The 54,554-nt window shown below is 71.4% G+C and carries 56 protein-coding genes (1 of these 56 only partly in view); 26 read left to right on the forward strand and 30 right to left on the reverse strand.

The annotated features are described in order from the left end of the window. Both ACFQO7_RS04845 and ACFQO7_RS04850 read right to left on the reverse strand, forming a co-directional pair. A partial coding sequence (locus tag ACFQO7_RS04845; RefSeq protein WP_376805241.1) for an AfsR/SARP family transcriptional regulator occupies window positions 1–468 on the reverse strand: 468 nt, incomplete at its 3' end. Between the two features lie 296 nt (window positions 469–764). Beyond that, window positions 765–1,991, reverse strand: coding sequence for an ROK family protein (locus ACFQO7_RS04850; protein WP_376805242.1), 1,227 nt, complete (start codon window positions 1,989–1,991; stop codon window positions 765–767). Window positions 1,992–2,159: 168 nt separating this feature from the next. Here ACFQO7_RS04850 and ACFQO7_RS04855 point away from each other — a divergent pair, with 168 nt between their 5' ends. Further along, a complete protein-coding gene (locus ACFQO7_RS04855; RefSeq protein WP_376805243.1) occupies window positions 2,160–3,272 on the forward strand; it encodes an RICIN domain-containing protein in 1,113 nt (370 codons plus the stop codon). A 35-nt stretch (window positions 3,273–3,307) separates the two neighbouring features. On the opposite strand, the gene ACFQO7_RS04860 is transcribed toward ACFQO7_RS04855, so the two are convergent. Both ACFQO7_RS04860 and ACFQO7_RS04865 read right to left on the reverse strand, forming a co-directional pair. Continuing rightward, window positions 3,308–3,907: a TetR/AcrR family transcriptional regulator gene (locus ACFQO7_RS04860; protein ID WP_376805244.1), complete on the reverse strand. Its 600-nt coding sequence runs from the start codon at window positions 3,905–3,907 to the stop codon at window positions 3,308–3,310. Beyond that, a complete protein-coding gene (locus tag ACFQO7_RS04865; RefSeq protein WP_376805245.1) occupies window positions 3,894–5,708 on the reverse strand; it encodes an acyl-CoA dehydrogenase in 1,815 nt (604 codons plus the stop codon). Before ACFQO7_RS04865 ends, ACFQO7_RS04860 begins: the two co-directional genes overlap by 14 nt. A 202-nt stretch (window positions 5,709–5,910) precedes the next feature. Between ACFQO7_RS04865 and ACFQO7_RS04870 the strand changes: the two genes are divergently transcribed. Together ACFQO7_RS04870 and ACFQO7_RS04875 are read left to right on the forward strand one after the other, a co-directional pair. Then, window positions 5,911–6,681 (forward strand): SDR family oxidoreductase, encoded by a 771-nt coding sequence (locus ACFQO7_RS04870; RefSeq protein WP_376805246.1) that lies wholly within the window; start codon window positions 5,911–5,913, stop codon window positions 6,679–6,681. 127 nt (window positions 6,682–6,808) lie between these two features. After that, the gene (locus ACFQO7_RS04875; protein ID WP_376805247.1) at window positions 6,809–7,372 is read left to right on the forward strand and encodes an MBL fold metallo-hydrolase; all 564 of its coding nucleotides are present in this window, start codon (window positions 6,809–6,811) and stop codon (window positions 7,370–7,372) included. 95 nt (window positions 7,373–7,467) lie between these two features. Here the strand turns inward: ACFQO7_RS04875 and ACFQO7_RS04880 are convergent, their stop codons facing one another. The 4 genes from ACFQO7_RS04880 to sthA all read right to left on the reverse strand — a co-directional run bounded on the left by ACFQO7_RS04880 (window position 7,468) and on the right by sthA (window position 12,935). Further along, complete coding sequence (locus tag ACFQO7_RS04880) at window positions 7,468–8,769, reverse strand: hemolysin family protein (protein ID WP_376805248.1); 1,302 nt, start codon at window positions 8,767–8,769, stop codon at window positions 7,468–7,470. Window positions 8,770–8,907: 138 nt separating this feature from the next. Next, window positions 8,908–10,335, reverse strand: a complete 1,428-nt coding sequence (gene gndA, locus ACFQO7_RS04885) for an NADP-dependent phosphogluconate dehydrogenase (protein WP_376805249.1) — start codon at window positions 10,333–10,335, stop codon at window positions 8,908–8,910. 186 nt (window positions 10,336–10,521) lie between these two features. Then, window positions 10,522–11,517: an endonuclease/exonuclease/phosphatase family protein gene (locus tag ACFQO7_RS04890; RefSeq protein WP_376805250.1), complete on the reverse strand. Its 996-nt coding sequence runs from the start codon at window positions 11,515–11,517 to the stop codon at window positions 10,522–10,524. 14 nt (window positions 11,518–11,531) lie between these two features. Then, window positions 11,532–12,935 carry a Si-specific NAD(P)(+) transhydrogenase gene (gene sthA, locus ACFQO7_RS04895; protein ID WP_376805251.1) on the reverse strand — a complete coding sequence of 468 codons (1,404 nt, stop codon included), beginning with the start codon at window positions 12,933–12,935 and terminating at the stop codon, window positions 11,532–11,534. A 108-nt stretch (window positions 12,936–13,043) separates the two neighbouring features. Between sthA and ACFQO7_RS04900 the strand changes: the two genes are divergently transcribed. From ACFQO7_RS04900 to ACFQO7_RS04925, 6 genes are all read left to right on the forward strand, one after another. Further along, the gene (locus ACFQO7_RS04900) at window positions 13,044–14,399 is read left to right on the forward strand and encodes a TrkH family potassium uptake protein (protein WP_376805252.1); all 1,356 of its coding nucleotides are present in this window, start codon (window positions 13,044–13,046) and stop codon (window positions 14,397–14,399) included. Then, window positions 14,389–15,054: a potassium channel family protein gene (locus ACFQO7_RS04905; protein ID WP_360527770.1), complete on the forward strand. Its 666-nt coding sequence runs from the start codon at window positions 14,389–14,391 to the stop codon at window positions 15,052–15,054. Before ACFQO7_RS04900 ends, ACFQO7_RS04905 begins: the two co-directional genes overlap by 11 nt. Window positions 15,055–15,148: 94 nt before the next feature. Next, window positions 15,149–16,546: an APC family permease gene (locus ACFQO7_RS04910; RefSeq protein ID WP_376805253.1), complete on the forward strand. Its 1,398-nt coding sequence runs from the start codon at window positions 15,149–15,151 to the stop codon at window positions 16,544–16,546. Between the two features lie 220 nt (window positions 16,547–16,766). Next, window positions 16,767–17,426: a hypothetical protein gene (locus ACFQO7_RS04915; protein WP_376805254.1), complete on the forward strand. Its 660-nt coding sequence runs from the start codon at window positions 16,767–16,769 to the stop codon at window positions 17,424–17,426. Between the two features lie 328 nt (window positions 17,427–17,754). After that, on the forward strand, window positions 17,755–18,129 hold the full coding sequence (locus tag ACFQO7_RS04920) for a hypothetical protein (RefSeq protein WP_376805255.1): 375 nt from the start codon (window positions 17,755–17,757) through the stop codon (window positions 18,127–18,129). A gap of 74 nt (window positions 18,130–18,203) precedes the next feature. Continuing rightward, a complete protein-coding gene (locus ACFQO7_RS04925; RefSeq protein WP_376805256.1) occupies window positions 18,204–19,127 on the forward strand; it encodes a TAXI family TRAP transporter solute-binding subunit in 924 nt (307 codons plus the stop codon). Window positions 19,128–19,281: 154 nt separating this feature from the next. Here ACFQO7_RS04925 and ACFQO7_RS04930 read toward each other — a convergent pair whose 3' ends face one another. The 3 genes from ACFQO7_RS04930 to ACFQO7_RS04940 form a co-directional block, all read right to left on the reverse strand. Further along, complete coding sequence (locus ACFQO7_RS04930) at window positions 19,282–19,611, reverse strand: winged helix-turn-helix domain-containing protein (protein ID WP_360527783.1); 330 nt, start codon at window positions 19,609–19,611, stop codon at window positions 19,282–19,284. Further along, entirely contained in the window at window positions 19,611–20,189 is a 579-nt protein-coding gene (locus ACFQO7_RS04935) for a hypothetical protein (RefSeq protein ID WP_376805257.1), read from the reverse strand. Before ACFQO7_RS04935 ends, ACFQO7_RS04930 begins: the two co-directional genes overlap by 1 nt. Before the next feature lie 143 nt (window positions 20,190–20,332). Then, window positions 20,333–20,989: a hypothetical protein gene (locus ACFQO7_RS04940; protein ID WP_376805258.1), complete on the reverse strand. Its 657-nt coding sequence runs from the start codon at window positions 20,987–20,989 to the stop codon at window positions 20,333–20,335. On the opposite strand from ACFQO7_RS04940, the gene ACFQO7_RS04945 reads away from it, so the two are divergent. Further along, a complete protein-coding gene (locus ACFQO7_RS04945) occupies window positions 20,973–21,377 on the forward strand; it encodes a hypothetical protein (RefSeq protein WP_376805259.1) in 405 nt (134 codons plus the stop codon). The genes ACFQO7_RS04940 and ACFQO7_RS04945 overlap by 17 nt on opposite strands. A gap of 34 nt (window positions 21,378–21,411) precedes the next feature. Here ACFQO7_RS04945 and ACFQO7_RS04950 read toward each other — a convergent pair whose 3' ends face one another. Next, window positions 21,412–22,794, reverse strand: coding sequence for a sensor histidine kinase (locus ACFQO7_RS04950; protein ID WP_376805260.1), 1,383 nt, complete (start codon window positions 22,792–22,794; stop codon window positions 21,412–21,414). Between the two features lie 2 nt (window positions 22,795–22,796). Further along, the gene (locus ACFQO7_RS04955) at window positions 22,797–23,453 is read right to left on the reverse strand and encodes a response regulator transcription factor (protein WP_360527795.1); all 657 of its coding nucleotides are present in this window, start codon (window positions 23,451–23,453) and stop codon (window positions 22,797–22,799) included. Window positions 23,454–23,796: 343 nt separating this feature from the next. Here ACFQO7_RS04955 and ACFQO7_RS04960 point away from each other — a divergent pair, with 343 nt between their 5' ends. Then, window positions 23,797–24,873, forward strand: a complete 1,077-nt coding sequence (locus tag ACFQO7_RS04960) for a Gfo/Idh/MocA family protein (RefSeq protein ID WP_376805261.1) — start codon at window positions 23,797–23,799, stop codon at window positions 24,871–24,873. Window positions 24,874–24,966: 93 nt separating this feature from the next. Here ACFQO7_RS04960 and ACFQO7_RS04965 read toward each other — a convergent pair whose 3' ends face one another. Further along, the gene (locus ACFQO7_RS04965; protein ID WP_376805262.1) at window positions 24,967–25,737 is read right to left on the reverse strand and encodes an SDR family NAD(P)-dependent oxidoreductase; all 771 of its coding nucleotides are present in this window, start codon (window positions 25,735–25,737) and stop codon (window positions 24,967–24,969) included. Window positions 25,738–25,982: 245 nt separating this feature from the next. On the opposite strand from ACFQO7_RS04965, the gene ACFQO7_RS04970 reads away from it, so the two are divergent. Further along, window positions 25,983–26,636, forward strand: coding sequence for an FMN-dependent NADH-azoreductase (locus ACFQO7_RS04970; protein WP_376805263.1), 654 nt, complete (start codon window positions 25,983–25,985; stop codon window positions 26,634–26,636). 57 nt (window positions 26,637–26,693) lie between these two features. Here the strand turns inward: ACFQO7_RS04970 and ACFQO7_RS04975 are convergent, their stop codons facing one another. Then, window positions 26,694–28,427, reverse strand: a complete 1,734-nt coding sequence (locus tag ACFQO7_RS04975; protein WP_376805264.1) for a glycoside hydrolase domain-containing protein — start codon at window positions 28,425–28,427, stop codon at window positions 26,694–26,696. Window positions 28,428–28,612: 185 nt separating this feature from the next. Here ACFQO7_RS04975 and ACFQO7_RS04980 point away from each other — a divergent pair, with 185 nt between their 5' ends. Both ACFQO7_RS04980 and ACFQO7_RS04985 read left to right on the forward strand, forming a co-directional pair. Next, window positions 28,613–29,407 (forward strand): ArsR/SmtB family transcription factor, encoded by a 795-nt coding sequence (locus ACFQO7_RS04980; RefSeq protein WP_376805265.1) that lies wholly within the window; start codon window positions 28,613–28,615, stop codon window positions 29,405–29,407. 122 nt (window positions 29,408–29,529) lie between these two features. After that, window positions 29,530–30,438, forward strand: a complete 909-nt coding sequence (locus ACFQO7_RS04985; protein ID WP_376805266.1) for a hypothetical protein — start codon at window positions 29,530–29,532, stop codon at window positions 30,436–30,438. 17 nt (window positions 30,439–30,455) lie between these two features. Here ACFQO7_RS04985 and ACFQO7_RS04990 read toward each other — a convergent pair whose 3' ends face one another. Then, window positions 30,456–31,259, reverse strand: coding sequence for an SGNH/GDSL hydrolase family protein (locus ACFQO7_RS04990; protein WP_376805267.1), 804 nt, complete (start codon window positions 31,257–31,259; stop codon window positions 30,456–30,458). Window positions 31,260–31,416: 157 nt separating this feature from the next. On the opposite strand from ACFQO7_RS04990, the gene ACFQO7_RS04995 reads away from it, so the two are divergent. Then, on the forward strand, window positions 31,417–32,427 hold the full coding sequence (locus ACFQO7_RS04995) for a fibronectin type III domain-containing protein (RefSeq protein ID WP_376805268.1): 1,011 nt from the start codon (window positions 31,417–31,419) through the stop codon (window positions 32,425–32,427). Here the strand turns inward: ACFQO7_RS04995 and ACFQO7_RS05000 are convergent. The 3 genes from ACFQO7_RS05000 to ACFQO7_RS05010 form a co-directional block, all read right to left on the reverse strand. After that, window positions 32,424–33,068, reverse strand: a complete 645-nt coding sequence (locus ACFQO7_RS05000) for a class I SAM-dependent DNA methyltransferase (RefSeq protein ID WP_376805269.1) — start codon at window positions 33,066–33,068, stop codon at window positions 32,424–32,426. The two genes, ACFQO7_RS04995 and ACFQO7_RS05000, sit on opposite strands and share 4 nt — an antisense overlap. 88 nt (window positions 33,069–33,156) lie before the next feature. Continuing rightward, window positions 33,157–34,887, reverse strand: coding sequence for a DUF2264 domain-containing protein (locus ACFQO7_RS05005; protein WP_376805270.1), 1,731 nt, complete (start codon window positions 34,885–34,887; stop codon window positions 33,157–33,159). A gap of 90 nt (window positions 34,888–34,977) precedes the next feature. Next, entirely contained in the window at window positions 34,978–35,463 is a 486-nt protein-coding gene (locus ACFQO7_RS05010) for a hypothetical protein (RefSeq protein WP_376805271.1), read from the reverse strand. A 187-nt stretch (window positions 35,464–35,650) separates the two neighbouring features. Here ACFQO7_RS05010 and ACFQO7_RS05015 point away from each other — a divergent pair, with 187 nt between their 5' ends. Next, window positions 35,651–37,225, forward strand: a complete 1,575-nt coding sequence (locus ACFQO7_RS05015; RefSeq protein ID WP_376805272.1) for a dolichyl-phosphate-mannose--protein mannosyltransferase — start codon at window positions 35,651–35,653, stop codon at window positions 37,223–37,225. Here the strand turns inward: ACFQO7_RS05015 and ACFQO7_RS05020 are convergent, their stop codons facing one another. Next, a complete protein-coding gene (locus ACFQO7_RS05020; protein ID WP_376805273.1) occupies window positions 37,226–38,140 on the reverse strand; it encodes a transglycosylase SLT domain-containing protein in 915 nt (304 codons plus the stop codon). 118 nt (window positions 38,141–38,258) lie between these two features. Between ACFQO7_RS05020 and ACFQO7_RS05025 the strand changes: the two genes are divergently transcribed. Then, entirely contained in the window at window positions 38,259–38,879 is a 621-nt protein-coding gene (locus ACFQO7_RS05025; protein WP_376805274.1) for an L-threonylcarbamoyladenylate synthase, read from the forward strand. A 4-nt stretch (window positions 38,880–38,883) separates the two neighbouring features. Here ACFQO7_RS05025 and ACFQO7_RS05030 read toward each other — a convergent pair whose 3' ends face one another. Beyond that, window positions 38,884–39,780, reverse strand: a complete 897-nt coding sequence (locus ACFQO7_RS05030; protein WP_376805275.1) for an RNA polymerase sigma-70 factor — start codon at window positions 39,778–39,780, stop codon at window positions 38,884–38,886. Window positions 39,781–39,791: 11 nt separating this feature from the next. After that, the gene (locus tag ACFQO7_RS05035) at window positions 39,792–40,988 is read right to left on the reverse strand and encodes an NAD(P)/FAD-dependent oxidoreductase (RefSeq protein ID WP_376805276.1); all 1,197 of its coding nucleotides are present in this window, start codon (window positions 40,986–40,988) and stop codon (window positions 39,792–39,794) included. A gap of 175 nt (window positions 40,989–41,163) precedes the next feature. Here ACFQO7_RS05035 and ACFQO7_RS05040 point away from each other — a divergent pair, with 175 nt between their 5' ends. Further along, the gene (locus tag ACFQO7_RS05040; protein WP_376805277.1) at window positions 41,164–41,868 is read left to right on the forward strand and encodes a suppressor of fused domain protein; all 705 of its coding nucleotides are present in this window, start codon (window positions 41,164–41,166) and stop codon (window positions 41,866–41,868) included. 62 nt (window positions 41,869–41,930) lie between these two features. Further along, entirely contained in the window at window positions 41,931–42,350 is a 420-nt protein-coding gene (locus ACFQO7_RS05045; protein ID WP_376805278.1) for a cupin domain-containing protein, read from the forward strand. Between the two features lies 1 nt (window position 42,351). On the opposite strand, the gene ACFQO7_RS05050 is transcribed toward ACFQO7_RS05045, so the two are convergent. Then, window positions 42,352–43,245, reverse strand: coding sequence for a bifunctional helix-turn-helix transcriptional regulator/GNAT family N-acetyltransferase (locus ACFQO7_RS05050; RefSeq protein ID WP_376805279.1), 894 nt, complete (start codon window positions 43,243–43,245; stop codon window positions 42,352–42,354). 188 nt (window positions 43,246–43,433) lie between these two features. After that, the gene (locus ACFQO7_RS05055) at window positions 43,434–44,201 is read right to left on the reverse strand and encodes a hypothetical protein (protein ID WP_376805280.1); all 768 of its coding nucleotides are present in this window, start codon (window positions 44,199–44,201) and stop codon (window positions 43,434–43,436) included. A gap of 172 nt (window positions 44,202–44,373) precedes the next feature. Here ACFQO7_RS05055 and ACFQO7_RS05060 point away from each other — a divergent pair, with 172 nt between their 5' ends. Continuing rightward, the gene (locus ACFQO7_RS05060) at window positions 44,374–44,622 is read left to right on the forward strand and encodes a helix-turn-helix domain-containing protein (protein ID WP_203688363.1); all 249 of its coding nucleotides are present in this window, start codon (window positions 44,374–44,376) and stop codon (window positions 44,620–44,622) included. A gap of 169 nt (window positions 44,623–44,791) precedes the next feature. Here ACFQO7_RS05060 and ACFQO7_RS05065 read toward each other — a convergent pair whose 3' ends face one another. Next, window positions 44,792–46,267, reverse strand: a complete 1,476-nt coding sequence (locus ACFQO7_RS05065; RefSeq protein ID WP_376805281.1) for an MFS transporter — start codon at window positions 46,265–46,267, stop codon at window positions 44,792–44,794. Between the two features lie 63 nt (window positions 46,268–46,330). Here ACFQO7_RS05065 and ACFQO7_RS05070 point away from each other — a divergent pair, with 63 nt between their 5' ends. From ACFQO7_RS05070 to ACFQO7_RS05080, 3 genes are all read left to right on the forward strand, one after another. Continuing rightward, the gene (locus ACFQO7_RS05070) at window positions 46,331–47,290 is read left to right on the forward strand and encodes a helix-turn-helix transcriptional regulator (RefSeq protein ID WP_376805282.1); all 960 of its coding nucleotides are present in this window, start codon (window positions 46,331–46,333) and stop codon (window positions 47,288–47,290) included. Between the two features lie 115 nt (window positions 47,291–47,405). Further along, window positions 47,406–47,915 carry a hemerythrin domain-containing protein gene (locus ACFQO7_RS05075; RefSeq protein ID WP_376805283.1) on the forward strand — a complete coding sequence of 170 codons (510 nt, stop codon included), beginning with the start codon at window positions 47,406–47,408 and terminating at the stop codon, window positions 47,913–47,915. After that, window positions 47,908–48,783 carry an LLM class flavin-dependent oxidoreductase gene (locus tag ACFQO7_RS05080; protein ID WP_376805284.1) on the forward strand — a complete coding sequence of 292 codons (876 nt, stop codon included), beginning with the start codon at window positions 47,908–47,910 and terminating at the stop codon, window positions 48,781–48,783. Before ACFQO7_RS05075 ends, ACFQO7_RS05080 begins: the two co-directional genes overlap by 8 nt. A gap of 47 nt (window positions 48,784–48,830) precedes the next feature. Here the strand turns inward: ACFQO7_RS05080 and ACFQO7_RS05085 are convergent, their stop codons facing one another. The 4 genes from ACFQO7_RS05085 to ACFQO7_RS05100 all read right to left on the reverse strand — a co-directional run bounded on the left by ACFQO7_RS05085 (window position 48,831) and on the right by ACFQO7_RS05100 (window position 52,114). After that, a complete protein-coding gene (locus tag ACFQO7_RS05085) occupies window positions 48,831–49,637 on the reverse strand; it encodes a MetQ/NlpA family ABC transporter substrate-binding protein (protein WP_376805285.1) in 807 nt (268 codons plus the stop codon). 38 nt (window positions 49,638–49,675) lie between these two features. Beyond that, window positions 49,676–50,296, reverse strand: coding sequence for a methionine ABC transporter permease (locus ACFQO7_RS05090; protein WP_465252378.1), 621 nt, complete (start codon window positions 50,294–50,296; stop codon window positions 49,676–49,678). After that, window positions 50,296–50,979: a methionine ABC transporter ATP-binding protein gene (locus ACFQO7_RS05095; RefSeq protein ID WP_376805286.1), complete on the reverse strand. Its 684-nt coding sequence runs from the start codon at window positions 50,977–50,979 to the stop codon at window positions 50,296–50,298. The genes ACFQO7_RS05090 and ACFQO7_RS05095 overlap by 1 nt, the downstream gene beginning before the upstream one ends. Before the next feature lie 466 nt (window positions 50,980–51,445). Next, window positions 51,446–52,114: a TOPRIM nucleotidyl transferase/hydrolase domain-containing protein gene (locus ACFQO7_RS05100; RefSeq protein ID WP_376805287.1), complete on the reverse strand. Its 669-nt coding sequence runs from the start codon at window positions 52,112–52,114 to the stop codon at window positions 51,446–51,448. Between the two features lie 245 nt (window positions 52,115–52,359). On the opposite strand from ACFQO7_RS05100, the gene ACFQO7_RS05105 reads away from it, so the two are divergent. Beyond that, window positions 52,360–53,190, forward strand: coding sequence for an alpha/beta fold hydrolase (locus ACFQO7_RS05105; RefSeq protein WP_376805288.1), 831 nt, complete (start codon window positions 52,360–52,362; stop codon window positions 53,188–53,190). A gap of 87 nt (window positions 53,191–53,277) precedes the next feature. Here ACFQO7_RS05105 and ACFQO7_RS05110 read toward each other — a convergent pair whose 3' ends face one another. Continuing rightward, window positions 53,278–53,826, reverse strand: coding sequence for a hypothetical protein (locus ACFQO7_RS05110; RefSeq protein ID WP_376805289.1), 549 nt, complete (start codon window positions 53,824–53,826; stop codon window positions 53,278–53,280). A gap of 76 nt (window positions 53,827–53,902) precedes the next feature. Here ACFQO7_RS05110 and ACFQO7_RS05115 point away from each other — a divergent pair, with 76 nt between their 5' ends. Both ACFQO7_RS05115 and ACFQO7_RS05120 read left to right on the forward strand, forming a co-directional pair. Further along, the gene (locus ACFQO7_RS05115) at window positions 53,903–54,124 is read left to right on the forward strand and encodes a hypothetical protein (protein ID WP_376805290.1); all 222 of its coding nucleotides are present in this window, start codon (window positions 53,903–53,905) and stop codon (window positions 54,122–54,124) included. Between the two features lie 34 nt (window positions 54,125–54,158). Continuing rightward, window positions 54,159–54,554, forward strand: the 5' portion of a protein-coding gene (locus ACFQO7_RS05120; protein WP_376805291.1) for an NUDIX domain-containing protein. 99 nt of this gene lie beyond the right edge of the window; the window shows 396 of its 495 coding nt (coding positions 1–396); it begins with the start codon at window positions 54,159–54,161; its stop codon lies off the right edge, out of view.

Consider the following 54,554-nt stretch of genomic DNA (forward strand, 5'->3'; position numbering starts at 1 on the left):
CTCGTCGAGGTGAGCGCGGGCCGGTTCGGCGTACGCGGCGGTGATGTCGGCCAGCGCGGGTCCGCGCCACAGCCGCAGCGCCTCGCGGGCGTGCCGGGCCGCGCCGGTGAGGTCCGCGCTGTCGGCGGCCGTGCGAGCGGCGGTGACGCCCGCGCTGAACAGGTCGCGGTCGAGCTGCCCCAGGGCCAGTTCGATCAGGTAGCCGGGCGCGCGGCTGACCAGGCAGGTGTCCAGCCCGGCCGGGCGCAGGCCGGCGCGCAGCGCGGAGATCGCCGCGTACACCTGCGCGGTCGCGGTGGACGGCACGGCTCCGCCCCACAGCGCGTCCACGATCTGCTCGGTGGACTGCAGCCGCCCGGCGTGCAGCAGCAGGTAGCCGAGCACGGCCCGGTTGCGCGGCCGGGCGATCGGCACCGTCCCGGACGGCGTGGTGACCGACACCGGCCCGAGGATGCCGAACACCGCCACGTCGTGCCCCGCCCTTCGCGCATAGGAAACGGATAGGTCCCGTAGCAGAGACTGTTCCGTGGCAAGACGATCTCACGACGCGCTGGTCGCGTCGTGGGGCAGGTGCCCGAACGGGACGCCCGAGAAGGCAACGGGGGTGGTCGTCGCGTGGTCCGGGGGCGGACCGTCGCGATGGCCATACGGGCGTCTGACGTGGAGGTCTGTCGCTGACGGTGCGGGAGGGTCTGCCGGATCCGCCCGCACCGCGCGGCTGCCACGCCCCGGGCCTGGTCCTGGTCCTGACGAGCCTGCCGCTGTCAGCGCCCGGCGTGCGCCATCGCGCCGAGCGGGTTGGCCAGCAGTTCGGCGAAAGCCAGTTCGGCCGCGCCGAGCAGAGTGGTGTCGTCGCCGAGCCCAGCGGTGGCCAGGCGCACCCGCTCGCGTGACACGGGCAGCACGTGGCGCTCGATCCGGCCGCGGATCTGCGGCTCGGCGCCGACGTACACGTCGCGCATGATGCCCCCGAAGATCACCATGCCCGGGTTGAACAGGTTGATCAGGTTCGCGACGCCGATGCCGAGCCAGTCGCCGACGTGCCGCACCGCCTCCTGAGCCGCCGGGTCGCCGCGTTCGGCGTCCGTGACCACCGCGCGGACCGCGTCGCGTCCGATCAGTTCGGCCGGCCGTCCCGCCTCGTCGAGCAGGGCCCGCTCGCCGACCTCGGCCTCCAGGCAACCGCGCGCCCCGCACGAGCACGGCCGTCCGTCGTGCGGGTTGACCAGCATGTGGCCGACCTCGCAGCCATACCCCGCCTCGCCGTCGAGCACCTCGCCGCCGACGATGATGCCGCCACCGACCCCGACGTCGCCGTGCAGGTACACCAGGTTCTGCACGCCGACCCCGGCCCCGCGTTCGTGCTCGGCCAGTGCGCCCAGGTGAGCCTCGTTGCCGACGGCCACGGGCAGGCCCAGCCCGAGCTGCTCGCCGAGTTCGGTGCCGAAGGCCTGGTCGACCCAGCCCAGGTAGGGGCCGTAGCGGACCATGCCGTCGCCGGGGCGGATCATCCCGCAGTACGACGCGCCGACGCCGACGCAGACCGCTCCCGGCGGTGCGGCCTCGTGCAGCTCCCGGCCGAACCTGGCCAGCACGCTCACCACGGCAGCGAGGTCGGGGCCGGAGCGCGAGCGGGGTGCGACCCGGCGTTGCTGGACCGTGCCGCCGAGCGCCACGCGGGCCGCGACGAGCCGGTCCACCGCGACGTCGAAGGCCAGCACGTACACCTGCTGCGCGGCGGGGGTGACGACCAGCGACGGGCGGCCCGAGCGGCCCTCGCCCGCGGGACGGCGCTCGTGCACCAGGCCGGCGGCGGCGAGTTTCGTGGTCAGGCCCATGATGGTGCTGCGATTGAGGTTCATCCGCTCGGCCAGCGCCGCGCGTGACAGCGGCCCGTCGCGGTGCACGTGCCGCAGGAGTGCGCCGAGGTTCGGCTGCGAAGCCTCCTCGGGAGCGAGGTCGGTCCGCAGCGTCGCAGGACTGGTCGGCATCGGTGAGCACCTTGCGGCCGGTGACGTTGAAGGATCAACGATACGGGACGGCACTTGCCGCCGCCCAGCCATTGACAATCACATCGATACCGGTAAAACTCACGCATTGACGATATTGTTTGCGTGGACGGCGTCACGCGAGCCCCTACCTGATCGAAGGGACCGCTCATGCGCCGTTTCCTGCGCAGGCTGCCGGCGTTCGCCGCCGTGCTCGCCGCCTGCTGCGGCCTGACCCTGCTCACGTCCGCCCCGGCCTACGCCGAGACCAACGGCGGCGTGCGCGTCATGCCGCTGGGCGACTCCATCACCGACGGGTTCAACGTGCCCGGCGGCTACCGCATCAACCTCTGGCAGCGCATGGCGGCCGCCGGGCAGACCGTCGACCTGGTCGGCTCCGGCTTCAACGGCCCCGCCGCCCTCGGCGACCACGACCACGAAGGCCACTCCGGCTGGCGTATCGACCAGCTCGACGCCAACATCGTCAACTGGATGCGCGCGTACGCGCCGCGCACCGTCCTGCTGCACATCGGCACCAACGACATCGGCCAGAACTACGACGTCGCCAACGCCCCGGCCCGCCTGTCGGCCCTCATCGACAGGATCCGGCTGCTCGGGCCGCAGACCGAGATCTTCGTCGCGCAGGTCATCCCGCGCAGCAACGCCACCGAGGAGGCGCGCTCGGTGACGTTCAACGCCGCGATCCCCGGCATCGTCGCGCAGAAGGGCGCGCGTACCCACCTGGTGGACATGCACTCCGCGCTCACCCTGGCCGACCTGGCCGACGGGCTGCACCCCAACCAGACCGGCTACGACAAGATGGCCGCGAAGTGGCACGCCGCGCTGCAGTCCGTGCCCGGCAGCCTCGCCCCCGTCGCCGTGCCGCCGGTCGGCTCGGCCGTGCTGCTGTCCAACCCGCTGTCCCACCGCTGCCTGGACGACTCCGGCGGCGGCACCGCCGGACCCGGCTCGCAGGTGCACCTGTGGGACTGCCACGGCGCCGCCAACCAGCGCTGGACCCGCACCGCGGCGGGCGAACTGCGCGTCTACGGCGACCGGTGCCTGGACGTGAACGGCAACGGCACCGCCGACGGCACGAAGATCCAGGTCTGGCCCTGCAACGGCACCGCCGCGCAGCGCTTCACGGTCAACGCGAACGGCACCATCGTCGGCGCGGGTTCGGGCAAGTGCGTCGACGCCCGCTCCAGCGGCACCGCCAACGGCACCATCGTGCACCTGTGGACCTGCAACGGCACCGGCGCGCAGCGCTGGTTCACGCGGTGACCCGGGCGAGGGTGGGCGCGAGCCCACCCTCGCCCTCAGGCCGTCGCCTTCAGCCCGGCCAGCACGAAGTCCGCCAGTTCGCGGGCGATCACCTCGGGCGGCTTGGGGCCGTCCGGCCGGAACCAGGTGTGCAGCGAGTTCGTCACCCCGAAGATCGACCAGGAGACCACCTCCGGGGACGCCACCGGGCTGAACACCCCGTCCTGCTGCGCCTGCCGGATCAGGCCCCGCACCGCCTCCTGGTAGCGCCGCCAGTCGGCCTGCAGCCGCTGGGTCCGTCCGCTGTCCATGGTGGCCAGCTCGCGCGAGACCGCCGCCGACTCCCGCCGCATCGCCGCCGTGCCGACCACGATGTCGTCGATGATCGCCCGCAGCGTCCACTCCGGATCACGTCCCTGCGCCAGGATCGCGTCGAGTGCCGCGAGCCGCTCGCTGAAGACCGCCCGGTACATCTCGACGAGCAGGTCCTCCTTGGCCCCGAAGTAGTGGTACAGGCCGCCCTTGGTGACTCCGGCGCGGTCGACGACCTGCTGCACGGAGGTCGCGTCGTAGCCCTGCTCGGCGAACAGGTCGCAGGCCGCGGCCAGGATGCGCGTGCGCACCCCGGCCCCGCCGTCGGCTTTAGAACGCCCCATCCGGGATCTCCATCAGCGCGTTGTCGGTCGCCTCCAGCACCCGGCGGCGCGCGGACAGCTCCGGCAGCACGGTACGCGCGAAGAACCGCGCCACCGCGAGCTTGCCCTGGTAGAAGCCCACGTCGTCGCCGGTCGCGCCGTCCAGGGCGGCCAGCGCGACCGCGGCCTGCCGGACCAGCAGCCAGCCGATCACCAGGTCGCCGACGCTCATCAGCAGGCGGGTGGTGTTCTGGCCGACCTTGTAGACCTCGGTGACGTCGTCGCCTGCGGCCTGCTGCCAGCCGAACATGGTCGCCACCATGCCGCGCACGTCGGCGATCGCCTCGCGCAGCGACTCGCACTCCAGCTTCAGCTCGTCGGTGGACTCGTTGGCGTCGAGGAACTGCTCCATCTCACCGACGAGCAGGTCGAGCGCGACGGAACGGTCCCGCACGATCTTGCGGAAGAAGAAGTCCTGGCCCTGGATCGCGGTGGTGCCCTCGTACAGGGTGTCGATCTTCGTGTCCCGGATGTACTGCTCCATCGGGTAGTCCTGCAGGTAACCCGAACCGCCCAGGGTCTGCAGCGACAGGGCCAGCATCTCGTAGGAGCGCTCCGAGCCGACGCCCTTGACGATCGGCAGCAGCAGGTCGTTGACGTTCGCGCCCTGCGCGTGGTCGCGGTCCAGCCAGCCGGCGGTGTACAGGTAGGTGGCGCGCAGGCCCTCGGCGTACGCCTTCTGCAGCATCAGGATGCGCCGCACGTCGGGGTGCCGGTCGATGGTGACCCGCGGCGCGGTCTTGTCCGCCGCGCGGGTCAGGTCCGGGCCCTGCACCCGCTGGCGGGCGTAGTCGAGGGCGTTGAGGTAACCCGTCGACAGGGTCGCGATCGCCTTCACGCCGACCTGCATCCGCGCCGATTCGATCACCTTGAACATCTGCGCGATGCCGTCGTGCACCTCGCCGACCAGCCAGCCCTTCGCCGGCGTCCCGTGCTGGCCGAAGGTCAGCTCGCAGGTGCTGGACACCTTCAGGCCCATCTTCTTCTCGACGTTGGTCGCGTACACGCCGTTGCGCTCGCCCAGCTCGCCGGAGGAGTGGTCGAAGTGGAACTTCGGCACCAGGAACATCGACAGGCCCTTGGTGCCCGGCCCGCCCGCACCGGGCGTGTCCACCGGTCGGGCCAGCACGAAGTGCATGATGTTGTCGCTCAGATCGTGCTCGCCCGAGGTGATGAACCGCTTGACGCCCTCCAGGTGCCACGAGCCGTCGGCCTGCGGCACCGCCCGGGTGCGGCCCGCGCCGACGTCGGAGCCCGCGTCCGGCTCGGTCAGCACCATCGTTGCGCCCCACTGGCGCTCGATCATGATCTCGGCGATGCGCTGCTGCTCGGGCGTGCCCATGCGGTGCAGCAGGCCGCCGAAGCCGGGGCCGCCGCCGTACATGTACACCGGCGCCTGCGCGCCCTGGACCAGCTCGATCAGCGCCCACCACAGGGCGCGCGGGGCGACGACGCCACCGGCCTCGGCGGGCATGTCCAGCCGCCACCACTCGGCGTCCATCCACGCCCGGTACGAGCGGCGGAAGCTGTCCGGCATCGTCACGGAGTGCGTCTGCGGGTCGTAGACGGGCGGGTTACGGTCCACGTCGGCGTACGACGCCGCGATCGGTCCGACCGACAGCCGCTCCACCTCGGCGAGCATGTGCTCGACGGTGTCGGCGTCCAGCTCGGCGAAGCGTCCCGTGCCCAGCTTCTCGCCGAGGCCGAACACCTCGAACAGGTTGAACCGCAGGTCACGAAGGTTGCTCCGGTAGTGGCTCATGCCCACCCTCTCGCCGTGGCGGACCAGCCGCCGTCCAGGCTGCCCATCCAAGCGCGCCCGGCTCGCCCCGTCAATACCGACCGGTTGGTATGTAGCTTCTCACCAACCCTACCGACCGGTCGGTCGGATCGCTATGGTGTGCGCACATCGACTGCAACATCCACGGACTGACAAGACTTCAAGACTGACAAGGGGCGAAGCTGTGCGCACAGGTCTGGAAGGTCGTACCGCGCTGGTCACCGGCGCCTCCCGCGGCATCGGCAAGGCCACCGCGGCCGCCCTGGCCGCCGAGGGCTGCAACGTCGTGCTGACCTCCCGGCGGCAGGACGCGCTCGACGCGGTCGCCGAGGAGTTCCGCGCGGCGTACCCGAAGGTCGGCTTCCTCGCCAAGGCCGCGCACGTGGGGGAGAAGGACCAGGCCGACGCCTGCGTCGCGGCCGCCGTCGCCGAGTTCGGCTCCGTCGACGTGCTCGTCAACAACGCCGGCACCAACCCGTACTTCGGCCCCATGGTCGACCTCGACGTCTCCCGCGCGGAGAAGACCGTGCAGGTCAATCAGCTGTCCATCGTGTTGTGGACACAGGCCGTCTGGCACGCCTCGATGGCCGCCAACGGCGGTGCGATCGTCAACATCGCCTCCGTCGGCGGCCTGGCCACCGAGCCGGGCATCGGCTACTACAACGCGACCAAGGCCGCCGTCATCCACCTGACCCGGCAGTTCGCCGCCGAGCTGGCCCCGAAGGTGCGGGTCAACGGCATCGCGCCGGGCATCGTGCGCACCAAGCTCGCCCAGGCCCTGTGGGAGAACAACGAGGAGCTGATCAACCAGCACACCCCGCTCGGCCGCATCGGCGAGCCCGAGGACATCGCCAACGTCGTGGTCTTCCTGGCCGGCCAGACCTCCTCCTGGATGACCGGCCAGACCCTCGTCGTCGACGGCGGCTCCCTCATCCGCCACTCCTTCACCGCCTGACCCCCCACCGGCAGCCGCAGTGTCCACTCTCCAGGAAACTGCAGCAATCGGACTTCCAGTTCCTGCAGTTTCCTGGAAAGTGCAGCCGAGCGGAGCGGCCGGGACGGGCTCCCGGTAGCGTGAGGGCATGGCGGCGCAGTGGTGGGTGCTGAACGCGGGGTACGTCGGTGAACGGGTGGCCAGCACCGTCGCGTTGCTGCGGGACGGGGACACCATCGTGGTGGTGGACCCGGGCATGGTCGCGGACCGGCAGCGGATCCTCGGGCCGCTGGCCGACCTGGGCGTCGACCCCGACGACGTCACCGACGTGATCTTCAGCCACCACCACCCGGACCACACCATCAACGCGGCGCTGTTCCGCAACGCCCGCTACCACGACCACTGGGCCTACTACGTGGACGATCAGTGGGTCAGCCGGGACGCCGAGGGCTACGCGCTGTCCGACGCCATCCGGCTCATCCGCACCCCCGGGCACACCGCCGAGGACATCACCACACTGGTCGACACCGCCGACGGGCTCGTCGCGTTCACCCACGTGTGGTGGCACGCCGACGGGCCGCCGGAAGACCCGGTCGCCGCCGACGGGGTCGCACTGGCCGCATCCCGGGCCCGGGTGCTCGCCCTGAACCCGGTCCTGATCGTGCCCGGACACGGCCCCGCGTTCACGCCGGACCCGACGACGCCGCGCTGACGCCGCACGGCCCGCCGGTCAAGATCCGTCGACTTGCCTGGCACCTGGGCGAATGAGCGTTCAAGATACGCACAGGTGCCAGGCAAGTCCGATGATCACACGGCGGGGTTGCGGTCCTGGTGGCGGTCGTGGTTGCGGACCAGGCGCAGGCGGATCTGGGCGATGCTGCGGCCGTCGATCTCGGTGACCTCGGCGGTGAAGCCCGGGGCCTTGACCGTCTCTCCGGTCTTGGTGGGGATGTGGCCGAGCTTGTCCAGCACCAGGCCGGCGACCGTGGTGTAGTCCATCTCGCCCAGCCGGTTCAGGTCGATGCCCAGGTCCGGCAGGTCGTGCAGCGGGAAGGAGCCCGGCACCAGGAACACGTCGTCGGCCTCGCGCACCACCGAGACGATGTCGCGGTCGGTCTCGTCGTAGATCTCGCCGACGACCTCCTCGACGAGGTCCTCCATCGTGATGATGCCGTCGATCGAGCCGTGCTCGTCCACCACCAGGGCGAACTGCTCGCGCTGGTTGCGCAGTTGGCGCATGGCGTCCGACACCGACAGCGTCTCCGGCAGGAAGACCGCGGTGCGGGCGCGCTCGCCGACCGGGCCGCCGTCGCCGAGCAGGTCGCGCAGGTGCACCACGCCGACGACCGAGTCGAGGTCGCCGTCGCCGACCACCGGGGCGCGGCTGTGGCCGGTCTCGGCCAGCACGGCCAGGCCCTCCTCGGCGGACAGGTCCGCGGGAAGGGTGACGACCTCGCGGCGCGGGATCAGGATGTCGCGGATGTCCCGCTCGCTGATCTCGAACGCCCCGGAGATGATCTCGCGCTGCTCGGCGGTGAAGCTGCGCTGCGCGACGACCAGGTCGCGGATCTCCTCGGCGGAGATTTCCTCCCGGCCGGCCCGCGGGTCGACCCCGGCGATACGCACGATCATGTCGGTGGCCTTGCCGAGCAGCCACACGAACGGCCGCGACGCGCTGGCCATCCAGTCCAGCGGCCGGGCGGCGACCAGCGCCCAGCCCTCGGCCCGCTGCATGGCGATGCGCTTGGGAGCCAGCTCGCCGAGCACCAGGGTGAGGAAGGTCAGGATCAGGGTGACGATGATGATGGCGACGGGCTCGGCCGCCGAACCCAGGAAGGCCAGCGCCGGCACCAGCGGCTTGGCCAGTGACGTCGCCGCGAAGGCCGAGGCCAGGAAGCCGGCCAGGGTGATGCCGATCTGGATGGTGGCGAGGAACCGGTTGGGGTCCCGGGACAGGCGCGCCAGCACCCTGCCGCCGGAGGAGGAGCGCTCGAGCCGCTGGATCTGCGACTCGCGCAGCGAGATGAGAGCCATCTCGCTGCCGGAAAGCGCTCCGTTGATCAACATCAGGACAAGCACCAGCAGAACCTGGGTGCCGTAGCCGCCCACGGGCGTTCACTCCTCGACATGTTCAAGACAGAACCCACACCGTAGCGGGTCTTCCTGAAGGTTCCGCACAGGGCGGCACGAACAAAGCTCCGTTCATGCTGGAAAACGGCATGAACGGAGCTTTGTTCGTGAAATGGGTCAGTCCTGCTTGACCTCGGACTTGTCGCCCGACCACAGCGTGTGGAAGGTGCCCTCGGCGTCGACGCGCTTGTACGTGTGCGCGCCGAACAGGTCCCGCAGGCCCTGGGTCAGCGCGGCGGGCAGCCGCTCGCGGCGCAGGCCGTCGTAGTACGCCAGGGAGGAGGAGAACACCGGGGCGGGGATGCCCAACTGCGCGGCGGTGGCCACCACGCGGCGCCAGGCCGGCACGGCCGCCCCGATCGCCTCGGTGAACTCCGGCGCGAACAGCAGGTTCGCGGGCGGGTTCTCGCTGCGGTACGCCTCGGTGATGGTGCGCAGCAGTGCCGCCCGGATGATGCAGCCGCCCCGCCACAGCGACGCGATCGCCGCCAGGTCCAGCTCCCAGCCGTACTCCTTGGCCGCCGACACCAGCATGTCCAGGCCCTGGGCGTAGCTGACCAGCTTGGACGCGTACAGCGCCTGGCGCACGTCCTCGACGAACGTGTCGGGCAGGTCCACCTTGACCTCGTGGCCGGCCAGCAGCTGCTGCGCCGTCGGGCGCTGGGCCGACTGCGACGACAGCGCGCGGGCGAACACCGACTCGCCGATGCCGGTGACCGGCGAGCCCAGCTCCAGGGCCGCCATGACGGTCCAGCCGCCGGTGCCCTTCATGCCCGCGGCGTCGACCACGACGTCGATGAACGGCTTGCCGGTCTTCGCGTCGACGTGGCCGAGCACCTCGGCGGTGATCTCGATGAGGAAGGAGGACAGGTCGCCCTTGTTCCACTCGGCGAAGATCTTCGCCTGCTCGGCCGGCTCCAGGCCCGCGCCGGAGCGCAGCAGGTCGTACGCCTCGCCGATGACCTGCATGTCGGCGTACTCGATGCCGTTGTGGACCATCTTCACGAAGTGGCCGGCGCCGTCGGTGCCGATCCAGGAGCAGCACGGTTCGCCGTCCACGTGCGCGGAGATCTTCTCCAGCATGGGCCCGAGCGACTCGTACGACTTCTTCGACCCGCCCGGCATGATCGACGGGCCCTTGAGCGCGCCCTCCTCACCGCCGGACACGCCCACGCCGACGAAGTGCAGGCCCTTCTCCGCCAGTGCGGCCTCACGGCGGCGGGTGTCGGTGTAGTGGGAGTTGCCCGCGTCGATGATGATGTCGTCCTTGTCGAGCAGCGGCACCAGCTCGGCGATCACGTCGTCGACCGGCTTGCCGGCCTTGACCATGATCAGTACGCGGCGCGGCTTCTCCAGCGCGCCGACCAGCTCGGCCATCGTCTCGGTGGGGACGAAGTCGCCCTCGCCGCCGTGCTCGGCGATCAGCGCGTCGGTGCGGGCGCGGCTGCGGTTGTGCACCGCCACGGTGTAGCCGTTGCGGGCCAGGTTGCGGGCGAGGTTGGCGCCCATCACCGCCAGCCCGGTGACACCGATCTGTGCTGCCATGGTGTGACTCCTGGTCGTGAAAGCTCGATGTTTGCGGCCGCCCCGGTGCGTCCCTTCCACCTCATACCCCATCACGCCGGGCACGGGTTCGCACGCCCGGGGCGGCGGTGTCCTAGTGATCGAGAAGCCGTGCTGCGGACTCCATCCTCTCCCGAAGACCCGGCCCGGCGAGCGGGTATGGCGCTCTCAGAGTCGGATGCGGGCGGCCACCGGCAGGTGGTCGCTCCCGGTGCGGGGCAGCGACCAGACCCGGGTGACCGTCGAGCCGCGGGCCAGCACGTGGTCGATGCGGGACAGCGGCGCGGGCGCGGGCCAGCTGAACGCGAAGTCGGACCGGTCCGACGCCAGCTGCGAGGTGACCGGGTCGAGCCCGCGGTCGTCCAGGGTGCCGTTGAGGTCTCCCAACAGCAGCACCTTCTCCTGCGGCTCGGCGGCCAGCGCCGCGCCGAGTTTCTCGGCGCTGCCGTCGCGCCGGGTCGAGCCGAAGCCGTGCTGCCAGCCCAGGCGCAGCGAGGGCAGGTGGGCGACGTACACCGCGACGTCGCCCTGCGGCAGCCGCACCGTGGCGCGCATGCCACGGCTCCAGACGTCGACGATCGCGCGTGGCCGGATCTCGACCACCCGCACGTCGGACAGCGGGAACTTCGACCACAGCCCGACCGTGCCCTGCACCGCCGCATGCGGATAGGCGGGGGCCAGCGCGGCGGCGTAGGAGGCCATGGCCTGCTCGGTGACCTCCTCCAACGCGATCAGGTCGGGTGAGACCTCCAGCAGGCCCCGGACCGTGCCGGACGGGTCGGGGTTCTCGTCGCTGACGTTGTGCTGCACCACGGTGAGGTCGTACGGCTCGTCGGCAGCCGGGGCGAGCACCCCGGCGAACAGGCCGAGCCAGGCGGCTACGGGCAGCGGCAAGGTGATCAGGGCGAGCGTCGAGCGGCGCAGCAGCGCGACGCCGAGCAGCGGCGGGACGGCCAGGCCCAGCCAGGGCAGGAACGACTCCAGCAGGCTGCCCAGGTGCCCGAGCGTGTTCGGCACCGCGGAGTGCAGCACCAGCAGGCCGGCGACGAGCACGGACAGCGCCGCTGTCACCAGCCCGCGAGGGCGGCCTGCGGGCACCCGGGAACGCTCGCGGGGCAAGGGCAGCCGTCGGTATGGCGTGACGCCCGTAGCCGGTGCCGTCATGGTGTCCACCAGGGTCAGTCTCGCAGGTGGGCGATGTGGCGCATCTTGTTGGTCGCGTCCAGCGCGGCGACCTTGTACGACTCGGCCAGCGTCGGGTAGTTGAACACCGCCTCGACCAGGTAGTCCACCGTGCCGCCGCAGCCCATCACGGACTGTCCGATATGGAGCAGCTCGGTCGCGCCGGTGCCGAACACATGCACGCCGAGCAGCTTGCGGTCCTCGGACGACACCAGGATCTTCAGCATGCCGTGCGAGTCGCCGATGATCTGGCCGCGCGCCAGCTCGCGGTAGCGGGACACGCCCACCTCGAACGGCACCCGCTGGTCGGTCAGCTCGTCCTCGGTGCGGCCCACGTAGCTGATCTCGGGGATGGTGTAGATGCCGATGGGCTGCAGCTCCGACATCGGGCCGAGCGGCTGCCCGCAGGCGTGGTGCGCGGCCAGGCGGCCCTGCTCCATCGAGGTAGCGGCCAGCGCGGGGAAGCCGATGATGTCGCCGACGGCGTAGATGTGCGGCACCGCGGTGCGGAAGTGCTCGTCGACGGTGATGCGGCCGCGGTCGTCGGCGGACAGCCCGGCGGCCTCCAGCCCGAGCGAGTCGCCCATGCCCTGCCGCCCGGCCGAGTACATGACGGTGTCGGCGGCGATGGTCTTGCCGCTCTCCAGCACCGCGATCGCGCCCTTGGGGTGCTTCTCGACGGCGGCGACGGCCTCGCTGAACCGGAACGTCACCGCCAGGTCGCGCAGGTGGTACTTCAGCGCCTCGACGACCTCCAGGTCGCAGAAGTCGAGCATGCGGCTGCGCCGCTCGACGACGGTGACCTTCGTGCCCAGCGCGGCGAACATCGAGGCGTACTCGATGCCGATGACGCCCGCGCCGACCACGACCATCGAGCGCGGCACGCGGTCGAGCTTGAGGATGCCGTCGGAGTCGATGATGGTCAGGTCGTCGAACTCGACGGTGGCGGGGCGGGCCGGGCGGCTACCCGCGGCGATGACGATGTTGTCCGCGGTGATCGAGAAGTCGCGGCCGCGTTCGCCGGTGACGTGCACGGTGTGCGGGTCGGTGAACCGGGCCGTGCCGGCGTGCAGCCGCACGCCGTTGCGGGCGAGCTGGCCGCGCACCACGTCGACCTCGCGGCTGATGACGTGTTCGGTGCGGGCGGTCAGGTCCGAGACGGTGATGTCCTCCTTGAGCCGGTAGCTCTGGCCGTAGAGTTCGCGCTGGCTCAGGCCGGTGAGGTAGACCACGGCCTCGCGCAGGGTCTTCGACGGGATGGTGCCGGTGTTGACGCTGACCCCGCCGATCATGTCCCCGCGTTCGACCATGGCGACCCGCCGGCCGAGCTTGGCGGCCGCGATGGCGGCCTTCTGCCCGCCGGGCCCGGATCCGATGACGAGGACGTCCACATCACGCATGCCGCATACCTTGGCACGTTCACGTTAACGGCGGGCACCCTCCGAACGGCGATCGTCGCGCCCGCGACGGGGATCACCCGCGGACCAGGACATTGGTATGGTCGCCGCGTGCGCAGGAGTGTGTCGACGGTCGTGCTCGACCAGTTCCACCATCCGACGCAGGTGATCGTCGGGGGGTTCGCGGCCGCCTCGCTGACCGGCACGGGCCTGCTGTCGCTGCCGCTGGCCACCGAGTCGGGCGAGCCCGCCCGGTTCCTCGACGCGCTGTTCACAGCCACCTCGGCGGTGTGCCTGACCGGCCTGATCCTGGTCGACAGCGAGACGCACTGGTCGGTGGCCGGGGAACTCATCATCATGCTCCTGATCCAGGTCGGCGGCCTGGGCATCATGACCATGGCGACGCTGTTCGCGGTCGCTCTGTCCGGCCGGATGGGGCTGCGGGCCCGGATGCTGGTGCAGGCGGAGACGAAGACGCTGCAGATGACCGACCTGCGTCGAGTCGTCCGCAACGTGGTGCTGCTCAGCATCGCCTCCGAGGTGGTGCTGGCGGTGATCCTGACCGGCCGGTTCATGCTGGGGTACGGCGAGTCGTTCGTGCGCTCGGTCTACCTGGGCGTGTTCCACGCGATCTCGGCGTTCAACAACGCCGGGTTCGCGCTGTGGCCTGACAGCGTGGTCAGGTTCAACACCGATCCGTGGATCTGCGTGACCCTGGCGGTCGGTGTGATCGTCGGCGGGCTGGGCTTCCCGGTGCTGTTCGAGCTGCGCCACTCGTGGCGGCGGCCCAGCCGCTGGTCGGTGCTGACCCGGATGACGCTCACCCTGAGCGCGGTGCTGCTGGTCGGCGGCACCGTCCTGCTGCTGGCCACCGAGGGCCGCAACCCGCGCACGCTGGGCGACATGTCCGGCGCGGACCAGCTGCTCAACGCGTTCTTCGCCGCGGTGATGCCGCGCAGCGGCGGGTTCAACTCCATCGACATCGCGGCGATGTACCCGTCGAGCTGGCTGGCGTACGACGTGCTGATGTTCATCGGCGGGGGCAGCGCGGGCACCGCCGGCGGCATCAAGGTCACCACGTTCGGCCTGCTGGCGTACGTGATCTGGGCGGAGCTGCGCGGCGAGCCGTCGGTCAACGTCGGCCGCCGCCGCATCCCGGAGCAGCTGCACCGGCAGGCGCTCACCATCGCGCTGGTCGGCGTGGGCATCGTGGCGGGCTCGACGTACCTGCTGCTGGTGCTCAACCCGCACCCGCTGGACCAGGTGCTGTTCGAGGTGATCTCGGCGTTCGCGACCGTCGGGGTGTCCACGGGCATCACCGCCGAACTCAACGCCGCCAGCCACGCGCTGCTCGCGGTGCTGATGTTCGTGGGCCGCGTCGGCCCGCTGACCCTGGGCACGGCTTTGGCGCTGCGCGCCAAGACCCGCCACTACGAGCTACCCGAGGAGCGTCCCCTTGTCGGCTGAGAACGGCAACGACCCGGTCGTCGTCATCGGACTGGGTAGGTTCGGCAGCTCGCTGGCTCTGGAGCTGATGCGCCGCGGCACCGAGGTGCTCGCCATCGACCACCGGCCCAAGGTCGTGCAGAGCCTCGCGGGCGAGCTGACCCACGTCGTGACCGCCGACGCCACCGACCTGGAGGCGCTGCGCCAGCTCGGCGTGGCCGAGTTCGGCCGGGCGGTGGTCGCCATCGGCTCCGACCTGGAGGCCAGCATCCTGGCGACGTCGCTGCTGGTGGAGCTGGAGGTGGCCGACATCTGGGCGAAGGCGGTCAGCCGCCAGCACGGCCGCATCCTGGAGCGCATCGGGGCCAAGCACATCGTGCTGCCCGAGCACGACATGGGCGAGCGGGTGGCGCACCTGGTTTCGGGCCGGATGCTCGACTACATGGAGATCGACTCGAACTTCGCGCTGGTCAAGACCCGGCCCCCGCACGAGTACGTGGGCGTCGCGCTGGGCGAGACCCGGCTGCGGCGCAAGCACGGGGTCACCATCGTCTGCGTGAAGACGCAGGGCAGCGAGTTCACCTACGCCGACGCGACGACCGTGCTGCAGTACGGCGACATCATCGTGGTCGCCGGGCCGGTGGACCGGGTGGAGCGCTTCGCCGAACTGCCCTGACCGCCCAGGGCGTTTTGATCATCCGGGGACCGGGAACGGGGGAGGATGTAGACAGCGGGCAGTCTCGTGCCCGCTCGGTCCCGGGAGGCGGCCCATGACCGCAGACGTCTCGGTCCCCGCGCCGCAGCCGCAGCGCGACGACCCGCACGAGCTGCGCCGGGTGATCACCCGGCCCATGCTGATCTTCTTCATCCTGGGCGACATCCTCGGGGCCGGCATCTACTCGCTGACCGGGCAGGTCGGCGCGGAGGTCGGCGGCGCGATCTGGGCGTCGTTCCTGGTCGCGTTCGTGCTGGCGTTCCTGACCGCGTTCGCGTACATGGAGCTGGTCACGAAGTATCCGCAGGCCGCAGGCGGGGCGCTGTACTGCGACCGGGCGTACCAGATCAAGTTCCTGAGCTTCCTCGTCACCTTCGCGATCATGGCGTCGGGGGTGACCTCGGCGAGCTTCGCGGCGACGCGGGTTGGCGGGCGCTACTTCAGCGGTCTGACCGGGGTGGAGCACCCGCCCACGATCCTCATCGGCACGCTGGCGATCCTGCTGGTCGCGGCCGTGAACTTCTGGGGCGTCGCCGAGTCCATCAAAGTCAACATCGCGATCACCTGCGTCGAGCTGGCCGGCCTGCTGTTCGTCATCGGCGTCGGGGCCAGCGTGCTGGCCCAGGGCTCCGGTGACCCGGCCGCCGCGTTCACCTTCTCCGGGCAGGGCTTCGGCGTCGTCACCGGCATCATGGCGGGCGCGGCTACCGCCTTCTACGCGTTCCTGGGCTTCGAGGACTCGGTGAACCTCGCCGAGGAGACCACCGAGCCGTCGAAGGACTTCCCGCCCGCGATGATCACCGGCTTGCTCGCGGCGGCCGTCGTCTACCTGCTCGTGGCGTTCACCGCGGCCATGGTGGTGCCGCTGGACGTGCTCACCACCTCCACCGGCCCGCTGCTGGAGGTCGTCAAGATCGGTGCGCCGGACCTGCCGGTGTCGCAGATCTTCTCCGCCGTGTCGATGGTCGCGGTCTCCAACACCATGCTGATCAACATGCTGATGGCGTCCCGCCTGCTCTACGGCATGGCTCGGCGTGACGTGCTGCCGCGCCCGTTCGCGGTGCTGTCCAACCGTCGTACCCCCTGGATCGCGATCGCCTTCACCACCGCCCTGTCGATCCTGCTCATGGCGACCGTCAGCGACCTGACCGACCTGTCCGACACCACCGTGCTCCTGCTGACCGCCGTCTTCCTGCTGGTCAACATCGCCGCCCTGGTCCTGCGCCGCGACCGCGTCCAGCACCGCCACTTCCGCGCCCCCACCGCCATCCCGATCCTGGGCGCGATCGTGTCCGCCGTCTTCCTGCTCCCCTTCGTCCGCGAGTCCGGCATCTACCTCCTGGCACTCTGGCTCCTCCTCGGCGGTGTAGCCCTCTGGGCCGTGAACCGCCTCGTGGTCCGCCGCCTCCCACCCCGCGACGGCTCCGCCGCCGCCCCACCCCCGGCGGGGTAGACCCGCCCAAGATCGCGACGATCTTGCGTGGGCTGGGGGTACGACGCCCTAACCGGGCAAAGGGCCAACAGTTCACGCAAGATCGTCGCGATCATGGGGGGCGAGGTGGGGGTTGCGCAAGTTTTCCTCAAGGGTGGGGTGGGGGTGTTTCGCGCGGGTGGGGGTGGCCGTCACTGTGGGTGCACCATCCGCACCACGACGTTGACGACGGGAGCTCGCCATGCGGTCCACCCTTGAGCTGCTGCCCGCTGCCGCCCCGTGCGAGCCGGTCGGCCGGCTCGACCGATCCCGGCTGACGGACGCGTTCGAGCTGGCCTGTCTGGTGCGGGCGACGTCGCTGACGCCGGACGGGGGAGTGCGGGTGGGTCATCCGCGTCGCCCGGCCACGCCGGCCGGGACGGTCGAGTTCAGCGCCGAGCACGCCGCCCGCCGCATGGGGCAGCTGATGCGGGCGCTGGACCTGCCGTACGCCCACGAGACCGCCGAGGCGGGGCTGCGCCGCCGTTACCTGCTGCACCGGGTCAGCGTGCCGGGCGAGCACCGCGCCGCGTACCTGGAGATCGCCGAGGGGGCCTGGCGGCAGGGGCGGGCGGCGGTGCTGAGCACGGCGCTGGTCGGCGGCTCGGCCCCCGCGCACGCCGAGCGGCTGCGCCTGGCCGGCTCCGCGTGGCGCGGCGTGCTGCTGGCCGCCGGCCGCCACATGCGCAAGCACATCCTGGGCGTACGCGTCATCGACCAGGACCTGGCCGCGATCCTGGTCCGGGGTGCACACCTGCTCGGCGCGCAGGCCGCCCTGTCCCGCCAGGCGGGCAGCCTGCTGGTCAGCGTCCCCGCCGGCACCGCCCACCGCGTCCTGCACGGCGCGGGCATCCTGCACTGAGCGAGACGTCCGTTGTCGGGGCCTGGCGTCCGGTCTGGCGGTCCGGGTGCGCACCGAGTGCCGTGCCGACCCGCTTTCCGGTGGCGGCCAAGTTGCCGTTCTGTCTGACAACCCTGGTTTGCGTTGGTCGCTGTCGGCCGGATCTGGTGCTTGATCCGTTTTTGTGGACGCTGGACGCCCCTATAGGGGCACCTGGCGTCCACAAAAACAGATCAAGGACTGCGCCATCCGGCGAATCAGCGGTGCACGACCGGCGGGCATCCGAGCGCGGGCTCAGCTGTCGGCATAAAGCGGGCGAGGCTGGAGAATGTCAGGCTAGCCTGACGGAATGACCACGCCTGACCAGCTCGAACGCGAGCACACCCTCCAGACGGCCGTCACCCGCTACAACGACCTGCGTATGCGCGAGGCGCTCGGCGAGGTCGGCCTCACGGTCGACGAATCGCTGCAGGCGCTGGCGCTCGGGGAGCTGATCATCCGCAAGGCCGGATACGGTCGGCAGCTGTCGGTACGCGGCGCGCGCAGTGCCGGGGCCTCTTGGGCGCAGATCGGCGCCGCGCTGGGCATGACGCGCCAATCGGCCTGGGAGGCGCACACCCGCTGGATCAACGACCAGGCCGAGCAGTTCCGCACCACCGGTGTCGCAGGCTTCGACGCCGAGCAGGAGGCGCAGGCCCGAGACCTGGCCGGCGACGGCGCCTGATTCCGGCCCGCCGGACCAGGGTGCGTAGGCGCGCTCGCTTCGGGGTGCGGCGCGCGTCGGGTAGGTTCTGCGCCGTGGTCCGTCTGCGAGTGCCGTCGGCTGCCGCGCTGGTCGTGGCGGTCCTGCTCGGCATGGGCGCGTGCGCCGAGCCCGCGCCGGAACCGGTGCACCTGGACATCGCGACCGGCAGCCGCACCGGGGTCTACTACGTCTTCGGGGAGGCGTACAAGACGATCATCAACCGGGAGCTGTCGCACGTGCGGGCCAATGTCCTGGTGACCACGGCCTCGGCGGAGAACGTGCGGCTCGTCGGCAGCGGGCAGGTGCAGCTCGGCTTCACCCAGGCCGACATCCTGCCCACCACGGGCAACCAGGTGCGGGCCGTGGCGCGCGTCTACGACGACCTGCTGCACCTGGTGGTACGCGGCGATGGCCCGGTGCGCCGTCTGGCCGACCTGCGCGGCCGCACCGTCTCGGTCGGCGCGCCCGGCTCGGGTACCGCGATCACCGCGAACCGCCTGCTGGACGTCGCCGAACTGTCCGGCGACCAGGTGAAGATCAGCCAGCTCGGCCTGGACGCCTCCGCGCAGGCGCTGGCCGCCGGCGAGATCGACGCGTTCTTCTTCTCCGGCGGCCCGCCCGTCAAGGCCGTCGAGCAGCTCGTCGACGCGATGCCGATCCGGCTCGTCGAACTCGGCGAGTGGACCGAGCCGCTGCGGGTGCGCTACAGCGAGGTCTACGTCAGCCGCGACATCCCGTCCTCGGTCTACGGGCTCGACCCGATCAGCACCGTCGCCGACCCGAACTACCTCGTGGTCGGCGCGGACATGCCCGACGACCTGGTGTACGAGCTGACCCGCCTGCTCATGCAGTACCGCGACGAGCTCGGGGTCGCCCACCCGGCCGCGGGACGCCTCAACCCCCAGTCGGCCATCGCGACCGCCCCACTACCCCTACACCCCGGCGCAGCCCGCTACTACCAATCCATCAAGCCCTGACCCGCCCCGCGCCCCGCGCCCCGCGCCCCGCGCCCCGCGCCCCGCGCCCCGCGCCCCGCGCAACTCTTAACGACTCGCGGCCTTGGGCCGTGTCTGAGGCCGCGAGTCGTTAAGAGTTGCGGCAGGGGTAGGGCAGGAGTGGCGCGGCTGCCGGTCAGTGGTCGGCCGGTGCGGTGTCGGCTTGTTCGACCTGGTGGATGAGCTGCTTCAGGTGGGAGATCTCGGCGCGCAGGGCGGTCTGGCCGGCGGCGGTGAGGGTGACCCAGGTGCGGGGGCGCTTGCCCTCGTAGCCCTTCTCGATCCGGATCAGTTCGGCCTTCTCCAGCACCGTCAGGTGCTGTCCGAGGTTGCCTGCCGTCAGCTGCAGGGTCTCGCGCAGGAAGCCGAACTCCACCTGGCGGGCCTGGTGCGTGATGGCCATGATGCCCAGCCGGACGCGCTGGTGGACGACGTCGTCGAGGCCGTTGGCCGGATGCTCGGTCATCACGCCTTGGCCTCGGTCGCCGGCCGGAACAGGGCGAAGACGGCAGATCCGAGCAGCAGCACGGCCGCCGGGACGAGCAGGTGCGGCAGGAAGAACCACCGCGACGACGACTGGATGACCTGACCGCCCATGATCGCCACGATAGCCAGCAGTGCAACGCTGTACGCCGCCAGTGCCCAGTGGCGCTCGACCCAGGCGAGGACCAGCAGCGCCAGCCCGATCACGGCCACGGGACTGGCCAGCCCGTGCACCAGCCACGCCGCGGGCCCCACCGTGATGTCGGCGGGCGAGGACGGGTCGGCGGGCACCGGAATGACCGGGTGGAACGTCAGCCAGATCGACACGGCCGTCATCAGCACGGCGAGCGCGACGCCCACGACGACATAGGGGCGGATCGGGCTGCCCACGCCGCGCCGCCGGGACTGCCTGACGTAGAAGCCTGCGATCACCGCGTAGGCGACGGTGAGCGCGACGGTCCAGTACGCGAGTTCGGCCGGGTTGGGTGCGGGGCAGACCATGTGGTCCGCGTCGGATTCGCAGGCGCTGAAGACGTCCCAGTAGGGGGCGTATCGATACACGGGAATCGCGAGGAGTGTGACCATCGCGAGGACCAGCAGTGGAAACCAGGTCCCGCGCTGAGCGACACGGACCTGGCGCGTCAGGTCGCGCACCGACGCCAGCAGTTCGTGAGGACTGTTCGCCTGAGGAACGGACTCATGTGTCATGCAGTAAGCTTTGCATTACAGACCAGTCCGCGCAAGAGAGTGTGCGGCGGGATTTCGGCGTGACCGCCTAGCATGTGCCGATGCGCCGCATCACTGCCGAGCTCATCGCCCGGCGCACCGATCTGAGAATCGGCTGGGACCTGCGACCGGGCACGCTGGGGCCCGGCCCCGCATACCGCCTGACCGGCGGCCGCGTAGAGGCTCTGGATCACCGCTTGGAGACGATCGCGGCAGCTGAGGCTCCAGCCGGCAGGCTGCTCAACGCCTCGTCCGATCTGGCCACGGTGGTCATGGCCGGCGACGGGGGCCTGACGATCCGTCGCGACGGTGTGGACGTACGCGTGGCGGTGCGCGGTGCCGATTCCGCGACGTTGCTGCGCGACGGCGGCCTCCTGGTGACCGCGCCGCCCGACGACCTCCCGGTGGGAGCAGCCGTCCCGAAGTCCGGCCTCGGCGGCTTTCCCCGGGTGCTGCTGGTCAGCCCGGCGGGCGCGGTCGTCGACGAGGCGCCGTTGCCGACCGCCGACCCCGAGATGGTCGCCCTGGCGCATCCGCACGACGGCTCGGTTCTCCTGGACGCGGGCGAGGGCCAGGACGGCAGCTCCGTCTTCCGAGTCCGCGCCGACGGCGACAGGGGTGAGCGTCGAGCGCATTCTGGACGACGTGGTGACCGCCGCCTTCAGCCCGTCGGGAAGCCGGCTGCTGCTGATGCCGCATCCGAGCTTCGGCGCATCGGTCCGCGTCGTGTCCTGGCCCGATCTGACGCTGCTGCACGAACTCACCACAGCGGTGCTCGGCGAGGACGAGGGCTTCGACCTCTATGGTTGCTTCCTGTCCGAGTCCCGCGTCGCGCTGTCGGTGTTCGAGGCGCCGCCGCTGGTGTGCACGGCCGAACTGCGCCCGGAGGGGCGGATTGTCCTGCCGCCTGAGTACGAGGCCGCCACCCCCGTGACGATGTTCGGGTTCCCGGAGAACACGTTGGGGATCGACCTCCTCCTGGCGGACGGCACCTGGGCGTCGACCGTCTGGCGCGTGCCGTGACCGGCCGGCCGCGCGTGCTGCCGGGACGTACCGGCTAGGCGGCGGTGTCCAGGCCGGGCAGCCACACCCGGGCGTCGAGGCCGCGCTGGCCGGCGTGGGTCATCGCGAGCTTGCCGCCGGACGCGTCGACGAGCACGGCCGCGATGGTCAGGCCCAGTCCGGAGCCGTCGATGTTCTGCGCGTCCGGGGCCCGCCAGAAGCGTTCGGTGGCCTGGTCGAGCTGGGCGTCGGTCATGCCGGGGCCGTCGTCGCGCACGTGCACCGCGATCCCGCCGTCGGCGGTGCGGACCTCCACCTCGACCCGGCCGCCCGGTCCGCTGAACTTGACGGCGTTGTCGATCAGCGCGTCCAGGGTCTGGTCGAGCGCGGTCGGCACGACGTGCACCAGCGCCACCGGCAGTCCGACGGTCAGCGTGAGGGTGGTGCCGTGGTGGCGGGCCAGCGGCTCCCACGCCGCGACCCGCGCCTGCGCGACCGCGACGGCGTCGATGGTGACCAGCTGGTGCCGGCCGCGTTCGGCGCGGGCCAGGGTGAGCAGGCCGTCGAGCACCGTCGCGAGCCGGTCGGTCTCCTCCAGGGCGAGCCGGTGCTCGCTGCGGCCGTCGTCGTCGGCCAGGCTGGGCCCCAGCTCCTCGACGCGCAGGCGCAGCGCGGTGAGCGGGTTGCGGAGCTGGTGGCTGGCGTGGGCGACGAAGGCGCGCTGGCGTTCCATGGCGTCGGCGACGGCTCCCGCCATGTCGTTGAAGCTGCGGGTGAGCCGCCGCAGCTCCGGCGGGCCGGCCTGGGCGGAGATCCGGGTGTTGCCGTCGCCCGCGGCGACCTCGTGCGTCATCGCGTCGAGCACGGTGACCGGGCGCAGCACCCAGTTGGCCAGGCTGCGCGCGGTGAGCACGCAGGCCAGCGCGGCGAGCAGGCCGATGCCGCCCAGGGCGAGCCACCAGAAGGTCACCGCGTCGCGGACCCGGTCGGCCGGCGACACGATGATCACCATGCCGAGGACCTCGCCGTTGTCGTTGACCGGCACGGCGACCACGATCGGATCGCCGGTCCAGGGCAGCACCGACTCGGCCGAGCTGTACTGCTGCCCGGCCAGCGCGGCGCGTACGGCCGCCTCGCCCCGGCCGGGTTCGAGGTGGTAGCTCACCGAGCGGACGAAGGTGTGCCGATCGCGGTCCAGCACGGCCGCGCCGATGCCGTACAGCTCGTCGTAGCGGGCCAGTTCGTCGCGGACGGTGCCGACGGTGTCGGTGCGCAGGCCGGGCCGGGCCAGGGCGGCGAAGCGCGTGGCGTCGGCCAGCCGGTCGGCGCGGACCAGGTCGGACTCGCGGCTGGCCAGCGTCAGCGCGAGCGGGATCTCCAGGGCGAGCAGGACCAGCGTCATCAGCAGCAGGTAGCTGGCGGCCAGGCGTTGGCGCACGGCTACTCGCCGCGCAGCCGGTAGCCGACGCCGCGCACCGATTCGATGAGCCGCGGGTCGCCGAGCTTGCCGCGCAGGGAGCCGACGTGCACCTCGACGGTGTGCCGGGCGACCCAGGTGGTCTGCCAGGCGTCGAGCAGGATGCGGTCGCGGGTGATGACCAGCCCGGGGTGGCGGGCCAGCGACAGCAGGATGTCGAACTCCTTGCGGGTCAGCGCGACGTCGTTGCCGTCGACGGTGACCGCGCGGGCTGGCACGTCGATGCGGATCCGGCCGGCGACGATGACCATCAGTTCGGGGGAGGCGTACGCGGCCCGGCGCAGCACCGCCTCGATGCGCGCCTGCAGTTCGACCATGGAGAACGGCTTGACCACGTAGTCGTCCGCGCCGACGCGCAGCCCGACCACCCGGTCGCGCTCCTCGCCGCGGGCGGTGACCGCGATGATGCCCAGCTGGGGGCTGCGGGCGCGCAGGGTGCGGCACACGTCGAGGCCGTCGCCGTCGGGCAGGGACAGGTCGAGCAGCACCAGGTCGCAGGGGGCGGCGGACAGGGCCGCGGCGGCGGTGGCAGCGTGCTCGACGTCGTACCCGCGGCGGGTCAGCGCGGCGCTCATCGCGGTGGCGACCCGCAGATCGTCCTCGACCAGCAGGATGCGCAACCTGACCTCCCCTCCACGCCCGTGTGGCCTTCGATGATGCGTTACGGCCGCACCCGTCTGCCAACGGGGCCGGTCCGCATCGATTGATGCCTTGACTTGGATCGGTGCCGATGGTTGACTCGAACTGTATTTAAGAAAGTTTCCTAATCATTCTTGCGCCTGTCCGGCCGGGGGAGAAGGCCGCCGGGCGCAGGTCGTCGCCGGTCCGTCGGTGGGGCGAGGCGACGGCCGTCTCCGGCGATCGTCGCGCGCCGTGCCGCCACGACGACCGCCGGGCGTGCCGGGCACCCGGGCGGAGCATGGTGTGTCATGCGCCCGGGTGCCCGGGGCGTACGGTTTGCCGGTGACTCAGAACCCCATCAGGTACGCGGTCGTCGGGCGCGGCTGGCGTGCGCAGTTCTTCTTCAAACTCGCCGAGCTGATGCCCGAGCGGTTCACGGTGACCGGTGTGATGACCCGGTCCGTCGAGGCCGCCGCCGAGGTGGCCGGGCGCTGGCGGCTGCCGGTCACCCAGGACCTCGGCGACCTGCTGCGCACCGACCCGGAGTACGTCATCACCTCGGTGCCGTGGGGCGTGAACCCCGGCCTGGTCGAGACGCTGGTCGAGCGCGGCCTGCCGGTCCTGTCGGAGACCCCGCCCGCCCCTGATCTCGACGGGCTGCGCAAGCTCTGGGCGCAGGTCGGCAAGGCCGAGAAGGTCCAGGTCGCCGAGCAGTACCTGCTGCTGCCCGACCACGCCGCACGGCTGGCGGTGCTGCGTTCCGGCGTCATCGGCGAGCGCACCTCGGCGCAGGTGTCGTCCACGCACGGCTACCACGCGGTGTCGATGCTGCGCGGCATGCTCGACGTCGGCATGGGCCCGGCGAGCGTGCACGCCCGCACGTTCACCGCGCCGCTGGCCGACCCGATGAGCCCGGCCGGCTGGCGCGACGACGCCACCCCGAAGCCCGCCATGAACACCCTGGCCACCATCGACTTCGGCGGCCGCAGCGGCCTGTACGACTTCACCGACAACCAGTGGTGGAACCAGCTGCGCACCCGGCGCATCCTGGTCCGCGGCAGCCTTGGCGAACTCGTCGACGACCGGGTGGTGCGCCTGCAGGGCACCCGGACCGTGCTGGAGTCGGAGCTGCGCCGCCGCCAGACCGGCCGCGACCTCAACCTCGAAGGCTTCGACCTGGACCACATCAGCTTCGACGGCTCCGTGGTCTACACCAACCCCTACGCGGGGGTACGGCTGTCCGACGAGGAGATCGCCATCGCGACCATCCTGGAGGCGACCGGCCGCTGGGCGCGCGGCGAGGCCGAGCAGCCGTACTCCCTGGCCCAGGCCTGCCAGGACCACCTGATCAGCCTTGCCATCGACGAGTCCGCCCGTACCGGCCAGACCGTCTCCGTCGGCACCGAACCCTGGCAGTGATCACTGCGCCCTGGTTGCTGCAGTTTCGCCGAAAGTGCAGCAACCAGGGACGCCGAAGGTGCGGTTTCCCTGAAACTGCAGAGACCGGTGGACTCAGGCCGGGAACTTCTCCCCGGTGAGGTGGGCGCAGGCGGCCAGCAGGCGATCCTGGGCGGCGATGTCGTAGGCGGCGGCGTTGGCGCGCAGGTCCTGGCGGCGCTTGAGGTAGCGGCCGCTGAAGCCGACCTCGGCCTCGTCGGCGGTGGCCAGCCACACCTGCGTCTCGGCTCCGTCGGCGAGTTCGTCGGGGGCGTTCGGGCCGCCCATCCGGGTCTTGATCCACCCCGGGTCGACGGCGTTGCTCAGCACCGCCGGGAAATGCCGCGCCACCGCGAACGCCAGCAGCACGTCGTGCAGCTTCGAGTCGCTGTAGGCCTGCATGCCGCTCCACGCCTTGTGCTCGAACTGCAGGTCGTCGAAGTCGGCCCGGCCGGCCGCCTCCAGCCCGGAGGTCAGGTAGACCAGCCGCTGCGGCAGCGGCATCAGGGCCGTCAGCAGGTACGGGGCGAGCACGTTGACGGCGAAGGTGCGCTCGATGCCGTCCTCGGTGAGTTCGCGCCGGGCGGCCGAGCCCACCCCCACGTTGTGGATCACCGCGTCGAACGGTCCGTGCGCGGTCGCCGCCGCGGCCAGTGAACGGGTCTGCGCCAGGGACGACACGTCGCCGACGAGCACCGCGGCCGCTCCCGGCACCGCGTCGCGGGTCTGCGCGGCACGCTGCTCGTTGCGGGCGTGCAGCACCACCCGGTGCCCGAGGGCGAGCAGTTCGCGCGCCGTGTGCAGGCCGATGCCGTCTGCCGAGCCGGTGACCAGAACGCTGCTCATGCGGGTGCCTCTCCGGTAGTGGATCTCCGTGGCCAACCCTACGCCGGAGCGCGTCGGGCGGCGAATCGCACTCCTTGCGCGGGAGGTCGGGATCATGTCTGTCCGGATCGGATGCGAATGGTAACGAACGTAATTCGCATTGGTCCACAGACGTCACTCCAATGACTGCCAACTTCCGACACATCGGTAACGTTTCCGCTGGCCGTCGCTACATTTGCCTTCACTTCCACTGATGAGGGAACGCCATGCGCATTCTGCACATCATCGCCACGCCCCGTGGTTCCGAATCCCATTCGCTTCGGGTTTCCGAGGCATTTCTGAATGGCGTTCGCGAGCAGTCCGGTGACGTCACCGTCGACGTCGTCGACCTGTACCAGCATGACCTGCCGGCGATGGCGGGTGACAACATCGAGGCGAAGTACACGCTGATGGTGGGCCGCCCGATCGACCGGAGCCATGCGGAGTCGTGGGCGCAGATCGAGTCCCTGATCGAGCACTTCGTCTCCGCCGACGCGTATCTGATCACCGCGCCGATGTGGAACTTCGGGGTGCCGTACGCGCTGAAGTACTACATCGACTGCCTCGTGCAGCCCGGATACCTGTTCCGGTACGACGAGACGGGCCAGGTCGTGCCGATGGTCAACGGCAAGCGTCTGGTCTGCGTGACCTCCCGCGGCGCGGACTACTCGGCGGGCTCCTACCTGCACTCGTACGACTTCCAGGAGCCGTACCTGCGGGCGATCTTCGGCTTCGTCGGCATCACCGACCAGCGGTTCATCCACGCCCAGCCGATGGACATCACCCCGCACCAGCGCGAGGCGGCGCTGACCGGGGCTGTCGCGCAGGCCCGCGACCTGGGTCGGGAGTTTCTGTCGCCGGCCGTCGGCGCACCGGCCTGACCTGACCTGCCGTCCCGGGGACCCGTGCTCGCGGCCGGGTCCCCGGGACGGTTCCGCCTAGACGCGGGTGAAGCGCACGGCGTCGGCGACGACGTAGCCGGTGCCGGTGGTCCACCGGCTCACCCCGACCTTGTCGCCGTCACCGGCGGCGAGCGTGAAGACGCCCAGTGAGATCCACTGGCCGCCGTTGACCCGCTGGTCGACGGTCACCGACTGGTTTCCCGAGGTGGTGGCCACGATGTACGGCGTCGCGCTGTTGTAGCCGGCGTTGGCCGGATACCAGATCGCGACCTCGTACGACGCGGTCTGCGGGATGTTCACCCGGAACCAGGCCGGGTCGCTGGCCGCGACCGGGTCGGCGAAGCGGTAGTCGGCGCCGTAGCGCTGGGCGGAGAACGCCGAGGTGCCCCAGTTCGCGCCGGCGGTGAACCCGCCGGCGGTGGCGTTGTCCACGACGGCGCTCCACGACGTCGGCGGCGGCTCCTCCGAGACGACCGTCGACACGTCGAGGTAGTTGCGGTCGATGTTGATCTGCACCCCGCCCCAGGTCTCCAGCACCTCCCCGACGTACTGGTGCAGCCGCCGGTGGTTGGTGTAGTAGGCGTCGTCGCAGTACGGGCCGGCGTCGGTGTCGGCCACCCCGTTCCACCACGCGATCCACAGGTGGTCCAGGCGCGTGTAGCGGGTGTCGTAGTAGGCGCTGCAGACGTCGGTGATGCCCGACGAGCCGCTGGAGTACATCCCGGACAGGTAACCGCGCACGTGCAGCTGTTCCGTCCAGCCGGACAGGAACGACAGCACGGCGGCCTTGCAGGAGGCGTTCGACGGGTACTGCTCGATGTCGTTGTAGATCGCGCTGCCGGCCGGGATGCCGAGCGCCTGGGCCGCGCCGACCGCGCTGTTCGCGGCCGTCACGCCCTGCGAGCGTGCCGTGGTGGGGTCGGCGGACATCTTCGGCAGCCGGGTGCCGCACGGGGCCTGGCGACCCAGCTCGATCGGGATCAGCCGCCAGCCGTTGTTGGTCTGGTTGGTCACCCAGCTCGCGGTCAGGTTGGGCTGCGAACAGGATCGGCTCGCACCGCTGATGTAGACGCCGATAGCCCGGTAGGGCGAGCTGTTGCGCCACGCGTTCATGGTCGACTGGGACGGGGCGGCGCAGGTGTCGAAGCCCTTGCCGGTGTACACGCCCGGCTGCGGCCCGGCTGCCGCCAGGGGTGCCGCGGCGGTGGCGGTCCTGGTGGACGCCGCTGCGGTGAGCAGGCTGTCGGCGGCGGGCTTGGCGTCGCGGCCCAGCTTCGCCGAGGCGAGGATGCGGCGTACGGCGTCCTCGGTGTCCGGGGTGTGCGCAGCGGTGACCAGCACACCCGCGGCGCGCACCGCGACCTGGATCGCGTCGTCGTGGGACACGGCGCCGGCCGCGACCGCCGTGCCCGGCGCGGTGACGGCTGCCTGCGGGGTGAGGCGGGCCGCCGAGACGGCGTCCAGCGGTTCGATGATCAGGGCCGCGGTGCGCCCGACCAGGTCGGCGGGGCAGGTCGACTGGTCGCCCGGGTGTCCGAGGTAGACCGTCGGCCGGTCGAACCGCACGCACGCCGTCGGATCGGCGCTCAGGTCGACGACCTGCCACGAGGTCGGCACGGTGACGCGGTATCCGTGGTAGCCGACGGTCCGGCCGCCCTCGGCGACGGCGTCCGCGGGCTTGGCCCGCGCCGCCGTGCCCGCCAGAGCCGAACCGGCGACGGCGATGGACATCGCGACCAGGACGGCTGGACCTGCTAGGACCTTTCTCATGCGAGCCTCCGGGGGTGTGAAGGAATTTTCAGCTGAGACATAGATGTGTGGAGAATTCCTACCACGTATTCATGACTGCCGCTAGGCCGGGCGCATGGCGGAAGCGTGTCGAAGCGGCGAAGTTTGACATGCAGCCAATCGGCTGCCTATGGTCGAGACATGCAGCCGGACGGCTGCATGTGGGGATGGCAATGGACGACGTGTTCAAGGCGCTGGCGGACCCGAGCCGCCGCGCCCTGCTGGACAGCCTCAACGCCCACAACGGGCAGACCCTGCGTGAGCTGTGCGCAGGGCTGGACATGGCCCGGCAGTCGGTCAGCAAGCACCTGGCGGTGCTGGAAGAGGCCAACCTCGTCACCACCGTGTGGCGAGGCAGGGAGAAGCTGCACTTCCTCAACGCCGAGCCGATCAACGCCATCGCCGACCGCTGGATCGACCGCTACCACCGCGGGCGGGTGCACACCCTCGCGGATCTGAAGACGGCATTGGAGCAACAGGACATGGACGAGTTCGCCTACACCACGTACATCCGGACCACGCCGCAGAAGCTGTGGCAGGCGATCACCGACCCGGCGTTCACCAGCCGGTACTGGCAGGTCACCTTCGACACCGACTGGCAGGTCGGCTCGACCATGACCTGGGAGCGGCTAGGCGTCGTGATGGCCGACCCGGCCCAGGTGGTGCTGGAGGCCGAGCCCTACCGGCGGCTGGCCTACACCTTCCACACCTTCACGCCCGAGTTCGCCAAGTCCGTCGACATGGACGAGGACCTGCGGCAGCAGCTCGCGGCCGAGCAGCGCTCGAAGGTCAGCTTCGACCTGGAGCAGGTCGGCGACCTCGTCAAGCTCACCGTCGTGCACGACGGCTTCGCGCCTGGCAGCGCACTGCCCGGCATGGTCAGCCAGGGCTGGCCGCACCTGCTGTCGGACCTGAAGACTCTGCTGGAGACCGGCCGCACCATGGCCGAAGCGGCTGCCTAGGCCGGGGCCAGGGCCTTGTCGAAGAACGCGTCGAGGCGCTCCACGGTTTACCGAGAACACGGACCGCGTGATCGCTGACGGGCGGACAGCGGGGCTCGTGCGGGTGGGCTACCGTGCGGGCGGTGATCGATACCTCACTCGTCGCCGACGCACCGGCGAGCCTGCCGGAACGGGACCGGCCGGCCGTGATCGCGCTCGCCAGGCAGGGTCGCCCGCACCCCGATCCGGCCGTGGCCGCGGTGACGGTGGCGCACGTGCGCCGGCTGAACCGGTGCGACCGGGTCGTCCGGCAGCTGCTCCTCGGGCTGGGCGCGGTCTCGTTCTTCGGCAGCGTCCTGGCGGTGACGATCGCCGGAGGCGAGGTCAGGGACGCGCCCTGGTGGATCCTGCTGGTGTTCCTCCCGGCGGTGCCTGGCGCGCTGATCGGGGCCGAGGTCTGGGAGCCCGGCGAGCGGCGCCGCAGACTGCGGCCCCTGCTGGAGACACCGAACCTACGGATGCTGCTCGAACGCGCCGAGCCGTGCCCGGCGACGCCGGTGACGATCGGGCGCTACCGCGGACTGCGCGTGTGGTGGCCCGTCCTGGTGCCTTCCACCGCTGCGGTCGGCTGGTCGACCTGGCGCAACCTGCACGTGCCGGCCAAGCCTCTGGAGGGTTTGGCGTCTATCGCCATCGGGTTGATCTTCTGGGCCGTGATTCTGCTGCTGGTCGCGGTCGGCTGGCTCGTACAGCGGTGGCGTGGCGCGCCCGCCGAGTCGTCCGACGCGGCGACGCCGATCACCGTTGACGCGTCGGGCCTGCGCTTCCGGGCACTGCCGGACGTGGTCGCCTGGGCCGAGGTGAGCGCCGTCGATCTGCTCGGGCCGACCCCCGCCGAGCCGGAGACGCCGGTGGCGGTGCGCTGGTCGCTGCACGGCCGCGATCCGATCGTCATCAAGGCCGACGAGATGGCCCAGCCGCCGGAGACCGCCATCCGCGTCACCTGGGCGTACCGTCCTGACCTGCGGTGGAGACCCGTGGACGAGGGCTGAGTCCGGCCACGCCGGGGTCAGCGCCGTCGTGGCGGCGACGTCTGCAGCCACTCGCCGATCAGGTCGGCGATGACGGCCGCGGCGGTGTCGTTGAGGTGGATGTGGTCGGTCAGCAGGGTCAGGCCGTTGGCCGCCGAGATGTCGTTCCAGGATCGGCGCAGCACCAGGTGCTGGAAGGTGGTCCGGATCGCCAGGCCCAGCCTGCCCTCGTACGGCGGCGGCCGGTGCCCCGGTGGCAGCAGTGCGGTCAGCCGCTCGTACAGCGGCAGGCACGGCACCCCGCGCCCCTCCGCGACCCCGCGCAGCACCGCGTTGTACTCGCGTATCCGCTGGTTCATCGTGCTCGACAGATCCTCGCCCAGGGGCGGCAGGTCGAGCACGGCCAGCCGTGCCGAGGTGCCGTTCTGCAGCCGGTCGAGGATCGCGTCCACGTTCTCCCGGTACCACTGCAGGTCGGGCGTCCGGGGAAGGCGCTGCTGCCTGCGGTAGTGCCGGGCCCAGCGCGCGTCGTAGGTGGCGTTGACGTCGTTCGTGCCGACCAGCAGGGTGACCGCGTCCGGTCGGCACGCGATGACCTCGTCCATGCGGCGGCGCACGTTCCAGGCCAGGTTGCCGTCCACGCCCGCGTTGACGAACCGGTAGCCGGCCGGGCCGAGCCGTTCGTGCAACAGGCTGACGTAGTCCGCGCTGGCCAGACCGCGGGTGATGCTGTCACCCGCGCACACCACCTCCATGGGTGCTCCGGCGGGGCGGTGGACGAACGGCGCGCCGTTCGGGGCGACGGGCGTGGCGCGGCGCTTCACCCAGGACGTGAGACCCACGGCGGCCTGCCTTCTCGCGCTGCCGGGCCCGTCCCGGCGGTGGTCCATGAACGTTAACAAGCCGCCGACCCACTCCCACGTCTTTTCATTGACAGGACCACATGCGACGGCTAGCGTTCGGCGCTACTGGCAGCAAACTTTACAGTTTGGAGAGTCCGTGCGCCGCCTCCTCCTACTGGCCGTGCTGGCCTGCGCCGCGGTGTCCGTCCCGGTGGGCGGCGCGGCCGCCGCCGGCGTGAACCTGGTCGCCAACCCTGGCTTCGAGGACGCCCGACACGGCGACCACTCGGTGGTGTGGGCGTGGAACTGCGAACCCGGGACGAACCAGCTCGGCGCGGCGCACAGCGGCAGCCGAGCGCTGACCGGCACACCCACCGCGGGCAGCACGGGCCGCTGCGCGCAGACGATCCCGGTCCAGCCGGGCGGGGTCTACACCCTGTCGGCCTGGGTGCGCGGCGGCTACGCCTTCCTCGGCCACGACCACGGGGTGGCCTGGACCCCGCCGAGCACCGCGTGGACCCGGCTCACCACCGGCTTCACCGCCACCGCCGACACGGTCACCGTCTACCTGCACGGCTGGCACGCCCAGGGCGCGTTCGACGCCGACGACGTCGTGCTGACCGGCGCGGACAGCGCCGTACGCGTGCCCGTCGCGCCTGACGAGCCGACCGTCGGGGAGTCCACCAGCCGCTCGGTCAAGCTGGGCTGGACCGGTGTGCCGGGGGCGACCGGCTACCGGATCCACCGCGACGGGGTGTACCTGCGCTCGGTGACGACTCCGTCGGCGGTGGTCGACGGGCTCACGCCCGGCACGGCGTACACCTTCCACGTCACCGCGGTGAACACGGCCGGTGAGTCCGCGCCGGGCCCGTCGGTGTCGGCCACCACGGCCCCGCCGTACGCCGAGGCGCCGCCGCCGACCCGGCTGCTCGTCGGGACCCCGCAGGCCTACCAGGTGTTCCTGGCGTGGGAGGCGGTCATGGCGGCCACCGACGGCTACCGCGTCTACCGCGACGGCGTCCTGATCGGCTGGTCCTACGGACCCGCCTTCACCGTGACCGGCCTGCAGCACGGCACGCTCTACACGTTCGAGGTGACCTCGCTCAACTCCGCGGGCGAGTCCGCCAGGTCGCAGCCGGTTCAGGTGATGACCTGGCAGGTGCCTTAGCAGGCCCGCGCCAGCAGCATGCCACGCGGCGTCTGCTCGCCGGGCTGCGCCTTGCGGCTGGCCTGCGCGAACACGTCGAAGCCCGCATCGGTGACGAACTGCGCCATGCGCTCGACCGGCCGGAAGTGGTAGTTCAAGGTGAACGTGTGCCCGAACGCCTCGGTGCGCAGGCGCTGCTCGTCGAGGTTCTGGAAGATCAGCAGCAGGTGACCGCCGACGGCGAGCGCCCGCCGGAACCCGGCGAGCACCCCGGGCAGCTCGTCGTGCGGAATGTGGATCACGGAGTACTGCGAGCTGATCCCGGCGAGCGAGCCGTCGGCGACGTCCAGAGCCGTCATGCTGCCCTCGTCGAAGCGCAACTTCGGGAACCGGCCGCGGGCCAGCGCGAGCATGCCGGGTGACAGGTCGATGCCGCGCACCTCCAGGCCCAGACCGGCCAGGTGCGCAGTGCCGGGTCCGGTGCCGCAGCCGACATCCAAGGTCGGACCACCGCCACCGGCCAGCACGAGATCGGCGTAGGCGGCCATCATCGCCCGCTCGATCGGGATGCCCGCCAGCTCGTCCTTGAACTGCTCGTCGTAGGCGGCGGCGATGGTGTCGTACGCGTCACGGGTGTCGTGGAGGAACGAAGGCTCAGTCACGACCGCCCACCCTAAGCGCCCCGTCCCGAAACGAAGGAAGGGCACCTTCTACACCGACGTCCGTTAACAAGGTGCCCTTCCTTGCTTTTCAGGTGCGGTGGAGGGTGGTGGTGCAGGTCAGGGTGTGGGTGCCGGGTTCGAGGTCGGTGGTGAGCATCGGCAGGGCGGTACGTGGGAACAGCACGTTGCCGCCCGCGGTCGGCACCAGCACCTGGCCGGCGCGGGGCACGCTGCTGCCCTGGTCGGTGACGGCCGAGGCGATCCCGTCCGAGGCGACCTCGGCCCGCCCGGCGTCCTCGACGGCGTCGGCGGGTGCGTGGCCGGCCGCGGTCCACGGCACGCAGAAACCGGTCTCGGCGGTGTGCAGGGTCCGGGCGGTGACGATCTCGTGGGTACGCCGGTGCCCGCCGCCGTCGAAACGCAGCGTCGTGCGCACCGCGACGTCCGGCCACGGGTGCCAGGTGAGCCGCAGCGTGTCGCCGTCGAGCACGCAGTCGCCGCGCTCGCGGACCCGCCAGTGCACGCCGTCGTCGCTGAGCGCCAGCGCGCTGTCGTAGGCCCCGTTCCCCAGGCCTTCGCCACCGGTCGGGACGCTGAACCCGGCCAGCGTCGAGTACGCGAACTTCGCCGCCTTCGCGGTCCCGCCCCGCGCCCAGGCGTACGCCTCCTGCCCGCACAGCGCCGTGACGTCCCCGGCCGCGTCGTGGCTGACCAGCATCGACGGCGCGGGTTGCAGCTCCACCCGCGGCCGCCGGTCGGCCGGTGCGGGCTCGCCGGTCCAGAAGGGATGCTCGGCGGGCACGGCCAGCGCGGCGAAGAACTTCGTGCCCCAGTACGGCGAACCGCCGCCGAGGTACTGCTCGACCACGCCCGTGTTCGGGTAGCGGTAGCCGACGCTGAGCAGCCCGTCCCGGTCCAGGATCGGCTGGTCCCACCACCAGGCCAGGTGCCGTTCGGCCAGGCCGCGGGCGTGCGCCCAGGGCACGGTTGCGAGTCCGGCGACGGGCAGCGTGGACCAGAACGCGCCCTGCGCGAAGCGGTAGCCGAGGCTGCGCCCGTACGGCAGGGCGGAACCGTCGGCGGCGAACCAGTGCTGGAACTGCGCCGCGAAAGCGGTGGCGCGCTCGCGTACCCGCTGCGCGCGCTGCTCGTCGAGCACCCCCAGGCCCAGCAGTTGCAGGCCGTAGTAGTGGAAGCCGAACGGGTTGTAGTAGTCGCGCTGCCGGCCGGGGCCGTCGAAGTACCAGCCGTCGGCGGCGGCGAACTGCTCGATGCGGTCCAGGTGCGCCGCGACCGCGGCCTCGTCGACGGCGACGCCGACCGCGCGCAGGCCGGTCGCGGCCAGGACCGGGAAGAAGTGCCAGTTGTTGTCGACGGGCTCGGCGGCCGCCGCCGTGGACAGCCAGGCCGCCAGGTGGTCGCGCTGCGCCCCGGTGAGCGGGTCCCAGAGCTCGTGCGGGGCCACGGCGAGCGCGTAGCCGACCGCCGCGGACTCGACGAGCCGCTGGTTGCGGTCGAAGGGCGGGCCCGCGTACCACGTATGCCCGGGGTCGACCGCGGCCGTCAGCGCGGCCCGGACCTCGTCCCACTGCCGGGGCGCGCGGCCGCCCCCGGCGGCGTGCGCGGCCAGGCCCCACAGCGGCCGGGTGACCAGCTCGAACCAGGTCGCCCCGGGGTCGTTGCTGGACGGTGTGGCGGGCTGGTGTGCGGGGCCGCGCGCCGCGAGCGCCGTGGCGGGCGCGACCAGCCGCGCCATCGCCTCGGCCCAGCCCTCCCGGCCGGGGCGCAGTTCTCCAAGCAGGTTGCGGGGTGTGGGCATGCGTGGTCCTTCGCGGTCGACAGCAGCGGGCACAGCTTGCCACGTAGAGCGTGCGCCGACTGCCCGGCACCGTGCGCCCACGTCGAACGGTCAATCGGGCTGCGCGGGCGTCTCCGCCTCGTCGGAACGGCCCGGCTGCGACAGGTCGACGGCCATCGCCCAGAGGCGGTCGGCCGCGGCCGCTGTCTCCTCCGCCGTCGTCTTCGGGCCGAACACGGCCCGCTCGTCCTCGACGGCCTTCCGGAACCGCCCGGCGGGCCCGGGGGCGAGCACGAGGTAACGGGAGTTCCGGTGGGCCAGCCGCCGAATCACGAATCCAGGAGCCGCCATGACCGTGACGAGCAGGCCGACGATGATGACGGCGATGCCGAGCACCAGGTCACCGGTCTGGATCAGGCGACCTCCGCCGGCACACGCGACCGCGCCGACGGCCAGGATGACGAAGCTGAACTTCCGGATGCCGGACAGGAATTCGCCGGTCTCCGAGTCGATCGGCACCCGCCCGGTGACGCCTGCGGCATCGGCGGCGTCGGGCGACCTGCTGACGACGGCGCCACCGTCCTCTCGGTCGTGCACCTGCAGATCGCTTATCAGGTCAAACAGCACATCGCCCGCCTCTCCGCCGGCTCAAAGACTAAGCGCCCCGGCAAGTGGCAGGCAGGGCGACAAACAGGACTGCGGTGGTGGACCCACGGGCGAGAGGACGCACGATCCGGGTCCGGGCGGTGATCCGTTTGTCGGTGGGGCGGATACGATGCGCCGCATGACGCAGACGGCCCGAGTGCCGCGCCCCCGCCAGGCGCTCGCCGAACCCGCCCCGACGCCCGCCCCCGCCACCCGGGTGCCCGACGTCGTGCGACGTCGGCTGTCGCCGCTCGCGCTGGACCCGTACGCCTGGCCGGCGGCGCTGTTCGTCACCCTGCTGGCGGGCCTGCTGCGCCTGAACAACCTGGCGAGCCCGCCGGGCAAGATGTTCGACGAGACGTACTACGCCACCGACGCCCACTGGCTGTGGGAGAAGGGCTTCGAGTGGAACGAGAAGGAGAACACGACCGGCTACGTCGTGCACCCTCCGCTCGGCAAATGGATCATCGGGCTCGGTGAGCAGATCTTCGGCTACAACGAGCTCGGCTGGCGCATCTCCGCCGCCGTGTTCGGCACGATCTCGGTGCTGATGCTCAGCCGCATCGCCATGCGCATGTTCGGCTCGGTCGTCCTCGGCTGCGCCGCCGGCCTGCTGATGGCCTTCGACGGCATGCACTTCGTGCTGTCCCGGGTCGCGATGCTCGACATCTTCCTGATGTTCTTCGTCCTGGCCACGTTCGGCGCGCTGGTGCTCGACCGCGACCAGCGCCGCGCCCGCTGGCTGCGCTTCGTGGCCGGTGGCGGCGATCCGGCGGCCAAGGGGCGGTCCAGCCGCCCGCCGCGGGCGGTGCCGTGGTGGCGGCTGGCCGCGGCGGTGCTGTTCGGGTGCGCGCTCGCCGTGAAGTGGTCGGCGCTGGCGTTCGCGCCCGTGTTCGTGCTGCTGGTGCTGTGGTGGGAGGTCGGCGCGCGGCGCAGCGCCGGGGTGCGCCGCCCGATCCGCGACACGATCCTCGACGAGACCGGCTGGATCCTGGCCGGGCTGCCGCTGACCGCGGGCGTGTACCTGGCGAGCTGGGCGGGCTGGCTGTCCACCGACGGCGGCTACGCCCGGCACTGGCTGCGCGACAGCGGCCAGGACGAGACGCCGTTCCTCGGCGCGTTGCGCAACCTGGCGCAGTACCACGAACTCGCGTACGGCTCGCACCAGGCGATCACCGAGGCGCACGGCTACCAGTCGGTGGGCGAGTGGGCCCCGATTCAGTGGCTGCTGCTGGGCCGACCGGTGCTGTTCTACCGCAGCGACGCCCCGCTGTGCGGCGCGGACAGGTGCAACGCCGACGTGCTGCTGCTCGGCACGCCCCTGCTGTGGTGGGCGTTCATCCCCGCACTGCTGGCCGCGATCTGGTTCGGCATCGCCCGCCGCGACTGGCGGGCCGGGGCCGTGCTGGCGATGACCGCCGCGGCGCTGGTGCCGTGGTTCTTCTTCCCGGCCCGCACGATGTTCTACTTCTACGCCCTGCCGGCCGAGCCGTTCCTGATCCTGGCCGTGGTGTTCGTGCTCGGCGCGGCGATGACCCCGCCGCCGGGCCGGCCGCCGAACCCCGACCGGCAGCTGTTCGGCGCGGTCATGGCGGGAACGTTCGTGCTGCTGGTCGCGGTGGTGTTCGCGTACTACCACCCGCTGTACACGGGCGGTTCGCTGCCGTACGAGGACTGGAGCCGGCGCATCCTGCTCGGCAACCTGTGGATCTGATCAGTACTTCTCCATCAGCGCCCGGACGTTGAGCACGTACTGCGGGTTCGGGTACCACACCTCGTCGCCGTCGTTGATCTCCTTGTCGACGGCGCCCTGCCCGTAGTTGTACGCCGCGATGACCGCGTTGAGCAGGCACCACTCCTTGCTGTCGGCGACGTTCGGGTCGCGGCGGCAGTCGTCCTCGCGCAGCGTGTAGTCCGGCGTGCAGGCCGGGGCCGGCGAGACCGCCGGGTCCGGCTCCTCGCAGCCGATGCCGTACTTCATCGCGAAGTACCGGATCAGCCACTGCAGGTACGCCGAGCCGAGCATCGTGTTGCCCTTGAGCGTGTTCACGTCCTCGTCGAGGGTGAACGGGGAGTCGTCGTTGAGCCACGTCGCGGTGCTCGGCATGACCTGCATGGTGCCGATGCCGCCGTCGCAGGCGATGATGGCCGACTGCCAGCCGCTCTCCTGCTCCGCCACCGCCTTGATCAGCTTCGCCGGCAGGGTGACCTGCGAGACGGTCCAGAACTTGCGGGCGGCTGCGGCCTCCAGCGCCGCCTCCACGTCGGCCTTGGGCGCGTTCGTGCCCCGGTAGGTCGGCTTGCAGCCCGGCGGCGGTGACGACGGTTTCGGCGCGGGCGGCGGTGCGCCGGGCAGGGTCACCTTCGTCGGGCTCGGCTTCGGTTTGGGCTTCGGCTTGGGGGACTTCGACGGCGACGGCTTGACCGACGGCGACGGCGACGGGCTCGGCGAGGCCTCCGGCGACTCGTCCAGCTCGGACGGGTCACCGGTCTCGAACACCACGCTGGGCCGCGGCTCGGCGGCGGCGCCCGGATCGTCGCCGCGGTTCAGCACCACCACCGCGGTGGCCAGCACTGCGGCGACGACGGTGAAGGTGCCGACGACGGCATGCGTACGCGTGAAGCGCATTGGTTCTCCTCCCCAGGGATCCCAAGGCGGCCGAGCGTAGCGCAACCGGTGGTGGGGCGGGTGCCCGCGCCCGCGCGTGCCCCGAGCGCGCTCGCCCGCCGAGGACTACGCTCAGCGTGTGGCCAGGTATTTCGACGTGCACCCGGACAACCCGCAGGCCCGCTCCATCCGCCAGGTCGTCGACATCGTGCGGGAGGGCGGGCTGATCGCCTACCCGACCGACTCGTGCTTCGCCTTCGGCTGCAAGCTGGGCGACAAGAACGGGCTCGACCGCATCCGCGACATCCGCAAGCTCGACGAGCGGCACCACTTCACGCTGGTGTGCCGCGACTTCGCCCAGCTCGGGCAGTTCGTGAAGATAGACAACGCGGTGTTCCGGCTGATCAAGGCGGCGACCCCGGGCAGCTACACGTTCATCCTCCCCGCGCTGCGCGAGGTGCCGCGCCGCATGCTGCACCCCAAGAAGCACACCGTCGGCGTGCGCATCCCCGACCACCCGGTGGCGCAGGCCCTGCTGGCCGAACTCGGCGAGCCGCTGGTCTCCAGCACCCTGCTGCTGCCCGGCGACACCGAGCCGATGACCCAGGGCTGGGAGATCAAGGAGCGCCTGGACCACCAGATCGACGCCGTCATCGACTCCGGTGACTGCGGCACCGAACCCACCACCGTCGTCGACTTCTCCGAAGGCGAACCGGAGATCCTGCGCGTGGGCGCCGGCGACCCCAGCCGCTTCGAGTGAAGCCTCAGCGCAGGGTCAGCGGCGTTTCGGACTCGACGCGGGACAGCTTCTCCGGGTTGCGGACGTAGTAGATGCCGGTGACGAGGCCGTCCTCGATCCGCAGGGCGGCGACGCCGTCGAGTTCGCCGTCGAGGCGGAACAGCAGCGCCGGGTTGCCGTTGACCACGGCCGGTTCGGTGCTGAGCGTGCCGCCCACCTTCTGCATGCTCCCGACGAACAGCCGGACGGCCTTGTCGGCTCCGACGACCGGCTGCAGCGCGGCCAGCTTGCGGCCGCCGCCGTCACTGACCACGACGACGTCGGGCGCGAGCACGCCGAGCAGGGCCTGCAGGTCGCTGGTCTCGACCGCCCGCTGGAACGCCTCCAGCGCGGCCCGCCGCTCGCCGGGGGAGACCACGGTGCGCGGGCGGCGGGCGTCGACGTGCTGCCGGGCCCGGTGCGCGATCTGGCGTACGGCCGCCGGGGTCTTGTCGACGGCCGCCGCGATCTCGTCGTAGTCGACGTCGAACGCCTCGCGCAGCACGAACACGGCCCGCTCGGTCGGCGTGAGGGTCTCCAGGACGAGCATCAACGCCATCGACACGCTCTCGGCCAGCTCGACGTCCTCGGCCGTGTCGGGTGCGGTGAGCAGCGGCTCGGGCAGCCACGGGCCGACATAGGCCTCCCGGCGCCGCTGCAGGGTGCGCAGCCGGTTGAGCGACTGCCGGGTGGTGATCCGGATCAGGTAGGCGCGCTGGTCGCGTACCTGATCCAGATCGACCTTGACCCATCGCAGCCAGGTCTCCTGCAGCACGTCCTCCGCGTCGGCCGCCGACCCGAGGATCTCGTAGGCGACGGTGAACAGCAGGTTCCGGTGGGCGACGAAAGCCTCGGTGGCCGGATCACCGGCGTGCTCGCTCATCAGGGTCCTCCTCAGGCCGTCCGGCCGGGTGCGGCCTCGCCGGCCCTGGCGGGCAGCGACTTGCGGCGAGCCCGGTCCTTGAACCACAGGTTGAGCATGCCGGGGTGGCGTGCCTCCTGCGACAGCTGCCATACGGTGCTCTTGCACACGCCTTCCTTGAGCATGGCCAGGGGCCGCCCGTTCAGCAGGAACGCCTTCGTCACGGAGTCGTCGCGCCGGGCGTACTGGACGATTCCCGCGCGGCGGCCCAGGCTGATGCACTGGCCGAAGAACCCGACGTTGAAGTCGGCGGGCCGCTTGCCGGCGATCCTGCTCAGCACCGTCTCGCCGGCCTGCGGGCCGATCTGCATAGCGGACTGGCAGCTCATCCGCACCGGCAGGTCCGACGGCGCCGCCGAGTCCCCGGCCGCGACGATCCGCGGGTCGTCCACGCTGGTGAGCGTCTCGTCGGTGAGCAGGCGCCCCAGCGCGTCCGTGCTCAGCCCGCTGCGGGCGGCCAGGTCGGGGACGGCGAATCCCGCGGTCCAGATGGTCACCGCGCTGGGCAGCTCACGGCCGTCGGCGAGCCGGACCGCGTCCCGCGTCACCGCGGTCACCGTCGTGCCGCCGCCCTCCAGCACGGTGACACCGAGTTCGGCGAGCCGCTCGGCGACCGCCCGCCGGGCGTGCGGGTGCAGGTAGGCCCCGAGCGTCCTGCCGCACACGAGCGTGACCTTGCGGCCCTGCTCCGCCAGCTCGGAGGCGGTCTCGATGCCGGTGGACCCGCCGCCCACCACCGTCAGCGCGGCCGATGCCGGCGCTGCCTCGACGACCGGCCGCAGCCGCAGCGCGTCCTCCAGGGTGGAGATCGGGTAGGCGTGCTCGGCCGCGCCGGGCACGCTCGGTTCGCCGCTGCCGCTGCCCACGGCGTAGATCAGGTAGTCGTAGGCGAGGATGCCGCCGCTCGCCGTGGTCACGCGGCGGCCGGGGGCGTCGATCCGGGTCACGGTGTCGACCACGAACCGGACGCCGCGCGCCAGGATCCGCTGGTAGTCGACGAGCGCGTCGTCCGACCCGCCGACGAGCTGATGCAGGCGGATGCGCTCCACGAACTTCGCCCGCGGGTTGATCAGGGTCACTGTCACGCCCTCACGCTTGGTCAGGCGGTTGGCCGCCATCACGCCCGCGTATCCGCCGCCGATCACGACGACCTCGGTGTTCCTGGCCATGGGGTTCTCCTTCGTCTCCAAGGTGCGGCCTCAAGACACCGCGCGTCCGGCGGTTTGTGACGTTCGGTGAGTCAGATCACTCGCTCAGCGACGGATGGGGCCTCGGATCAGGCTGGATGCACGGTGTCACCGGGACGGTATGACAAAGTCGATCATGGGTCTTACGCTCTGCCGCATGACGACTTCGGACGGGCAGGCCCCCGTGGGCTCCGGAATCCTTCGCCCCGCACCGCGCGAGCAGCAGTGGGAGCCCGCCGTTGGTGGTGACCAGGAGACCGCTGAGGCGATCGACCGCCACATCGAGGCCAACTTCGGCCCCATCGCGTACGTGTGGCACGAGATGGTCTCCGACCTGGTGCACGTGGATGTGCACGTGGTCGAGCCGACCCCGGACCGTCCCTTTTACACCCTGATCACCTCGGGTATGAGCGAACTGCCGATGGCCGCACCCGAGGGCTACAGCCGGTACGCCGAGTTGATGATCTCGTTGCCCGCCGACTGGCCGATGACCGGCGAAGCCTTCCGTGACGAGGCCGCGTACTGGCCGGTCAGGCTGCTGAAGATGGCGGCGCGGCTGCCGCACGAGTACCGCACCTGGCTCGGGCCGTGGCACTCCATCCCCAACGGGCACCCGGCCGAGCCGTACTCGGCCGACACTCCTTTCGCCGGGGTGCTGATCGCGCCGATGATCCGCTGTGCGGAAGAGGCGAACACCATCGTGACCACGAGCGGCAAGGAGATCTCGCTGCTGGCGCTGGTGCCGCTGCACCCGGCTGAGATGGACCTCAAGGTCGCCAGCGGCACCGACGCGCTGCTCGACGCCTTCAGCCGGATCGACGTGAGTGAGGTGTTCGACCCGGCCCGCCCCAGCAGCGTGTGAAGACCGGTAGGCTCCACGTTTGGAGTGGTTTGCGCAAGTTCTTCCGTCGGCAGGGAGGAAGGATGGCCACCCACTACGTTGACCAGGACGTCTTCAAGTCGGTTCTGCAGGAGGACATCGACTGGCAGCCGTTTCCCGGATTCCCGCCTGCGGCCCGCTTGGCCGTCATGGTGGGCAGGCCGCCGGAACCGGGACCGTACGTGGTCCGGGTCAGGCTGCCCGCCGGGGAGCGGCTGATGCCGCACCGGCACCACGAGGACCGCGTCTACACGGTCATCTCCGGCGTCTTCTACATCGGCCGAGGTGAAGTGTTCGACGAGACCAAGCTCCAGGCTTATCCGCCGGGAGCCGTCATCGTGCTGCCCGGCGGGACGGCCCACTTCCACTGGGCGAAGTCCGGCGAATACGTGACCCAGGTGACCGCGACCGGTCCGATCTCCCTGGAGTACGTGGACCCGCGCGACGATCCGCGCCAGACCTGAGTCACCGCCCCGCGGCGTCGTCGCTGCTCAGCGGCTTGGCGAACCAGTGCCGGGCGTACGGGTTGTCGTCGTAGGCGGGGATCTCGTGGTAGCCCGAGCTGCGGTAGAGCTGGATCGCCTCGGTGAGGCTGTCGTTGGTGTCCAGCCGTACCAGGTCGGCTCCGGCGTCAGCTGCCCGGCGCTCCAGTTCGCGCACGATCCGGCGGCCCAGGCCGAGCCCGCGCACAGACGGCGACACCCACACCCGCTTGATCTCGGCGGGCTCGCCGGGGAGCAGGCGCAGTCCACCACAGCCCACCGGCTCGCCCGACAGTGTCGCGACCAGGAACAGCCCGGCGGGCGGCACGAGGTCGTCGTCGCCGACACCCGGGTCGAAGCCGCTCTCGAACCGCTGTGCCAGCTCGCGTGTGTACGCCCGCAGGCACGCCCGCGCCGCCGGTTCGCCGGGATGACAGACCCGCAACTCCACCAGTGAGGTCATGAGCAGCCGTTCGACCTCGGTCATCGCGGCGGCCAGGCGGGTGCGCTGGCTGTCGCTGAGCGGCTCCAGGATCGACCAGGCCAGCTCGTCCGACAGCCGGTCGAGCACGTCCCACTCGGTCCGGCCCGCAGCGGTGAGCCGTGCTACGCGCACCCGGCCGTCTCCCGGGGCGGAGTTCACCGTGATCAGGCCGTCGCCTTCGAGGGTGCGCAGCAGCCGGCTGAGGTGTCCGGCGTCGAGGCCGAGCCGGGTGCGCAGGGCGGCGATCTCGGCTCCGGCGGGCCCGACTTCCCAGAGCAGACGCGCCTGCGCCAGCGGCCGGTCGCGGGTCAGGTAACCGTCGTCCAGCGCGCCGACACGCTGCGTGACGGTCCGGTTGAAGCGGCGAACGGTGTCCACCAGCTGCTCGCCCATATACTGACTTTAGTCAAGCATTTGGGCGGCCGCCAGCCTGGCCGCCGTCAGGCCGCCCAACGCGCGCGCAGCACGTGGTCGGGGAGCACGGCTCCTCGGCGAACGCGGCCACCACCGCCAGCTGGGCGGCCTCGACCAGCCCGACCGGGCGACGGAACCGCCTTTCCGGCGCCGTCGCCCCTGCCGGGTCAGGCGGTGGCGGCCTTCTTGCGGGCCGTGCGGATCCAGCCGTACGCGGTGTGCCGGGGCACGTCGTAATGGTCGGCGATGACGCTCGCGCTGTCGCCGGCCTGGCGCAGCACCTGCTCGAAGTCCTCGGGCAGCTTGCGGTAGCTGCGGCTGCCCGCGCTCGGACGGCTACTGTCCGGAGTGGACGACGCGGCCTTCTTTGCCGTCGCCTTCGCCGGGGATGCCTTCTTCTCCCGTACGGCTGCCGCGGCGCTGCGCGCGGATGCCTTGGCCCGCACCGCCTTCGCCGCACTCGCCTTGGCCGGCTTCGCCGCGCCGGCCTTGGGCGCGGCGGACTTGCCCGCGTCGGCCTTGGCGGTCTTCACGACGGTGGCCTTCGCCGGAGCGGCCTTCGCCGTGCCGGGCGTGGCCGGGGCAGGCTTGGCCGCGGCACGCTTACGGGCGTTCGGCTTCGCGGCGACGGACTCGACCGCAGCAGGGGCCTGCGTCGCCGGCTCGCCGGCGGCCGACGCGGGCACGGCCGGGGTGCTCGGGGACGGCTTGACCGGTGCGACAGCCGGGGTGCTCCCCGTCGTCGCCGCGAGCACCGCGGTGACGAGCTGGTTCAGGTCGAGCACGGGCAGGTCGCCGGGCACCAGGCTGCCGCCGGAACCGGGGGACAGGCGCAGCTCGCGGACGATGGGCGTCGGGCCGTCGAGGTCCAGCCGGATCGTCGTGACGGCCTGTGCGGGGTCGTCAGGCGTGATGGTGACGGTATATGTGGTCATGCGTGCGGCCTCCATGCCTGACGCCGCCGGCGTGCGTCCCCGTCGCGCGCGTCGGCTCTGGCCGTGAGAATTGTTCGCGCCAAGGTACTGCACAAACGGCATACCGCAAAATCACTTGGGACGTCAATGGACCGCTGCCTGGTATTCCGATACCAGGATTAGAATCAGTGCCATGGTGCGTACCCCATTGACCGAGGACGAGCGCCGGCGCGGGCTCGCCCTGGGCCGCACGCTGCAGCAGGCCCGCGGCAACCGCAGCGCGGCCGAGGTCGCCCTGCTGGCCGGCATCTCCCTCGACACGCTTCGCAAGATCGAGCAGGGCGTCATCGCCACACCGGCGTTCTTCACCGTCGCCGCCCTGGCCAACGTGCTCGACCTGGACCTCAACACGCTGGCCGCGGAACTCGCCTTGCCCGTATGAGAGCCGGCCACAGCCCGGGGGCGCGCGAGATCGCAAGCAGCACTCGTGGTCACGATCTCAATCCCGAGCGGACGGAAAGCGACGGACCCTCGCACGCCGGTTGAGGTGGTGAAGGAATAGCCGAGCGGGCCCCACCTGGATCACCGGTGAGGCCCGCTGTTCGTGAGGACTATGCGTTGACCAGGACCCGCGCCGGTTCGGCGGCCTTGGTCACCCCCTGCGCCGGCGGCTGGTGCTGCCGGACCCGGCGGGGCAGCAGGAACGCCAGTCCGAACGCGAGAGCCGTCAGCGCGATCGTCACCAGGGTCACCCGCTGCGAGGCGTGCAGGAACCCGGCCGCCTGCCCGGTGACCCCGGCCGCGGTGAAGAACACCGTGCCCAGCGCGGCCACGCCCAGCGAAGAGCCGAGCTGCTGGATCGACTCCAGGATGCCCGAGGCCGAACCGACCTCGTGGTCGGCGATGTCGCCCATGATCACGTCGAACAAGGGCACGAAGATCATGCCCATGCCCAGGCCGTACGCGAACAGCGGCAGCGCCAGGCTCCAACCCCCGATGCCCGTTCCGTGCGCGGAGAACATCGCGTAGAGCAGGATCAGGCCGACGGTCATCAGGGCCAGGCCCAGGTGCAGGACGCGGCGGCCGAGTTTCGCCATGGCGCCGGCGCTGAAGCCCGAGCCGAGGAACGCCCCGATCGCCCACGCCGACATGGTCACGCTCGCCCGCACCGGGCTGTACCCGAGGCCGAGCTGCAGGAACAGCCCGACAGCGAGGGAGAAGCCGACGATCGCGCCGAAGAACACCAGCACGAACAGCGTGCCGGAGGTGTACGAGCGCTTCGCGAACACGCTCAGCTCGACCAGCGGCGTACGCCCGGATGCCTTGCGGCGGTGCTGGTAGGCGGCGAACGCGCCGAGCACCACGACCGAAGCCGCCAGCATGGCCCAGGTCCACGCGGGCCAGCCGAGCTCGCGCCCCTGCATCAGCGGGAAGACCAGCAGGAACATGCCCGCTGCGGCGAGCAGCGCGCCGAGGGTGTCCAGCCGCCGGGCCCGTGCCGGGCTGATCCCCGCCGGCAGCGTACGCAGACCGGCGATCAGCGCGAACAGTCCGAGCGGCAGGTTGATGGCGAACACCATGCGCCAGCCCGTGCCGAACACGTCGGCGTCGACGAGCACTCCGGACACCACCGGCCCGAGGATCGTGGACAGGCCGATGGCCGGGCCGAACACCCCGAACGCCTTGCCGATGTCGGCGGGTCCGAACAGGTCGCGGATCAGGCCGAAGCCCTGCGGGATCATGACCGCGCCGAACAGGCCCTGCACGACCCGGGCGCCGATCAGCGACTCGGGCGACCAGGCGGCCGCGCACAGCGCCGACGCGGCCACGAAGCCGACGACGCCGATCAGCAGCACCCGGCGGCGGCCGAACATGTCGCCGAGCCGCCCGCCGACCAGCAGGCCGACGGCCAGGGCCAGGGTGTATCCGGCGGCGATCCACTGCAGGTCGCCGTAGCTGCCGTGCAGGTCGGCCAGGATCGACGGGGCGGCCACGTTGACCACGGTCGAGTCGAGCAGGTTCATGAGGGTCGCGGCGAGGATCGCCATGAGGCCGAGCCAGCGGCGGCCGTTGCTGATGTTCTCCATGCCGATGACCCTGCCAGGCCATTAGGAACAGTTCGTTCCTAATGACCTGGCATTATCGGGAACATGTTGGAGACATCCGCGCGCCTGCTGAAGCTGCTGTCGCTCCTGCAGACCCCGAGGGAGTGGAGCGGCACCGAACTCGCCGGCCGCCTGGAGGTCAGCACCCGGACGGTGCGCAACGACGTGGAGCGGCTGCGCAACCTCGGCTATCCCGTGCACGCCACCCGCGGGGCGGTCGGCGGCTACCGCCTCGGCGCGGGGGCGAACCTGCCGCCGCTGCTGCTCGACGACGAGGAGGCGGTCGCCGTCGCGGTCGGACTGCGTACGGCGGCCGCCGGGTCGATCGCGGGGGTGGAGGACACGTCGCTGCGGGCGCTGGCCAAGGTGGAGCAGGTGCTGCCGGTGCGGCTGCGGCGGCGGGTGAACGCGCTGCAGACGTACACGGTGGCGGTTCCGGCGCGGCGGCGCGGGCCGGAGGTCGACCCTCAGGTGCTGACGACGCTCGCTGCGGCGTGCCGGGACCACGAGCGGGTCCGGTTCGACTATCGCGCGCACGACGGCACCGCGACGCTGCGCGACGTCGAGCCGTACCGGCTGGTCAACTGGGGTCGCAAGTGGTATCTCGTCGCCTTCGACGCCCAGCGCGGCGACTGGCGCACGTTCCGCGTCGACCGGATCGAGCCGCGGGTGCCCGGCGGGCCCCGGTTCGCGCCGCGCCCGCTGCCCGCCGAGGACCTCGCCGCGTACGTGTCCCGGGGTGTGTCCACCGCGACCTGGCAGTACCGGGCGAGGATCGTGGTGCACGCGCCGGCGGAGGTGATCGCGCAGCGGCTGCCCGCCACGGCCGGCTCGGTCGAGGTGATCGACGAGCAGACCTGCGCGGTGACCACCGGCGCGGACACCGCCGAGTCGATGGCGATGTGGATCGGCCTGCTCGACGCCGACTTCACGGTCCAGGACGCCCCCGAGCTGTCCGAGGCGCTGCGCCGGCTCGCCGACCGCTACCGCCGGGCGGCCGGTTGACATACTAACAAATGGTTAGTGACTAACCCGGGGTTTGCTCGCAACGGGCGTCGGCGGCCAGGCTGGGGGAGCGCCGTGATCACTGCGGCGTCACCCCTGGCGAATGAGACGTGCGATGACGAGACAACGAACGATGGACAACCCCCTGCTGGCCGAGCTGCAGGCGATCCACGACATGGTGCGCCGTGACCTGGCCGTGGTGCGGCGGCTGGCCGACCAGGCCGCGGCCGGAGCGCCGGCCGCCGCGCTCCAGGAGGGCGTACGCGGGCTGCAGAGCAACGGCGCGCTGTTCCAGCTGAAGGTCAACTGCCTGAGCTACTGCCAGTTCGTGCACCACCATCACCACCTCGAATCGGCGATGCTGTTCCCCGCGGTACGCAAGGCCGCGCCGCACCTGCGTCAGACCGTCGACCGGCTGGAGTCCGACCACCGCATGGTGTCCGACCTGCTCGACCAGGTCGAGGGGGCGGCTCGGGCGTTGGGCGGCGGCGACGCGGAGATCCGCGCGAAGCTGGTGGAAGCGCTGCGCACGCTCTCCGACCACCTGCTCGAACACCTGGCGTTCGAGGAGGACGCGCTGGAGCCCGTGCTCAAGACCTGGAAGAGGTGGCCTTTCCATGGCTGACGGACTGCGGTTCGGGCTCGCGGTCACCCCGTCGGCGGGCGACGTCGCCGGCATGACCGCGCTGGCGCAGGCCGCCGACGAGGCGGGGCTGGACCTGATCGCCGTGCAGGACCACCCGTACCAGCCGGGGCACCTGGACACCATGGCGGCGCTGACCCACCTCGGCGCGCGTACCAGCCGGGTGCGGCTGCTCACCGACGTCGCCGACATGGCGCTGCGGCCCGTGCCGATGCTGGCCAAGGCCGCCGCGTCCCTCGATGTGCTGACCGGCGGCCGGTTCGAGCTGGGCGTCGGCTCGGGCGGCTTCCCGGACGCGGTCGCGGCGATGGGCGGCAACGCGGTACGCGGCGGCGCGGCCGTCGAGTTCACCGCCGAAGCGCTGCGGCTGCTGCGGGCGGCGCTCGACGCGGACGGGCCGATCGCGATGGACGGCCGCCACCACCGGGTCGGCGGATACGAGCCCGGACCGGCGACACCGCACCGGGTGCCGGTGTGGCTGGGCGCGCAGGGACCGCGCATGCTCGGCCTGATCGGCGAACTGGCCGACGGTTGGATCAGCCCGCTGAACGTGTACGTGCCGCCCGGCGAGGTCTCCGCCAAGCAGAAGCTGATCGACCAGGCGGCCGCGCGGGCCGGCCGGGACCCGGGCGAAGTGCGCCGCCTGTACAACGTGCTCGGGATGATCGGCGGTTCCCAGCGCGGCAAGGGCCTGTTCGGCGACGCCGAGACCTGGGCGCAGACGCTGGCCGGATGGGCCGACGGGCTGCGGTTCGACACCTTCGTGTTCTGGCCCGTCATGTCGGAACTCGACCAGCTGCGGCGGTTCGCGCAGGAGGTCGTGCCCCGGGTGCGCGAACTCACGGCCTGAACAGGGCGTCGGCGGCACGGCCCCGCCCGGCCGTGCCGCCGACGGGCTCACGAGGCGGGGATGACCGCGCCGTCGTAGGTGGACTCGATGAACTTCTTGATCTCCGGCGAGGCCAGCACCTGGGCCAGCCGCTGGATGCGCGGGTCGTTCTCGTGGCCCTGCTTGACCACCAGCAGGTTCGCGTACGGGTTGTCCTTCGCGGCCTCCAGCGCCAGCGCGTCGGTGGCCGGCTTGAGCCCGGCCTGCAGCGCGAAGTTGCCGTTGATCACGGCGAGGTCGACGTCGTCCAGCGAGCGTGGCAGCTGCGCCGCCTCCAGTGCGGTGATCTTCAGCTGCATCGGGTTGGCGGCGATGTCGCGCTCGGTGGCCTTGACCCCCGCGCCGTCCTTCAGCGTGATCAGGCCCTGCCCGGCCAGCAGCGCGAGCGCGCGCCCGCCGTTGGTGGCGTCGGCGGGGATCGCCACGTGCGCGCCCTGCGGCAGGTCCGCGATGGACTTGACCTTCTTCGAGTACGCCCCCAGCGGCTCGATGTGCACCGGCGCGACCGCGACCAGGTGAACCGGGTTGCCGGCGGCGAAGTCGTCGAGGTAGGCCTGGTGCTGGAAGTAGTTGGCGTCCAGCTCGCCGCTCTCGGTGGCCAGGTTCGGCTGTACGTAGTCGTCGAACTCCTGGACCTGCAATTTCAGGTCGGGAACGAGTTTGGCGGCCTCGGCCAGGATCTGGGCGTGCGGGGCGGAGCTGGCACCGACGACCAGGGCGTCGGCGGGCTTGTCGGCGGCCGGGGTGCCGCACGCGGCGAGGGCGAGTCCGGCGAGCAGGGCGAGCGGTGCGGCCACGAGGGCACGGCGGTTCATGAGTGTTCTCCTTGGATGTGGTGGGCCGGATGTGGTGGTCAGCGGCGGTCGAGGCGGCGGGCCAGGCGGTCGCCGGTGAGCTGGACGAGTTGGACCAGGGCGACGAGGACGGCGACGGTGGCGAGCATGACGTCGGTCTCGAAGCGCTGGTAGCCGTAGCGGATGGCGAGGTAGCCGAGCCCGCCGCCGCCGATCACGCCGGCCATGGCCGAGTAGCCGACGAGCGCGACCGCGGTCACGGTCAGCCCGCGGATCAGGGCCGGCAGTGCCTCCGGGAGCAGTACGCGGGCGACGATCTGCGCCCGGGTCGCGCCGAACGCGTGCCCGGCCTCGGTCAGCCCGGGGTCGACGTCGCGTAGTGCGCCCTCGACGAGCCGGGCGAAGAACGGGATCGCGCCGACGGTCAGCGGCACCACCGCGGCGGCGGTGCCGATCGAGGTGCCCAGCAGGGCGCGGGTGAGCGGGATGACCGCGATCATCAAGATGACGAACGGCACCGACCGTCCGACGTTCACGATCGCGCCGAGCACCAGCCGCAGCGGCGCCGGGCCGTACCCGAGCAGCACGCCCAGCGGCAGCCCGGCGAGCACGGTGAACAGCGTGGCCAGGCCGACCATGTGCAGGGTCTCGCCGGTGGCCGGCAGCAGCAGGTCGATCATCAGCGCACCGCCTGGGCCAGCGCGGACAGGGCGGATTCCGGCTGCCCGAGCAGCCCCGCGACGGGTCCGGACTCGACCAGGCGGCCCGCTTCGAGCACCCCGGCTCGGTCGCAGATCCGCTGGACGACGCCCAGGTCGTGCGTGATCAGCAGGACGGTCAGCCCGAGCCGCCGGTTGAGGTCGCGCAGCAACTGCAGGATTTCGACCGTGGTGTACGGGTCGAGCGCGCTGGTCGCCTCGTCGCACAGCAGCACCGCCGGGTCGGTGGCCAGCGCCCGCGCGATGGCGACCCGCTGGCGCTGCCCGCCGGACAGCCGAGCCGGGTGCTCGCCCGCCCGGTCGGCGAGGCCCACCAGGTCGAGCAGCTCGCGGACCCGGCCGGCCCGTGCGGCGCGTGACACCCCGGCCAGTTCCAGCGGCAGCGCCACGTTGCCGGCGACGGTGCGTGCGGACAGCAGGTGGAACTGCTGGAAGATCATGCCGATGCGGCGGCGCGCGGCGCGCAGCTCCCGCGGAGCGAGCGCGGTCAGCTCCTGTCCGGCCACCCGCACGGTTCCGCTGTCGGGGCGTTCGAGCAGGTTGACGGCGCGCAGCAGAGTGCTCTTGCCCGCGCCGCTGCGGCCGACGACGCCGTACACCTCACCGGGGGCGACGTGCAGATCGACGCCGTCGAGCGCGGTCACGCCGCCGGGATAGGTTTTTCGCAAACGGTGCAATTCGATCATCGCTGGGTACGGCTCTTCCCGGGAAATGATTACGCAGGGTGAGATCCGGCCGTGACGGGACGGCCGGAAAGAACCGCAGGCCGACGCCGGACGGGCGTGGAAGCGGTACGCGAGCGGAGACTCACGGGGCAGGTGCGGTCGCGACGGCAACGGTCGCGCGAGTGCTCGCTTCGGGGCGCGAGCGGACGATGGCCCTCGTCAGCGACACATTCGACACGTACGACGCGGGGCGCCGGCGGCCATCAGGGCCGGGCGCGCAAACAACCGCGAAGACGTGGACATGCTCCAGAGCCTAGAGCGACGATCGCGCCGAGCGCTACCCAGCGTGACCTAGGCAACCGCCCTGGACGGCGTACGGCATCCGCACGGGGTTGTCCTGCCGCTGATGGCCATCAGCGCGCCGAGCGTCGTCGACGCACTCGCGTCAGGCGGCTCTGTCGACAAGCGCGGCGAGCGGCCGGGGCAGCGTGCCGCGGTTCATCGCCGCCTCGGTGAGCAGGCGCGCGTACCGCAGGTTCCGGCGTGACCCGGCGCGCAGGAACCGCCACATCTGCCGCTCGGTGTCCTGGCCTCGCCAGGCCGGCTGGCTCTGCAGCGAGCGGAACGACCCCAGGTCGCCCTGCGAGTCGAACAACGCCTCGACCTGCGCCGGGCCGATGGCGCGGATCAGCTCCTGTTCGAGGTCGTCGACACAGACCTCGAACCCGAGCCCGGCCATGTCAGCACGGGTACGCGGCGAACCGACCCCGGCGGCCACCAGTGCGCGCCGGAAGATCTCCTCCTCGCGCACGTCGCACAGGCCCGACAGCCGCACCTGGGCGGCCAACGGGCCCAGCTCGGTCAGGAAACGGCCGATCGCATGCGCTCCACCGATCGGCACGATCACGACGCGCTCCGCTTCGAGATCCCGCCCCCGACCCGCTGCGGCCGTCTCCAGCGCGATCCGGTCGCTGAGACCTTCCACGAGGATCAGTGCCACCGCGCCGTCGATCTTCGCCTGTGCGTCGGCCAGCGCCCGGGTCGTGGCGTCAGGGCCGCTGTCGTACCCGTCGAGCGCCCTGCGGGCCAGCTCGCGGCGTTGGGCGAGATCCATGGTGGGCTCCGTGATGGTCGGGCGGATCGGCAGCCCCTCTTGGCGATAGGCGAGTCTGGGCCGGTGGATGAGGCCCATCGTCGTCGAGGCGAATGGCAGCGACAACCGATTAACCGGGCAGTGCCCGCGCCTTCCTGCGCTGCGGTCCGGCATACGGTCAGATTCTTTCTCGGGCACCGATGAGTTCGCGTCGCTCGACCCGTCAGGGCAGGTGTAGACCCATCCGCGAGACTGAGGAGAGCACCATGAGCACCACCGAACGGGCCGGCGACACGACGGGCACCGGCGCGTACGCCGAGGTGAACGGCATCAACCTCTACTACGAGATCCACGGTTCCGGCCGGCCGATGATCCTGCTGCACGGCGGGCTCGGCTCGGGGGAGATGTTCGGGCCTATCCTGCCCGCGCTCGCCGACCACCACCAGGTCATCGCCGTCGACCTGCAGGGCCACGGCCGCACCGCGGACATCGACCGCCCGCTCGAGGTGCCGCTGATGGCCGACGACATCGCCGCGCTCATCGACCACCTCGGGCTGGACCGCCCGGACGTCGTCGGCTTCTCCCTCGGCGGCGGCGTCGCCCTGCTGACCGCGATCCGGCACCCCGGCAAGGTCGGCCGCGTGGTCTCCGCCTCGGCGAACATCCGCCGCAGCGCGATCTACCCGGAGATGCTCGGGCAGCAGGGCCAGGTGAACGCGGCCGCCGCCGAGTTCATGAAGGACACCCCGATGTACGAGCTGTACCAGCGCGTCGCGCCGCGCCCGCAGGACTTCCCGCGGCTGCTCGACAAGATCGGGGAGGCGATGCAGAAGGACTTCGACTACACCGACGAGGTACGCGGGCTGCAGGTGCCGACGCTGATCGTCGCCGCCGACGCCGACATGGCCCCGCCGAGCCACTTCGTCGAGATCTTCAGCCTGCTCGACGGCGGGCAGCGCGACGGCGGCTGGATGGGTGACGGCCGGCCCAAGGGCGGCCACGCGCTGGCCATCCTGCCCGGCCTGACCCACTACAACATCGTCGACTCGCCCCTGTTCGCGTCGGCCGCCCTCGCGTTCCTCGACCAGCAGGACTGAACCGGCAATGCCGGCCGGCATCCGGTCGGCGAGCCCGCGGCGTCCGAGCAGCCGCGGGCTCGCCGACCGGCCGGTCCGCACGGACTCTCAGTCGTTGGTGCCGCCGGTCCGGAATCGAACCTCGCGGGTCACCGTCGCCCGGGGGCACCGCCGCTGCCATTCGGCGCGGATCTCTTCGGCTGCCTCGGCGGACGTGGAGCTGCGCGCCCGGCTGCGGTACCAGCCACGCCTGCCGCTCAACCGCAGCAACAGCACAGCGTCGCTCGTGCGGGGGTCGTTCGGGTAATCGGGGTCGTACGCGGGATACGTGCAGATCAGCTCGACGCGGGCGACGTCGTCGAGGACGACCTGCACCACACGGCGGGTGACCATGCGGATGTCGAGCGTCGGAACCGGACCCTCAGTCAGCCGGATCTCGAGGAACCTCGTACGGTCCCAGACCAGGTAGACGGCACCGATCACCACGACGAGCGCGGCGCAGCCAGCCACGAAGTAGCCGAGCATGGGCTCTCCGCACACCACCGCCAGCACGCCCACGGCTCCGATCGCGATGGTGATCGCGGCTCGCCGGGTCCAGACAAGCCAGTTCCGGCCCTGGTCGGTGGCTTGCCACAGCAGCCCGTCGGTGATCGTCATGTGTCAATGATGGCGAATCCGAGTGGCGCCTGCCAGACGCGAGTCCCGTCGGTGCGGATCGCGCCAGGCGCCGCGAATGGGAAGGCAGGTCGCCGCGTTGATCCGCACCTGCCGGTCCTCCTGGCAGGCGGACGGAACTCCGCTCTCGATCATCTCGTTCACGGTCACCGACGGCCGGATCACCGCCATCGCGATCGTGGCCGACCCCGCGAGGCTCGCCTCGATGCTGCTTCCGGATCCGTCACGAGTCGGCGAGGACCCCGCGATCGACGAACCCGGTGGCAGGATGAACCGATGATCGCCAAGGGATCGCCATGAGGATGTCGCCACCGGTGTTCAGGCTGCTTCATCGCGTCCGCGGGGTTTACTGGCGGGTTGCCAAGCCAACCACGTACGGCGTGAAGGTGCTGATCGTTCATGCCGCCGACGCCGAGCGGGTGCTCCTCGTCCGGCACAGCTACGGCGACCGGTCGCTGTGGAGTCTGCCTGGTGGCGGATACCGACCGGCCCGGGAGACCCCGGAGCAGGCGGCCCGGCGTGAGTGCGTCGAGGAGTTGGGCGTCGGGCTGGATCCGTCGGCCCTGGTCCTGGCGGAACACCTGACCGCCAACGGGGGTAGGCAGGGCCACCTCAAGATCGTCCGCGTGTGCGCGAGCTCAGACGGCGTACGCCCGAACGGCGAGATTTCCGAAGCCCGGTGGACGACCCTCGATCTCGCGGACCTGCCG

This window comes from Catellatospora aurea (genome assembly GCF_042663325.1).
Lineage (GTDB): Bacteria > Actinomycetota > Actinomycetes > Mycobacteriales > Micromonosporaceae > Catellatospora > Catellatospora aurea.

What these genes read in the sequence shown, in the direction of transcription:
- ACFQO7_RS04970 (WP_376805263.1), top strand. Translation starts at nt 25,983, where the DNA reads ATGCGCATTCTGCACATCATCGCCACGCCCCGTGGTTCCGAATCCCAT.
- ACFQO7_RS04850 (WP_376805242.1), bottom strand. Translation starts at nt 1,991, where the DNA reads ATGCCGACCAGTCCTGCGACGCTGCGGACCGACCTCGCTCCCGAGGAG.
- ACFQO7_RS04875 (WP_376805247.1), top strand. Translation starts at nt 6,809, where the DNA reads ATGGCGGCGCAGTGGTGGGTGCTGAACGCGGGGTACGTCGGTGAACGG.
- sthA (WP_376805251.1), bottom strand. Translation starts at nt 12,935, where the DNA reads ATGCGTGATGTGGACGTCCTCGTCATCGGATCCGGGCCCGGCGGGCAG.
- ACFQO7_RS05090 (WP_465252378.1), bottom strand. Translation starts at nt 50,296, where the DNA reads ATGATCGACCTGCTGCTGCCGGCCACCGGCGAGACCCTGCACATGGTC.
- ACFQO7_RS05035 (WP_376805276.1), bottom strand. Translation starts at nt 40,988, where the DNA reads ATGGCCAGGAACACCGAGGTCGTCGTGATCGGCGGCGGATACGCGGGC.
- ACFQO7_RS05100 (WP_376805287.1), bottom strand. Translation starts at nt 52,114, where the DNA reads ATGGATCTCGCCCAACGCCGCGAGCTGGCCCGCAGGGCGCTCGACGGG.
- ACFQO7_RS04930 (WP_360527783.1), bottom strand. Translation starts at nt 19,611, where the DNA reads ATGACCGAGCATCCGGCCAACGGCCTCGACGACGTCGTCCACCAGCGC.
- ACFQO7_RS05050 (WP_376805279.1), bottom strand. Translation starts at nt 43,245, where the DNA reads ATGGGCGAGCAGCTGGTGGACACCGTTCGCCGCTTCAACCGGACCGTC.
- ACFQO7_RS04965 (WP_376805262.1), bottom strand. Translation starts at nt 25,737, where the DNA reads ATGAGCAGCGTTCTGGTCACCGGCTCGGCAGACGGCATCGGCCTGCAC.
- ACFQO7_RS05015 (WP_376805272.1), top strand. Translation starts at nt 35,651, where the DNA reads ATGACGCAGACGGCCCGAGTGCCGCGCCCCCGCCAGGCGCTCGCCGAA.
- ACFQO7_RS05070 (WP_376805282.1), top strand. Translation starts at nt 46,331, where the DNA reads ATGTTGGAGACATCCGCGCGCCTGCTGAAGCTGCTGTCGCTCCTGCAG.
- ACFQO7_RS04920 (WP_376805255.1), top strand. Translation starts at nt 17,755, where the DNA reads ATGACCACGCCTGACCAGCTCGAACGCGAGCACACCCTCCAGACGGCC.
- ACFQO7_RS04915 (WP_376805254.1), top strand. Translation starts at nt 16,767, where the DNA reads ATGCGGTCCACCCTTGAGCTGCTGCCCGCTGCCGCCCCGTGCGAGCCG.
- ACFQO7_RS04855 (WP_376805243.1), top strand. Translation starts at nt 2,160, where the DNA reads ATGCGCCGTTTCCTGCGCAGGCTGCCGGCGTTCGCCGCCGTGCTCGCC.
- ACFQO7_RS05020 (WP_376805273.1), bottom strand. Translation starts at nt 38,140, where the DNA reads ATGCGCTTCACGCGTACGCATGCCGTCGTCGGCACCTTCACCGTCGTC.
- ACFQO7_RS04975 (WP_376805264.1), bottom strand. Translation starts at nt 28,427, where the DNA reads ATGAGAAAGGTCCTAGCAGGTCCAGCCGTCCTGGTCGCGATGTCCATC.
- ACFQO7_RS05085 (WP_376805285.1), bottom strand. Translation starts at nt 49,637, where the DNA reads ATGAACCGCCGTGCCCTCGTGGCCGCACCGCTCGCCCTGCTCGCCGGA.
- ACFQO7_RS05110 (WP_376805289.1), bottom strand. Translation starts at nt 53,826, where the DNA reads ATGACGATCACCGACGGGCTGCTGTGGCAAGCCACCGACCAGGGCCGG.
- ACFQO7_RS05055 (WP_376805280.1), bottom strand. Translation starts at nt 44,201, where the DNA reads ATGACCACATATACCGTCACCATCACGCCTGACGACCCCGCACAGGCC.
- ACFQO7_RS05040 (WP_376805277.1), top strand. Translation starts at nt 41,164, where the DNA reads ATGACGACTTCGGACGGGCAGGCCCCCGTGGGCTCCGGAATCCTTCGC.
- ACFQO7_RS04940 (WP_376805258.1), bottom strand. Translation starts at nt 20,989, where the DNA reads ATGCGCTCGACGCTCACCCCTGTCGCCGTCGGCGCGGACTCGGAAGAC.
- ACFQO7_RS05105 (WP_376805288.1), top strand. Translation starts at nt 52,360, where the DNA reads ATGAGCACCACCGAACGGGCCGGCGACACGACGGGCACCGGCGCGTAC.
- ACFQO7_RS05005 (WP_376805270.1), bottom strand. Translation starts at nt 34,887, where the DNA reads ATGCCCACACCCCGCAACCTGCTTGGAGAACTGCGCCCCGGCCGGGAG.
- ACFQO7_RS05045 (WP_376805278.1), top strand. Translation starts at nt 41,931, where the DNA reads ATGGCCACCCACTACGTTGACCAGGACGTCTTCAAGTCGGTTCTGCAG.
- ACFQO7_RS04910 (WP_376805253.1), top strand. Translation starts at nt 15,149, where the DNA reads ATGACCGCAGACGTCTCGGTCCCCGCGCCGCAGCCGCAGCGCGACGAC.
- ACFQO7_RS05060 (WP_203688363.1), top strand. Translation starts at nt 44,374, where the DNA reads ATGGTGCGTACCCCATTGACCGAGGACGAGCGCCGGCGCGGGCTCGCC.
- ACFQO7_RS04865 (WP_376805245.1), bottom strand. Translation starts at nt 5,708, where the DNA reads ATGAGCCACTACCGGAGCAACCTTCGTGACCTGCGGTTCAACCTGTTC.
- ACFQO7_RS04860 (WP_376805244.1), bottom strand. Translation starts at nt 3,907, where the DNA reads ATGGGGCGTTCTAAAGCCGACGGCGGGGCCGGGGTGCGCACGCGCATC.
- ACFQO7_RS05075 (WP_376805283.1), top strand. Translation starts at nt 47,406, where the DNA reads ATGACGAGACAACGAACGATGGACAACCCCCTGCTGGCCGAGCTGCAG.
- ACFQO7_RS05080 (WP_376805284.1), top strand. Translation starts at nt 47,908, where the DNA reads ATGGCTGACGGACTGCGGTTCGGGCTCGCGGTCACCCCGTCGGCGGGC.
- ACFQO7_RS04980 (WP_376805265.1), top strand. Translation starts at nt 28,613, where the DNA reads ATGGCAATGGACGACGTGTTCAAGGCGCTGGCGGACCCGAGCCGCCGC.
- ACFQO7_RS05115 (WP_376805290.1), top strand. Translation starts at nt 53,903, where the DNA reads ATGGGAAGGCAGGTCGCCGCGTTGATCCGCACCTGCCGGTCCTCCTGG.
- ACFQO7_RS04890 (WP_376805250.1), bottom strand. Translation starts at nt 11,517, where the DNA reads ATGACGGCACCGGCTACGGGCGTCACGCCATACCGACGGCTGCCCTTG.
- ACFQO7_RS05030 (WP_376805275.1), bottom strand. Translation starts at nt 39,780, where the DNA reads ATGAGCGAGCACGCCGGTGATCCGGCCACCGAGGCTTTCGTCGCCCAC.
- gndA (WP_376805249.1), bottom strand. Translation starts at nt 10,335, where the DNA reads ATGGCAGCACAGATCGGTGTCACCGGGCTGGCGGTGATGGGCGCCAAC.
- ACFQO7_RS05065 (WP_376805281.1), bottom strand. Translation starts at nt 46,267, where the DNA reads ATGGAGAACATCAGCAACGGCCGCCGCTGGCTCGGCCTCATGGCGATC.